The following is a 56,891-nucleotide window of genomic DNA, read 5'->3' as shown; positions in this document are numbered from 1 at the left end:
CCGTCATCTTACCCGATCGTGATCACCGCGCCCTACCCGAGCATGGTCAAGATCGCGGTCTACGTGCAGGGCTACCGCAACCCGGTGATCAAGAACCTGTCGTTCGCGCCGGGCACCAACAACGACGGCCCGTTGCGCTACCCGGGCAAGATCACCGACCTGCGCGCCAACGAAGCCTGGCAGACCTCGAGCAACCACCCCGGCGGCAGCCAGGCCTTCGGCCTCGACACCAGCGTCACCGGCTGGACCGGCAGCACCTGGGACGCCAAGCGTCCCGGCGCCGACCCGAACAAGGCCGAAAGCCAGCGCGCCTACGGTCTGCCGCTGTACGCAATGGCCGACGGCATCGTCTGCAGCGCCCTCAACGACTTGCCGGAATGGAAGAACTATCCGCGCGTCAGCAAGGAAATCGAACCCGAACCGATCGCACCGAGCACCGGCCAGTACTCGGCCGGCGGCAACTATCTCAAGATCAAGACCGGCGACGAGATCGCCCTGTACGCGCACATGCAGCCCGGTTCGATCCCGGCCGAGCTGCTGGTGCCGGGCGCGACGGTCAAGCAGGGCCAGTACCTGGGCAAGGTCGGTTATTCCGGCAAGTCCAGCGGCCCGCACGTGCACGTCCACGTGACCCAGGAAAGCACCAGCACGCCCTGCGACGGCAACGACCTGCGTCCGCGCCCGATGACCTTCGCCCAGATCCAGAGCCTGACCTGGGGCGAAGCCAAGGCCATGGCCGCCGCCGACAGCATGGACCCGACCGACTGGACCCAGCTCAGCAACCACTCCGCGCCGCATCCCTACAGCCTGATCTATCCGTCCAGCACCGCGTATCCCTTCGACGCCGCCGAAACCGACGCCAAGACCTTCCTCGGCGTGTGGAAGGCGAGCAGCGAGATCGAGCTGCGGGTCAATCGCCCCAACTGGACCGCGTTCACCCAGAAGTGGTCGGAGCTGTCGGCCGACGGCTTCCGCCTGGAACAGGTCGAGAACTACGTCGAGAACGGCGACCGCCACTTCGTCGGCGTGTACAAGCGCGGCAGCGGCGCCGGCGCGCTGTACAACTTCGACAACTGGGACGACTTCACCGCCAAATGGAAGGAGCTGTCCGACGGCGGCCAGCGCCTGCTCGACCTGACCACCTACCTGAGCGCGGGCAAGCGCCACTACGTCGGCGTGTTCCGCGCCGGCAACGGCAACGCCGGGCTGTGGAGCCACACCGGCTTCAGCGCCTTCGCCAATCAGCGCGAGATCGCCAAGGGCCTGGGCCTGCGCCTGATCGACATGGAAAGCTTCGACATCGGCAACGGCCAGCGCCAGTTCATCGGCGTATACCGCGAAGGCACCGACAACCACGCCCTGTGGCGCTCCAACAGCTGGGCCGCGTTCACCAGCAAGTGGGACGAGCTCAGCGACAACGGTCTGCGACTGATCGACGTCGACAGCTTCGTCGAGGACGGCGTGCGCAACTACGTCGGCGTGTTCCGCGCCGGCAGCGGCGGCTATGCCCTGGAAGCGGTCAAGGGCTACCAGTCGCTGTACCAGTCGGCCGAGAAGTACGCGACCAAGGGCCTGCGCCTGGTCGACGTGCAAGCGGTCGAATGATCGGCGGCGAGCGCATCGGCAAGACATCGCCGCGGTAACGTCCTTGCCGCAGCGAACCGACACGCCGCCCTCGGGCGGCGTGTTTTTTGCGCAGGTGGATGCCGCGGCCACGGGGCGCATCGATACTCACGCAGCGGCTCGACCACCGCACGATGGATCACAACGGGCGCTCGCTCAGCGCGCCGCCACCTGCACCCGCGGCGCGCCCCGCTTGACCGACTGCAGGCGCCGCAACAGCTCCGACTCGCTGTACATCTCGCGCCGCAGCACCGCCTCGGCGAGCTGCACCTGCGCCGCCGCGGCGCGCGCATCGCCGCGAGCGAGCAGCACCTCGGCATAGGGCACGCGCAGCCTCGCGGTCTTGACCTGCTGCGCACCGTAAGCGACCCGGCTGTCTTCGATCGTCCTGGCCCAGGCCGCTTCAGCCTCGTCCCAGCGTCCGCGGCGTTGCGCGAGTTCGGCCTGCAGGGCCGGAATCCGCGCCAGCATGAAGGCGTTGTATTCGCCGCGGCCGAGGTCGATCGCCTCGAGTTCGGTCTGCGCCTCGTCGAGGCGGTCGCGGCTCAGCAGCCACTCGACCCGCGTCAACGCGACCATCAACAGCCCCGGATGGTCGTCCGGATAACGCCGCCGCCAGACCGCAGCGCTGTGCTCGACCAGCGAGCGCGCCTCCTCGCTGCGGCCGCCGCGCGCGAGCACCAGCCCGAGCGCGTTCTCGGTGCGCAGCACCCGGCGCTCGTCCGCCGGCAAGTGCTCGCGGCGGATCGACAAGGCCTGGCGCAGGCGCCGCTCGGATTCGGCCAGGTCGCCGCGCTCCAGCGACAGCGCCGCGTAGTTGTTGAGGATGCGGGCGTAATCCAGGCTGCGCTCGCCGGCCACGACCGCCATGATCTCGAGCGCGGCGCGGTAGTGCTCGCCGGCCTGGCGGTAATCGCCGAGGTCCTGGGTGGCGTTGGCCAGGTCGACATGAATGTTGGCGACCATGTCGCTCTGCTCGCCGTACAGATCGCGCGCCAGGCTCAGGTTCTCGACCAGCTCGCGTCGGGCTTCCGCCACGCGGCCGAGCCCGAACAGGGTGCTCGCCAGGCCGAACTGGTTGAGCTGGACGGCGACCGGGTCGGTGCCGGTTTCGCGGTTGATCTCCAGCGCGTCGCGATAGGTCTGCTCGGCGCGCTTGAGTTCGCCGCGGCGCCGGTACAGCTGGGCGAGCCGGGCGAGCATCGCCGCGCGTTCGTCGGGCGACTGGCGCAGGCCGCGCTCGCTGCGCAACTGCTGCGAGCGCTCGAAGCTGCGCTCGGCCTGGGCGTACTGGCTGTCGGCCACCTGGGCCAGACCGAGGGTGTCGTAGGCATCGGCGAGCGCGCGCGGTTCGCCGTCGCGCTCGCGCAGGCCCAGCGCGCGGCGCGCGGCGGCGACGGCCTGGGCGCCGTACTGGCGGTCGCTGAGCGAACGCGACAGATCGGACAGTGCCTGCGCGGCCTGGTCGGGCCGGTCCACCGCCGGGTCGAGGAACTCGCGTGCGGCCTGGTCGAGCAGCGCTTCGGCGCGCTGCGGCTGGCCGAGGTTGCGATAGGCGCGGCCGAGCACCGCGCGCAGCCGCGCGCGGATCGCCGGAGTGTCGTCGAGTCCGTGTTCGATGCGAGCGGCGGAAGCGTCGAGCACCTGCCGCGCGCTGAGCTCCTGCCCAGCCTGCGCGCCGCGCATGCGCGGGTCGGCGGCGTCGAAGGCCGAGACCAGGAAGTCGCTGACCTGGCGTGCGACCGAAGCCTCGCGCTCGGCGCGCGCGCGCTCGGCGGTGACCCGCCAGACGAAGCCGCCGGCCAGCGCGAGCACCAACGCCGCGGCCGCAGTCTCGCGCCAATGCCGGCGCAGATAGCGGCCGAAGCGATACCCCACGGTGGGCGTGCGCGCCGACACCGGTCGCCAGGCGAGGTGGCGCCCGATGTCCTGGGACAAGGCTTCGACCGAGGAATAGCGCTGGCGCGGATCGAGCGCGCAGGCGCGGGCGGCGATCGCATCCAGGTCGCCGCGCAGGCGCTCGCGCCAGGCGCAGTCCGGCCCGGCCCACTCGCTCGGCAGCGGCACCGCGAGGTCGCGGTCGGCCGGCCCGCGTTCGACCGAGCGGCAGGCCAGCAGTTCGGTCAACAGCACGCCCAACGCGAACACGTCGCTGACCACGCTGACCCGCGCCCCGCCGAGCAGTTCCGGGCTGGCGTAGGCCGGCGTGCAGAAGGTCCCGTAGGAGGCGTTGTCGTCGCCGGCCTGGTGATCGAGCACCTGGGCGATGCCGAAATCGAGCAGGACCGGCTCGCCGTCGTCCTGCACCATCACGTTGCCGGGCTTGAGATCGCAATGCACGATCAGGCGCTGGTGCGCGCTCTGCACCGCCGCGCAGATGCGCTGGAACAACTGCAGGCGCTGGCGCAGGTCGGGCTGGCGCTGTTCGCAATACTCGTCGAGGTCGCGTCCGAGTACGTACTCCATGACCAGATAGGGCTGCCCGCTCGGGGTGGTGCCGCCGTCGTAGAGGCGGGCGATGTTGGGGTGCTGCAGTTCGGCCAGCAATTGCCGTTCGACCGCTAGGCGGCGGGCGAATTCGGCCTGGTTGAAGCCGCTGCCGCGCAGCAGCTTGATAGCGACCTGCTGGCGGAACAGGCCATCGGCGCGTTCGGCCACGAACACCGTGCCCATGCCCCCGCTCGCCAGCCGTTCGATCAACACCCAGGCGCCGAGCCGGTCGCCGACCTGCAGTTCGCTGTCGGGCAGGCCCGCGACCAACTCGCTGAGCGGTTGCACGACGCGGTCGAAGTGCTCGGTCTGCGCGCCGAGCAACTCCAGCGCTTCGGCGATCAGCGCCGGATCGTCGCTGAGCGCATGTAACCGCTCCGCCCAGCGCTCGGCCGGCAGGTCGCATACCGCATCGAACAATCGGCGCAGGTCGTGCCAGCGCTGGGTTTCCATATCGCCTCCTGTCGCGTCCGATCGGCGGGCGCTCAGCCCAATTGCTGTCCGAGCCAGGCCCGGGCAAAACGCAGGTCGCGTTCGACGGTCGGCACCGAGACGTCCAGCACGCAGGCGATTTCGCGCTGCTCCATGCCGCCGAAGTAGGCCATTTCGACCGCCCGCGCCGAACGCGGGTCGCGCTCGGCCAGGCGCTCGAGCGCATCGTGCAGGGCCAGCACGTCGAAACCGACGGTCTGGCCGCCGTGCAGATCGGCATGCGACAAGGTCAGCATGACCGGCCGCGCGCCGCGCTTGGCCGCCGCCTGCGCGCGCGCCTGGTCGACCAGCACCGCACGCATCTTCAGCGCGGCCAGCGCGTAGAAGTGGGCGCGGTCCTGCCACTCGACCTCGCCGCCGATCAGGCGGATCAGGGCTTCGTTGACCAGCGAGGTGGGCTGCAGGGTGCGCTGGCCGTTGCGCCCGCCCAGGCGCGCCGCGGCCATGCCGCGCAAGGTGTCGTAGACCAGCGCGAACAGGCGGTCGCGCGAAGCGACGTCGCCACCGCGCCAGTCATGCAGCAACCGAGTCAGATCTTCGCTCATGCGCGCTCCCCAACGTCGCCCCCGCGCCGCGGATGGTAGCCGAGTGGCGCGAACCGCGGAGACCAGGCGGTCACAGCCGCGATCGCTCGTCGCCGTCGGCCGCCCTCGGCGGCGCCCGCGTTGCGATCGCTTCGCGCACAGGCGACGACCGCCATCGGTCACGATCTGCGCCGGCACCGGCGCTAAAGTGTCGCGCTGCGCCCCGCACGTCCTCACCGCCATGCCGCCTACCCGCGCCATCGAAGCCAGCGACCACGGCCCCATTCGCGCCTTCCTCGACCGGCGCTGGGGCGGGCCGATCGTCATGCTCGACGGCCGCGCGATCGATGCCGCGGTCCTGCCGGGCTTCATCGCGCTGGCTGCGGACGGCGCGATCGCCGGCCTGGTCACCTTGCTCGACGACCCGCTGCAGTCGGAGATCGTCACGCTCGATGCGGTGCAGCCGCAGGCCGGCCTCGGCACCCGCCTGGTCGAATGCGCGGCCGATCGGGCACGCGCGCTGGGCCTGGGCCGGCTGCTGACCCGCACCACCAACGACAACCTCGACGCGTTGCGTTTCTACCAGCGCCGCGGCTTCCGCCTGCACCGGCTCGCCGCCGGCGCGATCGATCTGGAACGCGAGGCGAACCCGGCGATTGCGCTGCTGGGGCGGCACGGCATCCCGCTGCGCGATGAGCTCAGCCTGGTCAGGGTCTTGAGCGCGGATTGAGGGCACGTTCCGCGCGCGGTTTCGACGGAGCGACGCTGGTCGCAGAACCAGGAAACCCGTCGTAGGGGGGGCGGACCTCGCAAACAAGAATCCCGCCATTTGGCGAGCTCGTAACTTCACAAACGAGAAACCCGCCTCGCGGCGGGCTCATGCTGGAAAACAAGAAACCCGCCTTGCGGCGGGCTCATGCTGGGTAAAAACAAGAAACCCGCCTCGCGGCGGGCCCATGCTGGAAAACAAGAAACCCGCCTCGCGGCGGGCTCATGCTGGAAACAAGAAACCCGCCTCGCGGCGGGCTCATGCTGGAAACAAGAAACCCGCCTCGCGGCGGGTTTCAGGTCGCCGATTCGAGCCGTCAAGCAGGAATCGGACTTGGGTATGGCAGCCCCGGATGGATTCGAACCACCGAATGCCTGAGTCAGAGTCAGGTGCCTTACCGCTTGGCGACGGGGCTATGGAACCGATATTAGCGCAAAAACGCGACGCGCAAAAACAACAATTAGCGCTTCGAGAACTGGGTTGCGCGACGAGCCTTGTGCAGACCGACCTTCTTACGCTCGACTTCGCGGGCGTCGCGGGTCATGAAGCCTGCCTTGCGCAGCTCGCCCTTGAGGGTTTCGTCGTACTCGACCAGTGCGCGGGCGATGCCGAGACGGATCGCGCCGGCCTGGCCGGTGATGCCGCCGCCGGCGACCGTCACGTTGACGTCGAACTTGTCGGTCGACTGGGTCAGCTCGAGCGGCTGGCGGACGATCATGCGCGCGGTTTCGCGGCCGAAGAACTCTTCGATCGAACGCTGATTGATGGTGATCTTGCCGTCGCCCTTGCGCAGGAACACGCGGGCGGTGGACGACTTGCGGCGGCCGGTGCCGTAATTCTGCTGGATAGCCATGGTCTTTACCTTAGATGTCGAGCGGCTGCGGCTGCTGGGCGGTATGCGGATGCTCGGAGCCCTTGTAGACCTTGAGCTTGCGATACATGGCGCGGCCGAGCGGATTCTTCGGCAGCATGCCCTTGACACCGATCTCGATGACGCGTTCCGGGTGGCGCTCAAGCGCCTGGCCCAGCGTCTCGCTCTTCAGGTTGCCGACGTAACCGGTGAACCGGTAGTACATCTTGTCCTGCAGCTTGTTGCCGGTGACGGCGATCTTCTCGGCGTTGATCACCACCAGGTAATCGCCGGTATCGACGTGAGGGGTGTAGACGGGCTTGTGCTTGCCGCGCAGACGGCGCGCGAGTTCGGAGCACAAGCGGCCGAGCGTTTTGCCCGACGCGTCGACGACGTACCAGTCGCGCTGGACGGTCTCGTTCTTGGCGGTAAAAGTCTTCATGACAACTCTTTATGTGGGCACAGTGGTCGGGCTGGTTCCGCCGTTTCCCGGTGCGGGAAGGGCGTCGGAACGTCGCCTCGCGTTGTGATTGCGGAACGAAAGAGGCGGAATGATAGCGGGCCGCCCGGGATCGCGCAAGCCTGGGTTTGGCCCGTGCTAGCATCGATGGTCATGCCGCACGACCGTCGCCCGCCCTCCGCCGATCCCCTGGTGGCTCTGGCCGACCGCTGCGTGCAATGCGGGCTGTGCCTGCCCGCCTGCCCCACCTATGGCCGCGACCGGCTCGAAGCCGAATCCCCGCGCGGCCGGATCGCCCTGGCCCGGGCCTGGGCCCTGGACAGCATCGTCGCGACCGCGACGTCCGACGCTCATCTCGATCACTGCCTGGGCTGCCGCAGCTGCGAGTCGGTGTGCCCGGCCGGCGTGGATTATGGCCGATTGCTGGTCCTGGCACGCAGCCGCCAGCGCGAGCGCCGGCCGCCGGCCTGGCGCCAGCGCCTGATCGAAGGCCTGGCGGCGCGGCCGCGCTGGCTGGCCGCAGCCCTGTCGCTGTATCGGGTCGGCTACCCCTGGCTGCCCGAGGCCTGGCGCGCGTTGCCGCGCCCGACGCGGCCAGTCACGATGCCGCCAGCACGCCCCCTGCCGGCCGTACAGGCCCGCGCGGGGTTGTTCGTGGGCTGCGTGGCCGACACCTATGAAAGCGCCCTGCGCGCGGCCACGGCGCGGCTGTGCGCCTCGTTCGGGGTGGAACTCGACCCGGTCGCCGGCCAGGGCTGCTGCGGCGCCCTGCACGAGCACGCCGGCAATGCCGCCGCGGCCCAGGACCTGGCCCAGGCCAACCGCGGCGCGTTCTCCGGCCACGCCACCGTCCTGAGCCTGGCCAGCGGCTGCCATACCGCGCTGGCGCATTCGCTCGCGCCGCAGGCCCGGGTGGTCGACGCCATCGCCTACCTCGACCAGGCCGGCGCGGGCCTGCGCTTCCGGCCCTCGCCACAACGCATCGCCGTGCACCTGCCCTGCACCCAGCGCAACGTGGTCAAGTCGGTACCGGCCTTGCGCCGCCTGCTGGCGCGGGTGCCCGGGCTGCAGGTGGTCGAACTCGACGCCGGCTACGGCTGCTGCGGCGCCGCCGGCAGCCAGATGCTGGCCGACCCGGCGCGCGCGGCCGAATACCGCGCTCCGCTGCTCGAACAATTGGCGCACAGCGGCGCCAGCGTGCTGCTCAGCGCCAACATCGGCTGCCGCCTGCACCTGGGCGGCGGCACCGCGATCCCGGTCCAGCATCCGCTGGAGTTCCTGGCCGGGCTGCTCGACGAAGGCGGAGCCGCACCGGCGGCCGATTAACCGACTTCTACGCCGGCCTCGCCTTAGAATCGGCGCCATGACGACCCGCGAACTCAGCCCCCTGGACCGCGTGCTCAGCGAAGCACAGCGCGCGCTCGATACCGTATTCGGCGCCCCGGGCGCCGAACGCCCGAACCCCGCCGGCAACACCGCCGAACTGGTGCTCGAACCCGGCGAACGCCGCCATTCGGCCGGCCTGATGCGGATCAACCACGTCGGCGAGGTCTGCGCCCAGGCCCTGTACTGCGGCCAGGCCGCGGTCGCCCGCGACGAATCCACCCGCGGCCACCTGCTCGAAGCCGCCCAGGAAGAGACCGACCATCTGGCCTGGTGCGCCGACCGCCTGCGCGAACTCGACAGCCGCCCGAGCCTGCTGAACCCGCTGTGGTACGCCGGCAGCTTCGCCATCGGCGCCCTCGCCGGCCTGCGCGGGGACGGCTGGAACCTGGGCTTCGTGGTCGAGACCGAGCGCCAGGTCGAGGCGCATATCGACGAACACCTGCAGTCCCTGCCCGAGGCCGACCAGCGCAGCCGGGCGATCCTGCGCACCATGAAGGCCGACGAGGCCCGCCACGCCGAGAACGCCGAAGCCGCCGGCGCGCGGATCCTGCCGATGCCAGTGCCGGCCCTGATGGCGGCGGCATCCAAGCTGATGAAGGCCGTGGCTTACCGGGTCTGAGGCTCGGGGCCCGCGGGGCATGTACCCCGGCAAGCCTGGCTTTCAGCGCCCTCTCCCGTTCACGGACCCGGTTGGGGCGAGGGTTCGCCCTTCCCTGGGGCGGTTACGGGTCCGAGCCCTCTGCTCTCACCCCGCCCCCCCCTCCCGCAGGCGGGAGAGGGAGGCAAGCCGGGCGGCGGGGAGGGACCCGACTTCATCCCGAAACAAAAAAGGCCGGCTTTCGCCGGCCTTTAGCGTGCATCGCGCAGAGGCTCAATCGACCAGGTTGCGGCCGTGATAGAGCTCTTCGATCTCGCGGCGCAGGCGCGCTTCGATCTTCATGCGCTCCTTGAACGAGAGGTTCTTGGCCTTTTCCTCGAACAGGTAGGTGTCGAGGTCGAATTCCTTCAGGTGCATCTTCGTATGGAAGATGTTTTCCTGATAGACGTTGACGTCGATCATCTCGTAACGCGACTTGATGTTCTTGGCCAGGTAGTCCTGGATCGAATTGATCTTGTGATCGATGTAGTGCTTCTTGCCCTTGATGTCGCGGGTGAAGCCGCGCACCCGGTAGTCCATGACCACGATGTCGGACTGGAAGCTTTCGATCAGGTAATTCAAGGCCTTAAGCGGCGAAATCACCCCGCAGGTCGCCACGTCGATATCGGCCCGGAAGGTCGCGATGCCGCTGTCCGGATGGGTCTCCGGATAGGTGTGGACGGTGATGTGGGACTTGTCCATGTGGGCGACCACGGCGTCGGAGATGATCTCCTTGCCGGCCGCCTTCTTGTCGATCACCGGCTCCTCGGAGATCAGGATCGTCACCGACGCGCCCTGGGGGTCGTAGTCCTGGCGGGCGATGTTGAGGATGTTGGCGCCGATGATCTCCGCCACATCCGTGAGGATCTGGGTGAGGCGGTCGGCGTTGTACGCCTCGTCGATGTATTCGATATAGCGACCGCGCTCGTCCTCCGAGGCGGCAAAGCAAACATCGTAGATATTGAACGAGAGGGCCTTGGTGAGGTTGTTGAAACCCTGCAACCTCAGGCGCGGCAACGGCTTGACCACTGTAGGAATATCCGGACGGACGGCGAGGGCCGCGATTATGAGGCAATTGGCCCCGGGGGGAAACGCAGCTAGGTTTTGGACTGCGTCGATTACAAAAGCGTGACCGTCTCTGCGCTTCCATCATCGCTCTCTATCGGACCGGGATTTTCAACGGCAGGATTTGCTCACGCGGCCGTATCGCCCTAAGCTCGGCCGACAGCCAAAGCCCATTCCCAATGTCCGCCAACCCGGTAGCCCCCTTGACTGCATTGCGCAGAACCAATAGCCCGTTGCTGCCGGACGGCGCAACGATCGAACGCTTCCTGGCCCATTGCCACCGTCGCCGTTACCCGTCCCGTACGGACGTGTTTCGCCCCGGGGATCCGGCCAGCACGCTGTATTACGTCGTCTCGGGCTCGGTGAGCATCATCACCGAGGAAGAGGACGGACGTGAACTGGTCCTGGGCTATTTCGGCCCCGGCGAGTTCGTCGGCGAGCTAGGCCTGTTCATCGAGAGCGACCATCGCGAGGTGATCCTGCGAACGCGCAGCACCTGCGAACTGGCCGAAATCGGGCACGAGCGCCTCTACGACCTGCTGCTGACCCGGCTCTCGCTGGACGCGCCCAAGCTGCTGTATGCGATCGGCGCGCAGATTTCCCGGCGTCTGCTCGACACCAGCCGCAAGGCCGGCCGCCTGGCCTTCCTCGACGTCACCGACCGCATCGTCCGTGCCCTGCACGACCTCGCCAAGGAACCCGAGGCCATGAGCCATCCGCAGGGCACTCAGCTGCGGGTGTCGCGCCAGGAGCTTTCGCGCCTGGTCGGCTGCTCGCGTGAAATGGCCGGTCGCGTGCTGAAGAAGCTGCAGGCCGACGGCAAGCTGCACGCCCGGGGCAAGACCGTCGTTCTCTACGGGACCCGCTAAGGGCCCCGGTGGGACGCATCGCGCCCTCCTCCGAGACCGCACCCACGGTGCGGCTCGCGGAGCTGGGCGACGCCAGCGATGTCGCCGAGCTGCTCAGCCAGCTCGGCTACCCCTGCACCCGCGACGAAGCCCTCGAACGCATCGCCGTGCTGCGCGAAGACCCGCGCCACGACCTGCTGCTGGCCGAACTCGATGGCCACGCCTGTGGCCTGATCGCCAGCCATACCCGCTATTCGCTGACCCGCGGCAACCTGCTGACCCGCATCACCGCCCTGGTGGTGGCCCAGTCCTGCCATCGACAGGGCATCGGCCGTCTGCTGGTTCGCGAGGTCGAGCGCCGCGCCCGCCGCGACGGGGTCGGCCGGGTCGAGGTCGCCAGCAATATCCGCCGCACCGACGCCCACGACTTCTACCGCGCCTGCGGCTATTCCAACGGCTCGTCGGTCAAGTTCGTGAAGATGCTGGGCGACTGAGGCCCGGATTGCGGCGTCGCCGTAGCCCGTAGCCCGTAGCCCGATCCACTCTGAACATCCATGCGGCGGCGCGTCGGGGCGCCACGGCCGCGGCGGCTCGCGCCGCTCTTACCCGTTGCGGCGTTGCGGTCGGGCAGAATCGGCGCAAGCCGCGACCGCGCTCCCGCCCGCACCGGCGAGAACATCTAAACCGCCGGCGACACCGGATCGCCGCCCCGCCCCGGGCAACCCCAGTTCAGGATCGGGGTGCCGGCCGGCAGCACGCGCCGGAACATCTCCACCCGCGCGGCCTTGGGGTTGACCACCACCGGCCTGCGCGCGGCTTTGAGCAGGGGCAGGTCGGCGCTGCTGTCCGAATAGGCGGTCTCGACCGGCCCGGTGAAGCCGGACTCGCGCAGCATCGTCATCTTCATTTCGGAATGGCAGTGGCGGCGGGCGCCGAGCGCGCCCAGGCGCGGGCCGACCAGGGTGCCGACCACCGGCACGTCCTCGTGGGCGACGAAGGCCAGGATGGCGCGGGCCAGTTCCGGCGGCGCGCCGGTCGCGATCACCACCTGGTCGCCCTGCTCGCGGTGGCGATGCAGCACCTCCAGCGCGATCGGCAGCAGTCGTCCGCGGATCTGCGCGGTGTGCCGGGCGACGTAGCGGTCGATCATGACGTCGAGCAAACCGGCCCGGTGCATGCCGACGGTGCCGACCCAGACGAAGGCCGAGATGCCGAGGCGGCGGGTCTTCAGCCAGGCCACCATCGGCCCGGCGACCGGCGCGATCAGGCTTGCCAGCAGCACCCGCCACCACGAGCGCTTGATCAGCCAGGCGAACAGGTGGCTGCCGGAGTCGCCGTCGTACAGGGTGTGGTCGAAGTCGAACACGATCAGCGGCGCGTCGGCGCGCACCGCCGGAAACCGCGCGGGACGGACCGCGCTCACGCCGCGAACAACCGCCGCAGCGCCGCGCCCGGGTCGCTTTCGCGCATGAAGCTTTCGCCGACCAGGAAGGTTTCGATACCGGCCCCGCGCATGCGGGCGACATCGCCCGCCGTGGCGATACCGCTCTCGGTCACCAGCGTACGGTCCCTGGGCACCGCCGCTTGCAGGGCGAGGGTGGTGTCCAGCGAGACCTCGAAGGTGCGCAGGTTGCGGTTGTTGACCCCGATCAGCTCGCAATCGGTCTGCAGCGCGCGTTCGAGCTCGTCGATGTCGTGGACTTCGACCAGCACGTCCATGCCCAGCTCCATCGCCAGGCCGGCCATCTCGATCATCGGCCCGTCCTCGAGCGCGGCGACGATCAGCAGGATCGCGTCGGCGCCGATCATGCGCGCCTCGTAGACCTGGTAGGGGTCGACGGTGAAGTCCTTGCGCAACACCGGCAGCGTGCAGGCGCCGCGGGCTTCGCCGAGGTAGGCGTTGCTGCCCTGGAAGAAATCGACGTCGGTCAGCACCGACAGGCAGGCCGCGCCGCCGGCCTCGTAGCTGCGCGCGATCTCGGCCGGCTTGAAGTCGGCGCGGATCAGGCCCTTGGACGGGCTGGCCTTCTTGACCTCGGCGATCACCGCGGCTTCGCCGGCGGCATGCTTGCGCTTGATCGCGTCGACGAACCCGCGGGCCGGCGCCTGCGAGGCCGCGCGCGCGCGCAGATCGGCGAGCGAGCGCACCCGGCTGCGCTGTTCGATCTCCTCGTGCTTGCGCGCGAGGATGGTGTTCAGGATGTCGCTCATGCCTTGCCCTTGCTCCCGTACGCGCGCTCGACCTTGGCCACGCGCAACTCGAAATGTCGATACCAATGTTCGCGCCCGTAGGCGCGGGTGGCGGCGTGTTCGGCCTGCCGTTTCCAGGCGGCGATCGCCGCCTCGTCGGACCAATAGCTTACGGTGATGCCGAAGCCGTCGTCGCCGCGGGTCGACTCGACCCCGAGGAAGCCCGGTTGCTGCGCGGCCAGCTCGACCATGCGTTCGGCGGCCTCGCCGTAGCCGGCATCGTCTCCCTCGCTGCGCTGGGAGCTGAAGATGACCGCGTAATACGGCGGTTTGGGCAATTCGGCGAAGCGGGCGGACATGCTGGCTCCTGAGTCGTGTTCTGTGGGCGACGGCGGTCAGGCCCCGGTCAATTCCCGGGTCAGCGCGACGAACTCGTCGAGCTTCTCCCGCGCGGCCCCCGAGGCCAGCGCGCCGCGCGCGCGCTCGATGCCGTCGGCGATGCTCTCGGCCACGCCGGCGGCGTACAGCGCGGCGCCGGAGTTCAACGCCACGATCTCGCGCGGCAGGCCGTCGCGGTTTTCCAGCGCCTGCAGCAGCATGGCCTTCGACTCGCTCGCATCGGCCACGCGCAGGTTGCGGCTGGCCGCCATCGCGATGCCGAAGTCCTCCGGGTGCACTTCGTATTCGCGCACCACGCCGTCGCGCAGTTCGCCGACCAGGCTGCCGGCGCCGAGCGAGAGCTCGTCCATGCCGTCGCGGCCCCACACCACCAGCGCGCGCTGCGCGCCCATCTCCTGCAGCACGCGCACCTGGATGCCGACCAGGTCGGGATGGAACACGCCCATCAGGATGCTCGGCGCGTCGGCCGGGTTGGTCAGCGGGCCCAGGATGTTGAACAAGGTGCGCACGCCCATCTCGCGCCGTACCGGCGCGACCACCTTCATCGCCGGGTGATGCACCGGCGCGAACATGAAGCCGATCCCGGCACGGTCGATGCACTGGCTCACCTGCTCGGGCTGCAGCTCTATCGCCGCGCCCAGCGCTTCGAGCACGTCGGCGCTGCCCGACTTCGAGGACACGCTGCGATTGCCGTGCTTGGCCACCTTGGCCCCGGCCGCGGCGACCACGAACATGCTCGCGGTGGAAATGTTGAAGGTGTGGGCGCCGTCGCCGCCGGTGCCGACGATGTCGACCAGGTGGGTGCGGTCGCCGACCTGCACCGGCCGGGCGAACTCGCGCAGCACCGTCGCCGCGCCGGCGATCTCGCCGACGGTTTCCTTCTTGACCCGCAGGCCGGTGAGGATCGCCGCGGTCATGGTCGGCGAGATTTCGCCGCGCATGATCATGCGCATCAGATCGACCATCTCGTCGTGGAAGATCTCGCGGTGCTCGATCGTGCGTTGCAGGGCTTCTTGGGCGGTCAGTGGCATCGTGATTCGGGTCCTGGCGGGGCGGGCGCGCCGCGGCGGTTATCGGGTCAGGAAATTCTTCAGCAGCGCGTGGCCGTGCTCGGTCAGGATCGACTCGGGATGGAACTGCACCCCTTCGACCGGATACTCGCGATGGCGCAGGCCCATGATTTCTTCGAAGCTGCCGTCCTCGTTCTCGGTCCAGGCGGTGATCTCCAGCGCCTCGGGCAAGCTGTCGCGCGACACCACCAGCGAGTGATAGCGCGTGGCCCGGTAGCTGTCCGGCAGGCCGGCGAACACGCCGCGGCCTTCGTGGCGGATGCGCGAGGTCTTGCCGTGCATGATGGTCTGGGCGCGAATCACGTCGCCGCCATAGGCCTGGCCGAGGCTCTGGTGGCCGAGGCAGACGCCGAGGATCGGCACCCGCGGGCCGAGTTCGCGGATCACCTCCAGCGACACGCCGGCATCGTTCGGCGTGCCCGGCCCGGGCGAAATCATGATGCGTTCCGGCGCCAGCCGGTCGATCTCCGCCACGCTCAGGTCGTCGTTGCGGATCACCTTCACTTCGGCCCCGAGCGCCTGCAGGTACTGCACGAGGTTGTAGGTGAAGCTGTCGTAGTTGTCGATCATCAGAACGGACATGACGCGCCTCGAATGCGGGTGATACCGGATAGCCGCACGACCGCGGGCCAGGGGCCCGTCATCGTGCCGGCAAGGTGTTGCGGGAGATGCGGCGCCCTCGCCCGGGGCCGTCCGCAGCGGTACGGCAGAGCCGCGCCGGCGAACGCCAGCCCAGGATTATCCCGCCTCGATGAGGCCGCAGACAGGGGTCGGACCTGAAATAGCGCTGCTGCGCCGGGCAGGGCCCGGCCGCACTTGGCGGCCGGCGTACCGCGGCCGCGCGTGGCGGCCGGAAAACCTCGACGGCGCTCAGCCGTCGGAAAGCATCGAATCGTAGGCGGGGTCACGCAGGGAGTCCTCGAAGGGCGGCAGGGAACGGACGACGGCGGCACGCCACCATCGCCAAGCCTGGCCGGCTTTCGGGGAGTTCTGCGGAATTGCGCGAACGATCATGCGGCTACTGTAACCGCTGGGCGCCGGTCTGTGCGAGGCCGCCGCGGCGCCCCGCGAGGGCCCCGATATGTGTGCCAGTTGGCAATAGCAAGAAACGAAGCAGTCTCCGCCGCGGCCGGCCGATAGCGTGAACTCGCCGGCCCCGCTCCGGCACCCGCCTCGCACCCGCGACCCGATCCCTATCGAAGGATGGACGTCATGCACGCTCCACGTTCCCGGCTACACCGTTGCGCGATTCTCCTGGCCGCCCTGGCCCTCGCCCCGAGCACGATCGCGCGCGGCCCGGACCGGCTCCACTCGCCGCTGCCGGCAGTCGACGCCGCCGCCTCGGCGCAGTGCTATCCGTTCGTGCCACCGAGCCCGCAGGCCCTGCACGCCTCGGGCAAGAAAGTGTTCGCCTGGTATTTCCCACCGTTCCAGCTCTCGACCCACAACGAGGCCGACAGCAAGAACTGGTACGAGCGCTGGCTCAGCCCGACCGGCGCGAGCAGCGGCAACCTGGAATATCTCAGCACCGGCGGCCTGCTGCGCGACCGCCCGCTGCCGATGCCGAAACGCCCGGAACCGAACTGGAAACAGCTCAACTTCGAAGTCGAGATCCGCCAGGCCATCGCCATGGGGCTGGACGGTTTCATCCTGGAAATGTCCTACCGGCAGACCCATGTCGACGACCGCTTCAACCGGGTGCGCGACATGCTGGCCGCGGCCAAGGCGGTCGATCCGGAGTTCCGCATCCTGCTCGCGCCCGGGTTTCCGAAGGGTGCGCAGGACACACCCGACGAACTCGCGCAGACCCTGCTCGCCGTTATCGACCACCCCTCGGTGTTCCGCCTGCCCGACGGCCGCGTGCCCGTGGCCACGTTCGCGCCCGAACGGCCGATCAGGGACGGCGGCAAGCCGATCCTGTGGTGGCGGCACATGCTCGCCCTGCTGCGCGCGCAGGGCGTCGAACCGGCCTGGTACCCGATGTTCCTGTCGCGCACTGCGATGAACTCGATTCCGAACATCGCGGAGTGGCGCGCGACCATGGCCGGTTATTCGATCTTCGAAGGCAAGACCGCCAGCCAGGCCGCCTCCAACCTCAGCGAGGCGATCGACGCGCGTCGGCACGGCCTGGACTGGATGGCGCGGGTCGCGTTCCAGGACATGCGCGTGCGCAAGAGCGCCGAGAAGGTCGAACTGCGCCATTGGGAGTCGTCGAACAGCGCGACGTTGCGCGCCTTGTTCGAGAAGGCCATCGAAAGCGATGCGCAGATGCTCAACATCCTGACCTGGAACGACTACGGCGAAACCCAGGTCGCGCCATCGCGCGCCCGCGGCTATGCGGTGGCCGACCTGCTCGCCTACTACACGGCCTGGTTCAAGACCGGCCAAGCGCCGCCGATCGCGCGCGACGCCTTGTATTACTTCCATCGCAAACACCGCACCGATGCGCCGTACGACACCACGAAGCAGACCGCCGGTGCGTTCACGATCCCGTCCGGACCGGTCGCCGAGAACCAGGTCGAACTGCTCGCCTTCCTGACCGAGCCCGGCCTGCTCAGCATCCGCCAGGGCAGCGACCTGCGCAGCGTGCAGGCCGCGGCCGGCATGACCTCGTTCAAGGTGCCGCTGATCGCCGGCACCACACCGCAGTTCGAGTTGAGCCGCGGCAACCAGGTCGTCGAATCGCTGACCAGCGCGACGCCGGTGCGCGCCTCGGTCGACTACCAGGACATGACCTACTACGCAGGCGGCAGCATCGATTGCGCACGGCCGTTGTAAGCCTGTCTAAGGCGGATTCGCGCTATCGGGTGGCGCGATTCGATGACGACGAAAACAGCAGCGCAGCTCTTTGCAGGAGCTGCGCAAGCTGCGACCGCGCCGCTACGCCGGCCGACGCGGGTCGCGGCTCGCGCCGCTCCTACCCAAAACGCATCCGCGCAGCCGTTACAACCCCCGCGCCGCCTCGGCCACCGCACGGAACAGGGCGCGGCCCTTGTTCATCGTCTCCTCCCATTCCTTCTGCGGGTCGGAGTCGTAGACGATGCCGGCGCCGGCCTGCACGTGCAGGCGGCCGTCCTGGATCACCGCGGTGCGGATCGCGATGGCGGTGTCGGCGTCGCCGTGCCAGCCGATGTAGCCGACCGCGCCGGAATAGACGTTGCGCTTGATCGGTTCGAGCTCTCGGATCACTTCCAGCGCGCGGATCTTCGGCGCGCCGCTGACCGTGCCGGCCGGGAAGGTCGCACGCAGCACGTCCATATAGCTCATGCCCGCCTTCAACCGTCCGGTGACTTCGCTGACGATGTGCATGACGTGGCTGTAGCGCTCGATCACGAACTGTTCGCCGACTTCGACCGTGCCGGGTTCGGACACGCGGCCGACGTCGTTGCGGCCGAGGTCGATCAGCATCAGATGCTCGGCGCGCTCCTTCGGGTCGGCCAGCAATTCGGCTTCGAGCGCATTGTCTTCCTCGACCGTCTTGCCGCGCGGGCGGGTGCCGGCGATCGGTCGCACGGTGACTTCGGCACCGCCGTCGTCGGTGTGTTGCAGGCGCACCAGGATTTCCGGCGACGAGCCGACCACCTGGGTGCCGCCGACGTCGAGGAAGTACATGTACGGCGACGGGTTCAGGGCGCGCAGCGCGCGGTAGACGTCGACCGGACGCGCCTTGAACGGCACGCTCAGGCGCTGCGACAGCACCACCTGGAAGATGTCGCCGGCGCGGATCAGCTCCTTCGATTTCTCGACCGCTTCGATGAAGCCTTCGCGGGTGAAACCGGAGACGAAATCCCCTTCGTCCAGGCCGGCCGGATCCAGGGTTTCCGGATAACTCGCGCCGCCGATGCGCAGCCGGTGCACGAGCTGGTCGAGGCGGCGGTTGGCGCGGGCGAACGCCTGCGGCTCGCGCGGGTCGGCGTGGACGATCAGGTACAGACGACCCTTGAGGTTGTCGAATACCGCGATCTCCTCGCTCTGCATCAGCAGGATGTCGGGGGTACCGAGTTCGTCGGGCTTGTGCACGCCCCCGGGCTGCGGACCAGTCAGGCGCTGCTCGATGTACTGGATGCACTCGAAACCGAACCAGCCGACCAGACCGCCGGTGAACCCCGGCAGGCCGTCGATCTTGGGCACGCGGTACTCGGTGCGCAGCCGCTCGACTTCGGCCAGCGGGTCGTCGACCACGCGGCTGTCGATCAGTTCGCCGTGTTCGCTGACGAACAGGCTGTGGCCGGCGAACGCGTACACGCGCTGCGCCGGCAGGCCGATGATCGAGTACCGGCCGAAGCGTTCGCCGCCCTCGACCGACTCGAACAGATAGGTGTGCGGGCCGTCGGCGAGCTTGAGATAGACCGACAGGGGGGTATCGAGGTCGGACAGGACCTCGCGCACGACCGGAATACGGGTGTAGCCGTTAGCGGCCTGTTGCTGGAAGAGTTCGTGCGAAATCACGCGGCAGTTCCTTCATGGACGAGTGGGCAGGAGCGACGATGGCCGACGGCCACCATCGCCAACCCACGTCGGCACAAAGGAAATGCGGGTTCGCCCAGGCTTTCATGGGCGCTACTGTAGCCGCTTCGCCGGCGCCGCGCGACGGCCTCAGCCGGCGCCGGCGGAGAACGACGGCGGCAATGCCGGCGTCGCCGACAGCAGCGGGCAGCCGAGTGGCAGGTGCATGCGCACGCGGCCGGCCACGCAGTCGATGCGGAAGTGATGCGCACAGACCGGTTCGCCGTCCAGGTTGAGGGTCAGCGCCCGCGGCGATTCGATCTCGACCGAGCGCAACTGCACCCGGGTGGCGACCCGGTCGAGCGCGGCATGCTTGCCTTCGGTCAGCAGGGTGCGCACGGTCGCGCCGACTTCGCCGGACAGGTCCGGCACCACGGTCACGTCGAGCAGGCCGTCGTCGATCAACGCGTCCGGACAGAGTACCTGGCCGCCGCCGGCCTGCTTGCCGTTGCCGATGCCCAGGGCGATGAAATCGCCCTCCCACTCGAAGCCGTCGCCGTAGATACGGGCGCGGACCGGATCGATGCGGCCGAGCTTGGAGATGCCGGTGACCAGATAAGCCAGGCCGCCGAGCATCTTCTTGAGGCCGGCGTCGGTGTCGATGGTGACCTGGGTGCCGAAGCCGCCGCTGGCGAGATTGGCGGCCCAGTGCAGGCCGTCCGGCGCTTCGAGGCGGATCAGGTCGATCGGCTGCGGCGGCCGTCGCGCGATCAGATCCAGCGCCAATGCCGGGTCGATGGGGATCAGCGCGGCGCTGGCGAAGTCGTTGGCGGTGCCGAGCGGCACCAGCCCGAGAGACGGCAGCGCATCGGCGGGTTCGTCGCGATGCGCCAGGGTGGTCGCGACCTCGCTGAGGGTGCCGTCGCCGCCGGCCGCGACGAGGGTATCGACGCCGTCGGCGATGGCCTCGGCTACGTAGCGCTCGGCATCGCCGCCCTCCCAGGTGACGCGGACGTCCAGGTCGATGCCGCGCTCGCGTATCGCGACCACGGCCTCGCGCAGGTCATCGTCGCCGGCCGACTTGCCGTTGAGAATCAAGCGCCAGCGAGGCTTGGGCATGGAGACGGGAGTCCGAGCGGGAAGCCCGCGAGGCTACCAGCGTCGGGGAAATTCCCGGTGAACGTCGGTCGCGGCGGGCACCGGCCTTGGCTCTGCCCGGGCGATCGGAGGGGCCGTGTCGGGCTGGACGGCCGAGCTTCCGAATTCGCTACTTTTGTCACACACCGGTCATCGTTGATCCGGAATATAAGAGTCCATATCAGGGACGACGGGCGGAGGCTGGATTGCCTCCAATTATTCCAGGACGCGGGCCGCAGGGCCCGCGTCCTTTGCTTTGGGCGGGGCAGTGCGGGCGCCCGCGGCTGATCGACAAGCATGCACCGTTGCCGTTGCCGTTGCCGTTGCCGTTGCCGTTGCCGTGATTTTGATCTGCCTTGCCGCTTTGCCGGTCAAAAGCTGACCCGTAGGGCGGCCCGCAGGGATGCGGGCCGTGCGCAAGCAGGCCATGGGTGGCCTGTCTGGAGCATCCCTGCGTCGGCATCGATCGTGCGGGGCTTGTGCCCTTGCAAGGAGAAGCACTTTTCTTTGGTGACTTTCTTTTGTTGCTTTGGACGAGAAAGTTACCCGCACCCTTTAGGGGGCGGAAGTTTTGCTGTTGCTTCACCGCCCTGCGGCAAGAAGCGCCGCAACCGGAGACGACGCGGTCGCGACCTGCCTCGCTCCTACCCTCGCGAAAGCGCGCCTCTTCAATGGATAACCTCGGCGTTGTGGCCTCTGCGCGTCCCGCGGTCGCGACTTGCGTCGCTCCTACAGGGGTGAGAGCGCCCCGCTGCCGCGGCCAAGATCAAACCCATAGCTTCCGCCACTAAAGCGGCGGGTTACTTTCTTTTGTCTAAAGCAACAAAAGTAAGGTAACCAAAGAAAAATGCTTCTCTTTGAATCAAGGGCCCGCACGAGCGATGCCGACGCGGGGCTTTCATACGGGGCCTCCCTGTTCCGACGAAAAATGGCCCGCATCCCTGCGGGCCGCCCTTCGGGTCTTCTTTGGCCTTCGCTAAAGCGAAGCTGCGCACAGCAAGAGCAGAGCACTAAGACAAAAACAAGGACAAGGACAAAGACTGAAGACAAGCGCGATCAACGCAAAACTTCGTCCGCCACCACCACCCCGTCCTCATCCGCGCACAACCAATCCCCCGGCCGGATGACCACGCCACCGATCTCGATCGCGACGTCGCGCATGCCCTGCCCCAGTTTGTCGGTCTTGCGCGGGCAGGTGCCCAGCGCCTTGACGCCGAGTTCCATCGCACCGATCGCGCCGCTGTCGCGGATCGCGCCGTGGACGACCACCCCGGCCCAACCGTTCTCGACCGCTTTCGCCGCAAGCAGGTCGCCGAGCATCGCGCGGCGCATCGAGCCGCCGCCGTCGATCACCAACACCCGGCCGTTGCCGGCTTCGGCCACCGCTTCGCGCACCAGCGAATTGTCTTCGTAGGCCTTGATGGTGCTGACCGTGCCGTCGAAGGCCAGGCGCCCGCCGTAGTCGCGCAACGGCAGGTCCAATACGCGGACCCGTGCTTCGTGCAGATCGCACAGATCGCAGGTGTTCATCCGCGCACCGCCGCGACCGCCGCTTTCATCCGGCCGATCACTTCGGCGTAGTCGGGCGCGTTGAACACGGCCGAACCGGCGACGAAAGTGTCGGCGCCGGCGGCGGCGATCTCGGCGATGTTGTCGGGCTTGACCCCGCCGTCGATCTCCAGCCGGATCGCACGGCCGCTGTTGTCGATGCGCTCGCGCACGCGGCGCAACTTGTCCAGCGCCGAGGGAATGAAGCTCTGCCCGCCGAAGCCCGGGTTGACCGACATCAGCAGCACCAGGTCCAGGTCTTCGAGTACCCAGTCGAGCACTTCGATCGGGGTCGCCGGGTTCAGCACCAGGCCGGCCTGGCAACCGTGCGATTTGATCAGTTGGATCGTGCGGTGCACGTGACCGCTGGCTTCCGGGTGGAAGCTGATGGTGCTGGCGCCGGCCTTGGCGAAGTCGGGGACGATGCGGTCGACCGGCTCGACCATCAGGTGCACGTCGATCGGCGCGGTCACGCCATGCTTGCGCAGCGCCTCGCAGATCATCGAGCCGATGGTCAGGTTCGGCACGTAATGGTTGTCCATGACGTCGAAATGGACCCAGTCGGCGCCGGCCTTGAGGACGTTGTCGACCTCCTCGCCGAGCTTGGCGAAGTTCGCCGAGAGGATCGAAGGGGCGATGACGGTGGCTTGCATGGGCGCGGCTCGGTAGGACAGGCGGCTATTGTCCCGTAAAAGGCGAGCAGCGAGGAGCGGGCCACGAGCGGGCGCCTCTTGTCCTGCTCATTCCTGCCCCCTCACTCCTGCCCGCTCATTTCTTGCGCTGGCGCAGGGTCTTGATCCGGTCGTAGGCGCGGTTGATCTCGCGGGCGCGCTGCTCGGCCTGGCTGCGCAGCTCGGGGGCCGCGTGAACGACCCGGTCGGGGTGGTATTGCGACATCAGCCGGCGGTAGGCCTGGTCGACCTCGCTGTCGCTGGCGTCGTCGCTCACGCCCAGTACGGCATAGGGGTTGTCGCCGCGCAGCTTGAACCAGTCGGTGTCGAAGGCGTGGCCGATCAGCAGGCCGATGATCGCGCCCAGGAAGGGGTTGCCGCGCAGCAGCGCCGCGCCGGCGAAGAAGCCGAGCAATTTGCCGTACCAGCGCTTCATTCGCGCCCATCGTCCCGGGCCGGTCGCGGCCCGTCCAGGCCCCTGCGGGCCGCCGGCCCCCAGTCTACCTGCACGCGGGCGCCAGCCGGCGTACACTGCCCGGCCCCGTCGCGCCTGCGCGCGCGAGCCGTCCGGCTCCGGCGGCGCGAGGCGATGGGGGGAATCATTTACGCCGCCGCCATCAGGGGTCCCCACGTTGACGACCACACTGCTGCAATCCGAACTGCCCGGCCTGCCCTTGCGCCACCGGGGCAAGGTCCGCGATGTCTTCGACCTTCCGGCCGATCGCCTGCCTGCGGGCGCCGCCCCGGGCGGCGACTGTCTGTTGATGGTCGCCACCGACCGCCTCAGCGCCTTCGACGTCGTGTTGCCCGACCCCATCCCGGGCAAGGGCGAGATGCTCTGCCAGATCAGCAACTTCTGGTTCGGCAAGACCGCCCACATCATTCCCAATCACCTGACCGGGATCGATGTCGCCGCGGTGCTGCCGGCCGGTGTCGACGCCCGGCTGTACGCCAGACGCACGGTCGTGACCAAGCGGCTCAAGCCGGTGCCGATCGAGTGCATCGCCCGCGGTTATCTGATCGGCAGCGGCTGGAAGGACTATCAGCGCACCGGCCGGGTCAGCGGCATCGCCCTGCCGAGCGGCCTGCGCCAGGCCGAGCAACTGCCCGAGCCGATCTTCACCCCCTCGACCAAGGCCGCGGTCGGCGACCACGACGAGAACATCGACTTCGACACCGCGGTGCGCACGGTCGGCGCCGAACTGGCCGAGGCGGTGCGCGACGCCACCCTGCGCCTGTACCGCTATGCCGCCGACTACGCGGCGCAGCGCGGCATCCTGCTGGCCGACACCAAGTTCGAGTTCGGCACCGATGCCGACGGCCGCCTCTACGTCATGGACGAGATGCTGACGCCGGACTCCTCGCGCTACTGGCCCGCCGACGAGTACCAGGTCGGCACCAGCCCGCCGAGCTACGACAAGCAGTTCGTGCGCGACTATCTGGAAACCCTGGGCTGGGACAAGACCCCGCCGGGCCCCAACCTGCCGGCCGAGGTCATCGAGCGCACCCGCGCCAAGTACGCCGAAGCGCTGCACAAGCTCGCCGGCATCTCGATCGACTGACCTCCACCGGCCCGCGACACGGGCCCGTTCGGGACGGTTCGGTTCGGGACGGTTTGGTTTGGGACGCCCCCGCGGCTACCCGGGGGCTACGCGGCCAGTCACGTGTGCAAGCGCGGCCAATCTGGGTGCCGGCGCCTCACCGATCGCGCGATCCGCGCCACACTCGAGGGCCGACCGCGGATACAGCCCTGCCGCCATGCGCGTTACCCTGGCCCGATCGCCCTCCCCGCGAGCACCGCATGAATATCGGCTACCTGTACCTGAGCGTCGCGATCGCCGCCGAAGTGGTGGCGACCAGCGCGCTCAAGGCCTCCGACGGCTTCACCAAGCTGGGCCCCTCGCTGATCGTCGGCCTCGGCTACGCCACCGCGTTCTACTTCCTGTCGCTGGTGCTGCGCACGGTGCCGGTCGGCGTCGCCTATGCGATCTGGTCCGGCGTCGGCATCGTCCTGATCGCCGCGATCGGCTGGCTGTTCATGAAACAGACCCTGGACGCCGGCGCGCTCGCCGGCATCGGCCTGATCGTGGCGGGGGTGGCCGTCATCCAGCTATTCTCGAAGTCCGCGGCCCACTAGCCGCCCGCACCAATCCGCGGACCGCGCGTCCGCCCCGCCGCAACGGGAGTCGAGCATGAGCACCGTCGCCGAATCGTCGCAACGCCCCATCGATCGCTGGTTCGCCAGTTACTCCGGCGACCACCGCAACGCCGTCAACCAGAGCATCCATGTGATCGCGGTGCCGGCGATCCTGTGGAGCGTGATCGCCCTGCTGTGGTGCATCCCCGCGCCGGGCAGCTACTTCCGTCCGGGCGCCTGGGCCGCGCTGGGGATGTTCGCCGCGCTGCTGTTCTACTACCGCGCCTCGCGCAGGCTCGGCTTCGGCATGCTCGTGCAGTTCGTGGTGCTGTCGCTGATCGCGCACTGGATCGCACAGAGCTTCGGCCTGACCGTGCTGCTCTACACCGCCATCGCGGTGTTCGTGGTGGCCTGGATCGCGCAGTTCGTCGGCCACAAGATCGAAGGCAAGAAGCCGAGCTTCCTGACCGACCTGACCTATCTGCTGATCGGCCCGGCCTGGGTGTTGTCGAAGCTGTACCGCAAGCTCGGCTGGTCGTACTGAGCGGACAGCCGCCATCGGGCCCCCAGGGCAGGCGCGAGGCAAGTCGCGGCCGCGCGACGCCTCGACCTCGCGGCGTCGCCGCCTGCCCTCGGACAGACCGCCACGGGCCTTGATCTCGGCTACTGGCTGCGCTTGCCGATCGCGGCTTCTCGTTCGATGCGGTCAGGTCGGCGGGAAGTAATTTCGCCCCACCAGATACACGCACAGCGCCGCCTGTACCCACAGCACCACGCAGGTCGCCGCCGACACCCGCAAGGCCCGCGCCCAGCTCAGGCGCACCCCGTCGGGGCCCGGCAGGTGGATGCGCACGCTGAACGCCAGGGCCAGGCAGGACAGCGCGAACGCGACCGCCGCGAACGGCCAGCCGCTGCTGGCCACCTGGCCATGCAGCACGATCATCGCGGTCACCGCCAGCATCGCCCACAGCACCAGGGCGAACACCACCGACCACAGCGCCGCGCCATAGGCCGGCCGCGCCTTGACCAACTGCGCGACCCAGCCGCGCAACAGCCAGGCGCCCGGCATCAGCCAGAACACCAGCGCGGCGATCGCCAGCAAGCCCCAGGCGAGCGGACCCGCGGTCTGCAACGCATACTTCACAATGCTTCTCCCGTCATGCCATTCGCGACCCGCTCGAGCGGCCGTCACGATAGCCCAATCGGCTTCCCCCATGCCCGTTCGCGACATCGTCCTGTTGCTGCTCGTCGTCCTGTCCTGGGCGCTCAACTTCCTGACCTCGGCCTATGCGCTGCGCGAGATCCCGCCGCTGCTGTTCACCGGGCTGCGCTTCGCCCTGCTCGCCCTGCCGCTGGCGTTCTTCGTCAAGCGCCCGGCGCCGGGCCAGTGGCCGCGACTGATCGCGGTCTGCCTGTGCATCGGCGTGCTGCACTTCGGCCTGAGCTTCAGCGCGCTCAAGGCCGCCGGCGACCTGTCCTCGCCGGCGATCGTGCTGCAGAGCTATGTCCCGATGACCGCGGTGCTGGCCTGGTGGCTGCTCGGCGAGCGTTTCGCCTGGCGCACCGGCGTGGCGATCGGCCTGAGCTTCGCCGGGGTGCTGGTGCTCGGCTTCGACCCGCTGGTGCTCGACAAACCGATGGCGGTGGTGCTGATGCTGGTCTCGGCCGCGTTCCTGGCCCTGGGCACGGTGCTGATGAAGGGCCTGCGCGGGCTCGACGTCTACAGCCAGCAAGGCTGGACCGCCTTGATCGCAGTGGCGCCGCTGATCGGCCTCAGCATCGCCTTCGAACCCGGCGGCCTCGCCGCGCTCGGCACGGTGAGCTGGCTCGCCTGGCTCGGCGTGATCTATGCGGCCTTCGTCTCCTCGCTGCTCGGCCACGGCCTGTACTACGTGCTGGTGCAACGCCATCCCGTCGCCCGGGTCACCCCGTGGCTGCTGCTGGTGCCGGTGTTCGCGATCGCCCTGGGCGTCGCCTTCTGGGGCGACCGCCCCGGCCCGCGCCTGTGGATCGGCGGTGCCATGGTGCTGGGCGGCGTACTGATCATCGCCTTGCGTTCTCTGGCGAAGTCGCGCTCGGGAGTGTCGGCGACGGATGTTTGAGTGAGGGATGGGGCGGCGTGGGCGAGATCGCGTCGCATCGATCTCGCGCCGATACCGGCCGCGGCCTGTCCGGGTAGGAGCGGCGCAAGCCGCGACATCGTTGCAATGGTCTCGCGGCGCTTGTCTCGTTCAATAGATCAAGATCAAAGATCAAATCCAAAGCTTCCGCCACTAAAGCCGCGGGTTACTTTCTTTTGTCTAAAGCAACAAAAGAAAGGTAACCAAAAGAAGTTGCTTCTCTTTGAATCACAAGCCCGCACGAGCGGTGCATCCGCCGGGATCTACATACGGAACCTCCCTGTCCCGATGAAAAACGGCCTGCATCCGTGCGGGCCGTGCGCAAGCAGGCCAGGTATGACCTGTCTGGAGCATCCCTGCGCCGGCTTCGATCGCGCGGGCTGGTGCCCTTGCAGGGAGAGCACTTTTCTTTGGTGACTTTCTTTTGTTGCTTTGGACGAGAAAGTTACCCGCACCCTTCAGGGGGCGGAAGCTTTGCTAGTGATATTTGCTTCACCGCCCTGCGGCAAGAAGCGTCGCAACCGGAGACGACGCGGTCGCGACTTGCGTCGCTCCTACCCTGCGATTGCTAACGGCTTCGATCGATGACATCGGCACCGTTGCCTCTGCGCGTCCCTTGGTCGCGGCTCAAGCCGCTCCTGCCGGGCCGCGACGCCGCACAACTATTCGCGCGGCGGCTCGAACATCTCCGCACTCGGCCGGAACGGCCGCGGGGCGTAGCCGAAATCGCGCTGCGCCGGGCCGGCGTCGAAGGTCATGTCGCCGCGCATGCGCCGCACCGCGGCTTCGCCGAGCCCCGAGGCTCGACCGGTGGCCTGGGCGGCGAGCAAGGCGAGGTTGAACAGGGGCGACGGCAGTTCGATCAGGCGCACCGGCGGGCGCAGGCAGGCCAGGGTGCGGGCGACCATGTCGCGATAGCTCAGCACCTCGCCGCCGGGCACGGCGTAGATCTGGCCGAAGGTCGCAGGCACGTCGAGCACGGCGAAGGCGGCATCGGCGAGGTCGTCGACGTGCACCGGCTGGCGCAGGCCGTTGGCGCCGCGCGGCAAGGGGAAGTAACGCAGGCGGCGCGCCAGTTGCGCGATCCGGGTCAGGGTGGCGTCGCGGCCGGCGCCGTAGATCAGGGTTGGGCGCAGCACGGTCACCTCATCCTTGCGCAGCACCGCGGCGGCGAACAGAGCCGCCTCGCCCTCGCGCAGTTCCTGGGCGACGCGGCGCTCGTCGGCATCGGCCGAGCCGCGCTTGGTCTCGGCGCTGGTCGAACCGAATGCGACCACACGCGAGGCTTCGATGCCCGATTGTTCGTACCATTTGGCGAACTTCAGCAGCGGACCGCAGCTGAAGATCGCATCGACGCGCGCCGGCAATGCCGGCATCGACGACAGATCGCCCTGCAACCAATGCAAACCGGGGCGATCGTGCTGTTCGTGGCGCGAGATGCCGGTGACCCGCCATCCGGCGTGATACAGCCGTTGCAGCAGCGGCACGCCGATCTGGCCGCTGGCGCCCAATACCAAAGCATGTTTCATTCCTTCAGCCCTGCCCGCCCCGCGCCGGCAGCACCGCGCGCAACCAGAAATAACCGAGCGCCGCCGACAGCAGCGAGGCGCCGAGGATGCCGAGCACGGCCTCCTCGTACAACAGCGGGTCCTGATAGGCCAACGAGGCGATGAACAGACTCATCGTGAAACCGATGCCGCACATCAGGCCCAGGCCGATCATCGCCCGCAGGTCCATGCCCGCCGGGAAACGCGCCCAGCCCAGCGCTCGCATCAACAGCGCGGCACCGACGATGCCGACCGGCTTGCCGACCACCAGGCCGAGCACGATGCCCATCGGCAGCGCCGCGGTCGCGTCCTTGAGCTCGACCCCGCCCAACGACAGACCGGCGTTGACGAAGGCGAACAGCGGCAGGATCGCGTAGGCCACCCACGGGTGCAGCGCGTGCTCCAGGGTTTCCAGCGGCGAATGCTCGTGCTCGTCGTCGATCGCATTGCGCTTGTCGACGTGCGGGATCATCAGACCGGTGGCGACGCCGGCCAAGGTCGCATGCACGCCGGACTTCAGCACGCACACCCACAGCACCACGCCGAGCGCGAGATAGGGCCCGAGCGAGGTCACGCCGCGCCGGTTGAGCAGCCACATGCCGGCCAGCGCCGCCGCCGCCCACATCAGCGCGGTGACCGACAGGCCGTGCGAATAGAAGAAGGCGATGATCAGGATCGCAATCAGGTCGTCGACCACCGCGATCGTCGACAACAGCAGTTTCATCGCCACCGGCACGCGCGAGCCCAGCAGGGCCAGCACGCCCAGGGCGAAGGCGATGTCGGTCGCCGTCGGCACCGCCCAGCCGCGCATCGAGGCCGCATCGCCGCGGTTGAGCGCGAAGAACAGCAGCGCCGGCACGACCACGCCGGCGGCGGCGCAGACCATCGGCAGCACCAGTTGCGAGCGCTCGGCCAACTGCCCGCTCAGCGCCTCGCGCTTGATCTCCAGGGCGACGACCAGGAAGAAGATCGCCATCAGGCCGTCGTTGATCCACAGCAGCAGCGGCTTGGCGATGTCGAGCGCGCCGATGCGCACCTGCACCGGAATCTCGCGGAAGGCCTCGTAGGCCGCCTGCAGCGGCGAGTTGGCCGCGACCAGGGCCAGCACCGCGGCGACGATCAGGACGATGCCGCCTGCGGCTTCGAGGCGGAAGAACTCGCTGAGCGCGCGCAATGCGCGGCGCGACAGCGGCGGAGTGGGGGTGAGTTCGCTCATCGCGCCAGTATATCGGCCCGGGCCGCCCAGCCCCATCGCTCCGCACTCAGCGCAGCAGCATCAGCACTTCGAACCCGATCCAGCCGAGCAGGCCGACGAGCAGGATCGCGCCCTCGCGCTTGCTCACCCGCAGGTCGCCGCGCAGCATCGGGTACAGCATCAGCGCGAACACCGCCGCGGCCGGCAGCTCGAAACGCACGAACGAGGCCGGCAGCGGCACGCTGTGCCAGGCCGCCATGCCGCCGACCACGATCAGCAGGTTGAACAGGCTCGAGCCGACCACGTGGCCGACGACGATGTCGCCCTGCCCGCGCCGCGCAGCGGCGATGGCGGCCATGGCCTCGGGCAACGCGGTGCCGATCGCCACCGGCAGCAGGCCGGTCAGCAGCGGCGACAGGCCCATCGCGCCGCCGATGATGGCCGCGTTCGGCGAACCGAAGCCGGCCGCCAGCGCCGGCGAGGCGCCAAGGCTCCACAGGCCGTTGCCGCCGATGATCAGATACGCACCCAGGTGCATCAGCAGCACCGCGATCAGCACCCGCACCAGGTTCAGGCCGAGGTGGGTCTGGGTCTGGGCGAAGGCGGCGATGGCGTCCTGCAGTTCCGGCGCTTCGCGACGGGTGCGCGCAATCGCATAGGCGACCACCGCGACGAACGCCAGCAGCATGACGAGGCCTTCGCCACGGCTGAGCACGCCGTCCAGGCCCAGGCCGATCACCGCCAGGGTGCCGAGCAACAGCACCAGCAGCAGCGGCGCCAGCGCACGCCAGCGCACCAGCAGCGGCGCGGCGAGCGCGGCCAGGCCGAGGGTCAGGCCGAAGTTGACCACGTTGCTGCCGACCGCGTTACCGAGCGCGAGCGCCTGCTGGCCGCGCACCACCGCCTGCAGGTTGACCGCGAGTTCCGGCAACGAGGTGCCGAACGCGACCAGCACCAGGCCGGCCGCGAATGGCGAGGCGCCGAAGCGCTGGGCCAGCCCCGAGGCGCCCTTGACGATCGAATCGCCGCCCAGGGCCAGCAGGACCAGGCCGAGTACGAATAAGCCGACGGCTTCGAACATGACGATCATCCCCTTGCGGTCAATGGCCGATTCTATGCTCAGGCCGGGCCGGGTGGCGCTTCGCCGCCCGCGGCGGCCGCTTCGCCGGTTTCGAGTATCAGGAGCAGCCTTCGACGTAGTCGACCTGCGGCGGCACGCCGATGCGCCAGGCGGTGACCTTGCCGGCGGCGTCGGTCTCGAACACCAGCGCGCCGGCGCCGCCGGCGGCATCGCCGATGCGCAGGTTCTTGCCGCCTTCGACGTACTTGTGCGGCTGCTCTTCGATCCGGCCGGCGTAGAGTTTGCGGATCTCGTCCGCGCTCATGCCGCGCTTGCCGCCGCCGGGCGCGGTTTCCTTGTCGTTGCCGACGTCGACGCGGACGAACTTGCCGTTCTCGATCATGAAAGCGAACTCGGCCGGGTTCCGGGTCCAGATCGGCGTCAGGTGATAGCAGCCGCTGTCGGCTGCGACCTGTCCCTTGAGCTCGCCGCCCCAGGCTTTCCTGGCTTCCTCGGCGCTCATGCCGAAACGCAGGTCGCCGTAGCCGTCGAAGCGCGCCAGGGTGTCGCTCGCGGCCGGCGTGGCGGGCGGGGCAGCCGCAGGCGCGGGCGCGGTGGCGGGCGGCACGTCTTCGGCGGGTTGATCGTTGGCCGGCGGGGTCGCCGCGTCGGTCGCGGCGCCATCGGGGCCGGCCGCGTCGCGTTGGCAGGCGCTCAGGGCCAGGCACAGCAGCAAGGCCGGCAGTACGGCGGGAACGGACGGACGCTTCATCGGCAGGACTCCGGCGCGCGCGGCGCGGTTCGGGTGGCCGCTGCAGCCTAGCCGTTTTGCGTGAATGCGGCGCGAAACGCGGTCGTGCCGCGGCAGCGAAGCGAGCGCCCTCGCGCGGCCGGGCCGCGCGAGGGTCGGACGGCGTGTCCCGCGATCAGTCGCGCTTGCTCGGGTCGAAGTGCTTGCGCAGGCCGGCCCAGCAGGCCTGGTAGTCGCGCTGGCGATGCGCGGCGTCGAAGGCCTGCGCGGCCGGGCGGATCACCGCGCGCGTCTCGAACATGAAGGCCATGGTGTCGACGATCACGTGCGGCTGCGATAGGTCCGCGGCCGAGGCCTTCTCGAAGGTCTGCGCATCCGGGCCGTGGCCGGTCATGCAGTTGTGCAGCGACGAGCCGCCGGGCGCGAAGCCGTCGGCCTTGGCGTCGTAGGCGCCATGGATCAGACCCATGAACTCGCTGGCGATGTTGCGGTGGAACCACGGCGGCCGGAAGGTGTGCTGGGCCACCAGCCAACGCGGCGGAAAGATCACGAAGTCGATGTTGGCCGTGCCTGGCGTGTCGCTCGGCGAGGTCAGCACGGTGAAGATCGACGGATCGGGGTGATCGAAACTGATCGAACCGATAGTGTTGAAGTGGCGCAAGTCGTATTTGTACGGCGCGTAGTTGCCGTGCCAGGCGACCACGTCGAGCGGCGAATGGCCGATGTCGGCGCGCCACAGATGGCCCTGGAACTTGGCGACCAGCTCGAACTCGCCTTCCAGGTCCTCGTAAGAGGCATGCGGGGTCAGGAAATCGCGCGGGTTGGCCAGGCCGTTGGCGCCGATCGGGCCGAGGTCGGGCAGGCGCAGCAGGGCGCCGAAGTTCTCGCAGACATAGCCGCGCGAAGGGCCGTCGACCAGTTCGACGCGGAAGCGCACGCCACGCGGGATCACCGCGACTTCGAGCGGCTCGACTTCGAGCGCGCCGAGTTCGGTGGCGATCAACAGGCGCCCCTGTTGCGGCACGATCAACAGCTCGCCGTCGGCGCTGTAGAAATAGCGGCCTTCCATCGAACGGTTGGCGGCGTACAGGTGGATGCCGCAACCGTGCTGGCCGGCCGGCGAACCGTTGCCGGCCATGGTGTACAGGCCGTCGACGAAATCGATCGCGGCCTCCGGCAGCGGCAAGGGGTCCCAGCGCAGTTGGTCCGGCGAGACCGGGCCATTGCCGAAGTCGTTATGGAAGCGCGGCTGGCCATAGGGCGCGAACGTGCCGTGCATCGCCGCCGGGCGGATCCGGTACAGCCAGCTGCGCCGGTTCTCCTTGCGCGGCGCGGTAAACGCCGTGCCGCTGAGTTGCTCGGCGTACAGCCCGAACGCTGCGCGCTGCGGCGAGTTCTGCCCCTGCGGCAGCGCGCCGGCCACGGCCTCGCTGGCGAATTCGTTGCCGAAGCCGCTCATGTAGCCGCGCGGGCGCTGACGTTGGGCGTCGGTGCTGGGCATCGGAATCACGTTGTCGATGTCGTTGGCTGCGGTGCTCATACGGACTCGCTATGCGGTGGGGCGCCGCGATCGTTCGCGGCGCGATTCGAATATCCTGCGGCGCGGCGTCACATGACCGGGCGCAACCCCAGTGAGCGCTGGGTCGAGCGTTCGATCCTCAACGCCAGCTCGGCGGCGATCTGCAGGACCCGCGCGGCGTCTTTGCGCCAGACCGGCAGCGCGTGCAGGTTGTCGCTGAAAGTATCTTCGAGCAGCAGCAACTCGTAGCCGCCGCCGTCGACGCCGCGCTCGGCCAGCAACGGGTCCAGCCAGGCGAAATACTCGTCCGGCAGGAACCCGCGCCCGTCGCCGCGACGCGGGAACTCCGGCAACGGCTCGGCGAAGAAGTCGCTGATCTGCTCGTGCACCTCGTCGATCTTGTCGCCGACCGCGATGTGATCCATCAGCTTCAACACCAGCGCGTTCTGGATCAGTTCCTCCGGCGAGGGATCCTCGATCCAGGCCAGATCGGGATCCTCGGCCGCGCCGTCGATCTCGGCGGCCAGCGATCGCAGCTTCCCGGGTTCGAGTTCCCGGCAGGTCAACAGATCGACGAGTTCCCTGATCATGCGCATTCCTTCGCCTTGGCCGGCCGTTTCGGTCGACCGTTATAGTACGCCGCGCTTCATCTGGTCGCGTTCGATGCTCTCGAACAGGGCCTGGAAGTTGCCCTCGCCGAATCCTTCGTTGCCCTTGCGCTGGATGATCTCGAAGAAGATCGGGCCGATCGCGTTCTGGGTGAAGATCTGCAGCAGCTTGCGCTGGTGGGTCTCGCGGTCGGCGTCGATCAGGATCTTGTTCTTGGCCAGGCGGGCGACGTCCTCGCCGTGGTTGGGCACGCGCTGGTCGATCACCTCGAAATAGGTGTCCGGGGTATCGAGGAACTCGACGCCCTGCTCGCGCATCGCTTCGACGGTCTCGTAGATGTTGTCGGTGAAGCAGGCGATGTGCTGGATGCCCTCGCCCTTGTAGGCGTCCAGGTATTCGTTGATCTGGCTCTTCGGGTCGCTGGACTCGTTGAGCGGGATGCGCACGACGCCGTCCGGCGCGGTCATCGCCTTCGACACCAGGCCGGTCTTGGCGCCCTTGATGTCGAAGTAGCGGATTTCGCGGAAGTTGAACAGGCGCTCGTAGTAGTCCGACCACTTCTGCATGTTGCCGAAGTAGAGGTTGTGGGTCAGGTGGTCGATGAAGGTCAGGCCGAACCCGGTCGGCTGCTGGTCGGCGCCCGGGATCGGCTCGTAGTCTTCATAGGCCGTGCCGCGGTCGCCGTAACGGTCGACCAGGTACAGCATGCAGTCGCCGATGCCCTTGACCACTGGCGCGTCGATCGCGCGGGTGTCGGCGCGCTCGCCGATCGCTTCGCCGCCGTTGCCGAGCACGGCCTTATAGACCTCGTCGGCCGGCTTCTTGAAGCGGATCGCGAAGCCCGCCGCGCACGGGCCGTGCGCTTGCGCGAAGGCCGCGGCGAAGCTGTCGGGCGACTCGTTGACGAGGAAGTTCACCCCGCCCTGGCGATAGACGGTGATCGGGCGCGACTTGTGGCGCAGCACGGCGCTGAAGCCGAGCTTGCGGAAGTAGTCGTGGAGCAGGTCGCTCTGGCCGTTCGGGGCGGCGAACTCGACGAACTCGAACCCGTCGATGCCGAGCGGATTCTCGAACGTGGTGACCTGCATGCCGAGGTTGGGCTGCGCATTCATGGCATTGTTCTCAGGTGGCGGCCGGGTCCGCTGCGGACGGCCTTGTCGAAAGGGTCGTTATAGTTTCACATGAAACCATAAGCAAGGCACAGTGCAACATGAATCGACCTCAATCCGACCCCGATGCCGCCCCCGAGTCCCCCATTGCCGGCGCCCCGACCGCGCCGGCCGTCAAGCCCGGCGGGCCGCGCCATGCCGAGCTGGACCTGGAACATTTCCTGCCCTACCGCCTCTCGGTGCTGTCGAACCGGGTCAGCAGCGCGATCGCCCGGGTCTATTCCGAGCGCTTCGCCCTCAGCGTGACCGAATGGCGGGTCATGGCGGTCCTGGGCCGCTACCCCGGCTTGTCGGCCAACGAGGTCGCCCAGCGCACCGCGATGGACAAGGTCGCGGTGAGCCGCGCCGTCGCCCGCCTGATCGAGGCCGGCCGCCTGGAGCGCGACACCCACGACGACGACCGCCGTCGCTCGGTGCTGCAGCTGTCGCTGGACGGCTACAAGATCTACGACGAGGTCGCGCCGATGGCGTTGGCCTTCGAGCAGCGCCTGCTGGTCGGCATCGAGGCGGCCGAGCGCGAGGCCTTGTTCCGGTTGCTGGACCGTCTCGACGAGTTGGAGATGCAGGCCGAGGCGGAGATGGCGGCTACGACGCGATAGGGTCTGGTCCACGTAGGACGCCTTTGCCTTTGCCTTTGCCTTTGCCGTGATTTTTGATCCGCTTTGCTTTGCGGCTTTGCCTTGCGGCTTTGCTTGGCCGCTTTGCGGTCAAAAGCAGACCCGGAGGGCGGCCCGCAGGGATGCGGGGCGTGCGCAAGCAGACCAGGGATGGCCTGTCTGGAGCCTCCCTCGTCGGCTGCGATCGCGCGGGCTTGTGCCCTTGCAAGGAAAAGCACTTTTCTTTGGTGACTTTCTTTTGTTGCTTTGGACAAAAGAAAGTTACCCGCACCCTTTAGGGGGCGGAAGCTCTGCTGTTGATGTTGCTTTACCGCCTCAAGGCAGGTGACGCAGCGACCGGAGATGGCGCGGTCGCGACTTGCGTCGCTCCTACCCGGGAGCTACCGCATCAGCATGTCGCTATGGCTCTGTCCCCTGTAGGAGCGACGTAAGTCGCGACCATGGAACGCGCAAAGATAACGAGGCCGTCGCCATTCGTCGAAGCGGCGTGCTTTCGCCAGGGTAGGAGCGGCGCAAGCCGCGACATCGCTATGGCGGTCTTGCGGCGCATCGCTCATCGAACGAGATCAAAGATCAAGATCAAGATCAAGATCAAGATCAAACCCAAAGCTTCCGCCACTAGAGCGGCGGGTTACTTTCTTTTGTCTAAAGCAACAAAAGAAAGGTAACCAAAGAAAAATGCTTTGTTTTGAATCAAGGGCCCGCACGTTCGACGCCGACGCGGTGATTTTTCATACGGGACATCCTTGTCCCGATGAAAAACGGCCTGCATCCATGCAGGCCGCCCTCCGGGTCTTCTACTGCCTTCGCTAATGCGTAGCGGCGCACGGCAACGGCAACGGCAACGGCAACTACAGCATCCCTCCCGACCCACAAAAAAAGACGACGGCCGTAGCCGTCGTCTTTTCGTTCGCCGCACCGCCGCGCGAAAGCGCGGCTTGAGGTCACTTCACCCCGTGCATCAACTTCTGCACCAGCGGGGCGACCAGGAACAACAGCAGGCCGGCGCCGACCAGGACGATGAAGCCGAAGCCGTAGCCGGTGAGCGCGGTCGAGGTGTCCATGCCCTTCTCGCCGCTGACCACGCCGGCGAAGATACCCGACAGGTTGTTGCCGATGCCGGTCGACAGGAACCAGCCGCCCATGCCGAAGCCGACCAGGCGCACCGGGGCCAGCTTGGTCACCATCGACAGGCCGATCGGCGACAGGCACAGCTCGCCGATCGACTGGATGACGTAGACCATGAACAAGGACCAGAACGGCACCTTGCCCGGCGCGGCCGCGAACGGCGAATCCGGCGAGACCGACGGCGCCCACTTCAGCCAGGACGGCAGGCTGTCGATGCCGAACGCCGGGATCACCAGCGGAGTCAGCACGACCACCAGCAGCAGGAAGGCCAGGCCGTTGAAGATCAGGCCCAGGCCGAACTTGCGCGGGATCGAGGGATTGGCGTTGCGCATCGCCACCCAGATCCAGGCGATCAGCGGCGCCAGGGTGATGATGGCCAGCGAGTTGACCGACTGGAACCAGGCGTTCGGGAACACGAAGCCGCCGTCGAACTGGCGGTCGACGATCTTGTCGGCGAGGAAGGTGAAGGAGCTGCCGGCCTGCTCGAAGAACATCCAGAACAGGATGTTGAAGGTGAAGATGATCAGCATCGCGATGACTTTGTCGCGTTGCACCGAGCCCTCGCGGAAGCCTTCGAACAACAGCAGGCCGCACAGCGCGACGAACATCGCCAGCAATACCCACTGCAGGGTGGTCGCGCCGACGGCGAGCAGGAAGTAGACCACCGGGATCGCGGCGAGCGCGCCGAGGAACACGTACAGCACCTTCTGCTTGCCGGCCTTGTCTTCCGGCGGACGGCCGATGCCTTCGAGCTGACGGCGGCCGAACCAGAACCACACCAGGCTGATCAGCATGCCGACGCCGGAAGCCATGAACACGACCTTGTAGGCCGGGATCGTGGTGGTGCCGAACACCTGCTCGGCCAGCCAGCCGGTCAGGATCGGCGAGATGAAGGCGCCGGCGTTGATGCCCATGTAGAAGATGGTGAAGCCCGAATCGCGGCGGCCGTCGGTCACCCCGTAGAGCTTGCCGACCATGGTCGAGATGTTCGGCTTGAACAAGCCGTTGCCGACCACGATCGTGGCCAGGCCCAGCTTGAAGATCTGCTCGTTCGGTATCGCGATCAGGAACAGGCCCGAGGCCATGATCACCGCACCGAGCAGGATCGAGCGTTGATAGCCGAGCACCCGATCGGCGATGTAGCCGCCGAAGATCGCCGCGGCGTAGACCAGCGCCAGATAGGCGCCGTAGACGCGGTTGGCCGGCGCCTCGCCGACCGCATCGCCGCTGTAGAACTGGGCCACGATGTAGAGCACCAGCGCCCAGCGGATGCCGTAGAACGCGAAGCGCTCCCAGAACTCCGTCATGAACAGCATCCACAGGGGCTTGGGGTGCCCCAGCATCTGCTTGAACTCGGGTATGGGCGCCTGGCCCTGGGTCGGTATCGCGGCTCCGCTCATGCGGTGTCCCCTGTCGTGTCGAAACTGAATGAAAATCCCACGCCCACGGCACGGGTCGGGGAGATTTACCGGCACTGACCGGTCCCGTCAAACCTTTATTGACGGGATTGCCGGTTGTTGCGGCGCAACAATCACGCTTTGGGGGCGCTGAACGGGGGAGAATTTTGCGCGATACGGCGGTTGGAGGTGCGGGGTTACCGCGGTCTGGGGCGTCGGGATGCCGGGAGATCGGTGTCTGGGCACCCGGTCCCGGTGAGGCGGCCTGGTGGGTTCGCGGGCGCGGCTTGCGCCGCTCCTACCCAAGGGCGGCGGGACGGCGATGGGGCCTAATTACACCCACGCCTACGCAAGCTCCCGCCGTGGTTCAACCAATCTTGCGTCGACGCGTGCGGCGGCGCGGTCGCGGCTCGCGCCGCTCCTGCCCGAGAATTACAGAAAATCGAGCCGCGCTGCCTCAGCCGCCGGCGCCGTAGCCTTGCGACGGGCCGATGCTGGTGCGGACCTCGAACAGTTCCGGGAAGAAGGTCAGTTCCAGCGCCTGCTTGAGGAAGCCCACGCCGCTGGAACCGCCGGTGCCGCGCTTGAAGCCGATGATGCGCATGACCGTGCGCATGTGGCGGAAGCGCCACAACTGGAACTGGGTTTCCAGGTCGACCAGGTCCTCGCACAGGGCGTACTCGCGCCAGTACAAGTCGGTGTTTTCGTAGATGCGCTCGAACACCGGCTGCAGCGCCGGGTCGCTGACGTGCGGCAGGCGCCAGTCGCGCTCGAGGTGGATCGCCGGGATCGGGTGGCCGAAGCGCGACAGATACATCAGGAACTCGTCGTACAGGCTCGGCGACGACAGCGCCTTCTCCAGCGCGACCTGCCCCTGCGGGTCGTGGGCGAACACCCGCAGCATGGCTTCGTTCTTGTTGCCGAGCATGAACTCGATGCTGCGGTACTGCAGCGACTGGAAGCCCGACGACGGCCCCAGGGTTTCGCGGAAGCCCATGTATTCCGACGGCGTCAGGGTCTCCAGCACCGACCACTGTTCGGTCAGCTGGCGCAGCACTTGCTTGCAGCGCGCGAGAACCTTCTGGCACTGCCAGACCTGGTCGTGGCGCAGGTGATCGAGCGCGGCGCTCAGCTCGTGGATGATCAGCTTCATCCACAGCTCCGAGACCTGGTGCTGGATGATGAAGAGCATCTCGTCGTGATGGGCCGGCTCCGACAGCGCGCGTTGGGCCGACAGCAGCCGGTCGAGTTGCAGATAGCCGCCGTAGCTGATGCGCCCGGACAGGTCGGTATGGATACCGGCTTCCAGTTCGCGCTGGTTCTTCTCGACGGACATCGGCGGCACTCGCGGCAGGGGCGCAAAGCGTAACGCATCGCCCGCACCTGGGTCGGCTTTCGGAACGCTGGCCGTCAGTTACGCCCGCCAGTCGCGACGTGTGCGACGCCCGAAACGGATAATGACCGGGCCTGCCCAGCACGTCCCGCAGGCGCATTCATCAGGGGAATCCATGCACAGACTCGCTAGCCGCGCCCACGCGGCGGGTATCGCTTTGGCCGTGTCCGGCGCAGCCGGGGCACAGGTGGTCATTTCTCAGGTATACGGCGGTGCCGGCCAGAGCGGCGCACGCTACAACGCCGACTTCGTCGAACTGCACAACAACGGCAACGCCGCGGTCGACCTGAGCGGCTGGAGCCTGCATTACTCGCCGCTCAACGGCGCCTATGCCTGGCAACGCACGCCATTGACCGGCGTCATCGCACCCGGCGGCTATTTCCTGGTCCGCCAGCGCGTCTCGACCGGCTCGACCGCGCTGAGCGCCTACGATCTCACCGGCAACGTCTCGCTCAATCACCTCAGCGGCAAGCTGGCGCTGGTCAATCACGCCAGCCCTATCGCCGTCTCCTGCCCGACCGGCTCGGTGGACTTCATCGGTTACGGCAGCATCGACTGCGCCGAAGGCTCGGCGACGGCGCCCGCAGGCGGCCCGGTCACAGCGCAACTGCGCAGGGACGGCGGTTGCGTCGACACGCAGGCCAACTCGATCGACTTCGCCCTCGGCGCGCCGACTCCGCGCACCCGCACCTCGGCGAGACGAGTCTGCCCATCTGGCCCGCCGCCGCGGCTGTCGGCGATCGACGTGACACAGGGCGAGGGGCAGGATGGCATCTCGTCGTTCGTGTTCCGGCTCAAGCTCGATCGTCCCGCCGGCGCCGACGGAGTCAGCTGGAGCGCCTTCAGCAACGGCCAGGGCACCGCAACGCCGGACCAGGACTACCTGCCCATCGATCTGCACGGCACCATCGCCCCCGGCCAGACCGAGACCGCCTTCGTCTTGCCGGTCAAGGGCGACCTGCTGAGCGAAGGCGACGAAACCGTCGTCCTTCAGGTCAAGGTCCACTCCGGCGCGGTCACTGCCAACGGCGACTACCTCAACCTGCGGGCGACCATCGTCGACGACGATCCGCAACCCCTGCCGCCGCGCCTGTCGCTGCACAGCAACGCGGTCAACGAAGGCGACTTCGACGTCGCGCCGTTCCCGATCGAACTGCGTCTGGACCGTCCTGCCGGCAGCGGCGGCGTGCGGGTGCGACTGAGTTCGGCCGATGGCGGCTCGGCGACGATCCACGAGGACTATCTGCCGTTCGACTACGAAGCGGTGATCGACCCGGGCCAGGACCGCACCCACGTCAGCTTCGGCGTGCGCGGCGACACCCGGTTCGAAGGCGACGAAACGGTCCGGATCAGGGCACAGATACTGTCGGGCGCGATCGCCGACGACGGCAGCGCCAACCTCGAAGGCTTGGCCACCATCGTCGACGACGATCTGCGGCTGGTGCCGATCGCGGCCGTGCAGGGCCGCGAGGCGGTCTCGCCGCTGCGCGGCGAATTCGTCTCGGTCGAAGGTCTCGTCACCGCGCTCAGCAACGACGGTTTCTATCTGCAGAGCGAGGAGTTCGAAAGCGATGGCGATCCGCAGACCTCGCAGGGCCTGTTCGTGCAGACCGGGCATCGTCCCGACCCGCAATGGCGCGGTTTGCGCGTGCGCGCTTCCGGCATGGTGGCGGAATTGTCCGACACCGGCAGTCACCCCTTGCGCGGCAGCATGACCGCGATCGCAGGCTCGCCGGCGATCGCTTTGCTGACGAACTCGCCGCGGCCGCTGCCGCCGGCGCCGTTGCTGCCGTGGCAACCGTTCGGCGCGCCCGATTACGAAGCCTTCGAAGGGATGCGGGTGGGTTTGCCGGAGGTTCGCGTGGTCGGCCCGACCGGCGGCAGCTTCGATGCGATGCAGGACCGCACCCGCAGCGACGGCCGATTCCATGTCGCGCTCGGCCCGCCCGATCAGCCGCTGGCTCAGGCGGCGCCGATGCGCGAGCCGGGCACGCGCTATCGGCCGTTCTTCCACGGCCAGCCGCAGGACTGGCTGCCGCGCTGGGACGGCAACCCGGAAGTGGTCGGCGTCGACAGCGACGACGACGGCCACGCGCCGCTCGATGTCGCGATCGACACCCGTATCGACGGGGTGATCGGCCCGCTCGATCAGCGCAGCGGGCGCTACACCGTGGCCCTGCAGCACGATGCGCAATTGATCGTGCGCCCGTCGCTGCCGGCGCCGCCGCGGATCGAACCGGGCGACCCGCAACAGCGCCAGGTCGCGGTGGTCAGCTACGACCTCGGCGATCTCTACGACGAGTACAGCCCGCCCGGCTCCGCTCAGCCGACCACGCCGTTACCGGCGCTGGAACGCCGCCTCGGCAAACTCTCGCGCAGCCTGCGCGAGAGCCTGCTGATGCCGGACCTGGTCGCGATCGCCGGCATCGAGAACGAGGCCCTGCTGCAACGCCTGGCCGAGCGCATCAATCGCGACGCCATCGCGTCGGGCAGTGCCGATCCGCGATATCGCGCCATCGCTCTGCCGAACGTCGATCCGCTCAAGCCGCACCTCGGCCTGCTCGCGCGCAGCGAGCAGGTCGGCGGCTGGGGTTCGCGAGTGGTCGTCGAACACATCGCCCAGATCGGCCGCGATGCGCTGCTGCCGGACACTGGCGGCAGCCCTTCGCCGCTGTTGTTCGATCAAGCGCCGCTGAGCATCGATGCCATCGCCCAGTCCATCGACGGCCACCGTTTCCGCCAGCGTTTGCTGCTGGTGCAACTGGCGCCGATGGCAGGCACCGAGGCCGACACGCCGGAGGCCGAACGCCAGCGCGATCGCCGCCATCTGCAAGCCGAGTTCATCGCCGGCTGGGTGCGACAACAGCAAAGCGATCCCGAGGCGCCGCCGCTGTTGCTGCTCGGCCGCTTCGATGCGCATGCGTTCAACGACGGCTTGGTCGACCCGATCGGCACCCTGACCGGCCGGCCGACCGAAGGCGTGAGCACGATGGTGCTCGGCGACGGCGTCGACCGTTTCGACCCGGACCTGCTCAGGCTCGCCGCGACCGACCCCGAATCGGAGCGCTATTCCTCGATCGACGAAGGCAGCCGCGAGGAACTGCAGCACGCATTCGCCGACGAGCGCCTGATCGGCGCCACCGACCGGATCGAGGTCCAGCGCCTGCGCACCAATGCCGGCTATCCGGCGGTGCTGCGCGATGCGCAGGACTCGCCGATCCGCGCCGGCGACGTCGACCCGCTGCACCTGCGGCTGGTGCCGCGCACTCAGGCCGATCTGTCGGTGTGGGCCGGGCCGATGAGTGGCGACACGCTCGAAGCCGGCCGTCCGCTGGAATTGTCGGTATCGGTCGACAACGCCGGTCCGGACTGGGCGCGCCAGGTCGGCCTCGGTCTGGCCCTGTCCGGGGCCTGGCCGAACCTCGAAGTCAGCGCGGTCGCGCCGGGCTGGCGCTGCGCGACGCCGGTGGTCGAGGGCGATCACACCAGCCTCGCCTGCACCGGTGAATCGGTCGACAGCACCGGCCATGTCTCGCAGTGGTTCCATCTGCGCGCCCCGACCGACGCCTCGATGGCCGGGCGCACGATCGAGCTCGCCGCTTCGGTGACGTCCTCGTCGGCCGATCCCGACGCCGCCGACAACGCCGCCCGGACCACCCTGCGGATCCTCGCCCCGGGCGGCGCACCGCAGCCCTGAGCCGACCCCGCCCCCGGCGCGAGCCGGGGAGCTTCGGCGCCGCCCGGGCCGTCCCGGGCGGCGACCCTGCCGGCTGAATGCGACGAGGTTCGCGATTTTCCGGGCCGTCATGCGCTTGCAACGCCAAAAAGTGAGCATTGAGGCACAATCCCCTCCGTCTGCTTCCGGGGGGATCCAGGCGTTCACATGGGGATCAACATGGATAAGTTCGGGGGCCGCCTGCTGGCGGCGGTATTGGCCTTTGCGGCGGCCGGGTCGGCGCAGGCACAGGTGGTCATCAGCCAGGTCTACGGCGGCGGCGGCAATTCCGGCGCCACGCTGAAAAGCGATTTCATCGAATTGCACAACAACGGCAGCACCGCTGTCGATCTGAGCGGCTGGAGCGTGCAGTACGCATCCAGCGCGGGCACCACCTGGCAGCGCACCGCGCTCAGCGGCAGCCTTGCGCCCGGCGCCTACTATCTGGTCAAGCAGGCCGACGGCAGCGGCGGCTCGATCGATCTGCCGGCGCCCGATACGGTCGGCACGATCCCGATGGCGGCCGGCGCCGGCAAGGTCGCGCTGGTCAACCACAACACCGCATTGAGCGGCAGCTGCCCGCTCGGCAGCGTCGACTTCGTCGGCTACGGCAGCGCGTCCAACTGCGCCGAAGGCAGCCAGCCGACCGCGACGATCAGCGCCGTCCTCGCCGCCGTGCGCGCCGGTAAGGGCTGCACCGACAGCAACGTCAACGGTGCCGACTTCGACACCGCCGCACCGGCGCCGCGCAACCGCGCCAGCGTCGCGTTCTCCTGCGCAGGCGCCAACCTGCCGGTGGTCGGCATCGCCGACGTCAGCCAGATGGAATCGGCGCCCGGCTTCGCCTTCACCGTGAGCCTGTCGGAAGCGGCAGGCCCGAACGGCGTCAGCGTGTCCTATGCCACCGCCGACGGCACCGCAGTGGCCGGCAGCGATTACGAGGCCCTCTCCGGCACGTTGACGATTCCGCAGGGCGCGAGCTCGGCGACGATCGTCGTCAACGTGATCGACGACACCGTCAACGAGAACGACGAGACCTTCTTCGTCCGCCTCAGTGCGCCGGTCGGCGCCAACCTCGGCGATGCCGAGGCGCTCGCGACCATCGTCACCGACGAAGTCGAGCTGACGCCGATCCACGCCATCCAGGGCAATGGCGCGCAGTCGCCGCTGCTCGGCCAGCGCGTGTACACCAGCGGCATCGTCACCGGCCGCAAGAGCAACGGCTTCTTCCTGCAGACGCCGGACAGCCAGGTCGACGCCGATCCGGCCACCTCCGAAGGCGTGTTCGTGTTCGTCGGCAGCGCGCCGCCGGCCGTCGCCGCCGTCGGCAACACCGTGCGCGTCAACGCCAGCGTGATCGAGTTCGTGCCCGGCGCGGATCCCGGCCAGGCCCCGCTCACCGAGCTCGGCAATGCCCCGCAGGTAGTGTTGATCTCCGCGCCGCCGGTGATCGGCCCGAACACCCTGCCCGCCCCGATCGCACTGAGCCCGACCTTCCCGGATCCGTCCGGCGGCCTCGACCAGCTCGAGCGTCTGGAAGGCATGCGCGTGACCATCCCGAGCGCGACCGTGGTATCGCCGACCCAGGGCTCGAAGAACGAAGCCAACGCCACCGGCAGCAGCAACGGCATCTTCAACGTCGTGGTCACCGGCGTGGCGCGTCCGTTCCGCGAACCGGGCATCCAGGCACCCGACAACGCTCCGGGCGGCGGCAGCATTCCGCCGATCCCGCGTTGGGACTTCAATCCGGAACTGATCACCGTCGACAGCGACGCGATCGGCGGCAGCGCGTTCAACCTGTCCAGCGGCACCGTGCTGACCGACCTGACCGGTCCGCTCGACTACGGTTTCCGCCGTTACACCATCCTGCGCGATCCGAACACGCTCACCACCATCACCCAGGACCGCCAGCCGACCGCGGCGCGCGTGCCGGCGATGAGCGAGTTCACGGTCGCGGCCTATAACGTCGAGCGCTTCTTCGACGCCGCCAACGACCCGGCGATCGGCGAGCCGGTGCTGACGCCGGACGCGTATGCGCGCCGTCTCAACAAGATCTCGCTCGGCATCGCCTACCTGCAGCGTCCGGACATCCTCGGCCTGGTCGAGGTGGAGAACATCGCCGCCGCCCAGGACATCGCCGCGCGTGTCAACGCCGACGCGGTGACCGCCGGCCTCGCCGATCCGAAGTACGTGGCTTACCTGCTGGAAGGCAACGACATCGGCGGCATCGATGTCGGCTACCTGATCAAGACCGCCGACATCGCCCCCGGCACCGCCCGGGTCGAAGTGCTGTCGGTGACCCAGGCCGGCAAGACCGCGACCTGGACCCAGCCGGACGGCAACACTGCCCTGCTCAACGACCGTCCGCCGCTGGTGCTCGAAGCGGTGGTGCACAACGGCGACGGGCGCAGCTTCCCGATCACCGTGATCCTGGTCCACCAGCGCTCGCTGATCGACAGCGAACTCGACACCGATGCCGGCCACCGCGTGCGCATGAAGCGCCAGGCCCAGGCGGTGTTCCTCGCCGAGTTCATCCAGCAGCGCCAGCTGTCCAATCCGGGCGAACGCATCGTCACCCTCGGCGACTTCAACGCGTTCGAGTTCAACGACGGCCTCGTCGACGTGATCAACACCGTCGCCGGCACGCCGACGCCGGACGATCAGACTGCGGTGCCCGGCGACGGCGCCGACCTGGTCGAGCCGAACCTGAGCAACCTCGGCGAACTGGCCACGCCGGACCAGCGTTACTCCTACACCTTCGGCGGCAATGCGCAGACCATCGACCAGGTCCTGGCCAACCAGGCCCTGATCGCCGCGGCGACCGGCCTCGAGCTGGATCACGCGCGCATCAACGCCGACTTCCCGGAGATCAACCGCAGCCTCGGCGATTCGCCGTCGCGCCTGTCCGACCACGACCCGGTCATCACCTACATCGACTTCCGCCGCCGCGCGGATCTCGCGGTGACCGCGTCGACCTCGACCGCCTCGGTGCGCGTCGGCCAGCCGGTGAACTTCAGCGCCTCGCTGAACAACGCCGGTCCGGAACAGGCCGACTACCCGGGCATCGGCTTCGCCATCAACGCCGAACTGCCGGCCTTGAGCGTCGTCGCCCCGGCCGGCTGGAGCTGCGATGCCCCGGCCGTCGCCGACGGTTCGACCAGCGTCGCCTGTAACCGCACCAGCATGGCCAACGGCGAAGCCGCGACGTTCGCGCTCTCGGCCGTCGCCAGCGAAGCGATGATCGGCAAGACCACCACCCTGGCGGTCGCCGCCCAGTCGCAGTCGCTGGACCCGGTGCCGGGCAACGACGGCGCCAGCGTCAGCATCGAAGTCACCGCACGCGCCGACCTGGCCATCGACGTCGACGGTCCGCGCGCCCTGCGTGGCGGCCAGAGCGGGCAGTTCGCCGTCACCGTGCGCAACCGCGGCGGCGACGTCGCGGTGCTGCCGAGCCTGAACCTGTACGGCGATGCGCCGGCGGGCAATGTCTCGATCGCCGCGCCGACCGGCTGGACCTGCACCGTCGCCGCGCACGGCAACGGCTTCGAAGCGACCTGCGAGGGCGCCCGCCTGGCGGCGCGCAGCGAACAGCGTTTCGACTTCGTCGTCGTCGCACCGCGTCCGCGCCTGTGGGATCGCAGCCTGACCCTGCTCGGCTTCGCCGCATCGGCGGTGGAAGATCCGAATCCGTTTAACGACTTCGCCCTGCACCACGTCCAGCTCGCCGGACCGTGGTGGTGGTAAGTTCGCGGGCGGCGCCACGCCGCCCGGCGCGATTCGACCGTTAGAACCAAAGCGCGGCTTCGGCCGCGTTTTTTTTTGCCCGGCGTTCGAGTGCGCGTTGCGCCTGGGTCGATCGCAAACACGCCATGCGCAGGCGCGCGCGAGCCCGACAGCTTTGCCGGAATGGGCTTCTGCGCAAACCGCTGCGCGCGCGCCGGACACTCCGTACTGCGCCGTCTCGTGCGCCGGCCGGCGCACAAACCCGTGAACGCCATCGCGGCATGCGTCGGCTCCCGGCCGATGTTGCGTTTGCGCAACTCGCTGGAAACTGCGCGTCCGGCGCTTCGCCGAACGCCCGGCCGCGAGCATGAACCAGCACGCAAGTGCGCAGCCGACAACGGAAAACACGCCGGCCGGCCGCGCGAACCGCGACGGCGAGCCGCACGCCTGGCCCGCGCGCCGCACACCGCGAGTGCGACGCCTAGCCGGTTTCGCCTCGCATTGCATGTCGCAGCGCGCAACGGCGCTTAACAAGCGTTTCGGTATCATCCGCGCCATGACGCAGCGCCCGGCCCGCCGGGCGCCGCGGCTTTAGCCCGGCCCGGAATCCCCTCGTTCGCACGGAGAATCCGGACCCAGCCAGTCTGAAGCTGACCAGCGCGCCCGGCACTGGATCCGGGACCGGAATGATTCGGACCTCATCCCTTTTCTGTGAGGACCTTCCCCCGATGACCGTCGCCGCGACGTTCGAAATCGAATACCTCCAATACCTCGGCGCAGACGGTCGACCCGTCGCCGAGATTCCGGCCGCGTTCAAGGACGCCAACACGCTGCTGCCGCTGTTCAAGCAAATGCTGTTCGTGCGCACGTTCGACACCAAGGCCATCGCCCTGCAGCGCACCGGCAAGCTCGGCACCTACGCCGCCTGCCTCGGCCACGAAGCCACCCATGTCGGCATCGGCGCCTCGATGCGTCCCGACGACGTGTTCGCACCGAGCTACCGCGAGTACGGCGCGCAGTTCATGCGCGGCGTGCAGCCGCGTGAAGTGCTGATGTACTGGGGCGGCGACGAGCGCGGCAACGACTTCGCCGGTCCGCGCAAGGACTTCGCCTGGTCGGTACCGATCTCGACCCAGTGCCTGCACGCCGCCGGCGCCGCGCTCGCGTTCAAGCTGCGCAAGGAGAACAACCTCGCGGTCGCCTGCTGCGGCGACGGCGGTTCGTCGAAGACCGACTTCTACGCCGCGCTCAATTCGGCCGGCGCTTATCAATTGCCGTTGATCCTGTGCGTGATCAACAACGGCTGGGCGATCTCGGTGCCACGCTCGGCCCAGACCGGCGCCAAGACCCTGGCTCAGAAGGGCCTGGCCGGCGGCCTGCACTGCCTGCAGGTCGACGGCAACGACCTGATCGCGGTGCTCGAAGGCATGCGCCGCGCCGCCGAACTCGCCCGCAGCGGCCAGGGCGGCAGCGTGATCGAGTTCATGACCTATCGCCTGCACGACCACACCACCGCCGACGACGCGCGCCGCTACCGCGACGAGGCCGAGGTCAAGGACGCCTGGACGCGCGACCCGATGCCGCGCCTGCGCGCCTACCTGACCGCGCAGGGCGTGTGGAACGAAGAACTCGAGAAGGCCTGGGCCGAGGAATGCGGCAAGAAGGTCGACGTCGAGATCAACGCTTATCTGGAAACTCCGGTGCAACCGGTCGAAGCCATGTTCGATTACCTCTACGCCGACATGCCGGCGGATTTGCTCGCCCAACGCGCCGCCGTGCTCGCTCTGGAGGGCCGCCGATGAACGTCGCCACCAAGACCACCGTCGATACCGCCCAGCCGGTCGCCACGCCCGCCGCGATCACCCTGATCGAAGCGATCACTCAGGCGCTCGCCTATGAGATGCGCCACGACGACAGCGTGCTGGTGCTCGGCGAAGACGTCGGCGTCAACGGCGGCGTGTTCCGCGCCACCGCCGGCCTGCAGCAGGTGTTCGGCCCGGAACGCGTGCTGGATACGCCGCTCGACGAAACCACCATCGCCGGGCTCACCGTCGGCCTGGCCGCGCAGGGCATGAAGCCGGTCGCCGAAGCGCAGTTCGACGGTTTCGTCTATCCGATGCTCGACCACATCATCTGCCACGCCGCGCGCTTCCGTCACCGCACCCGCGGCCGCCTGACCTGCCCGATGGTGCTGCGCGTGCCGTGGGGCGGCGGCATCCGCGCGCCGGAGCACCACAGCGAAGCCAACGAAGCGCTGTTCACCAACGTGCCGGGCCTGCGCGTGGTGCTGCCCTCGTCGCCGGCACGCGCCTACGGCTTGCTGCTCGCTGCAATCCGCGATCCGGACCCGGTGATCTTCTACGAGCCCAAGCGCATCTACCGCCAGTACAAGGAAGTCGTCGCCGACGACGGCGAAGCCCTGCCGCTGGACGTGTGCTACGTGCTGCGCGACGGCACCGACATCACCCTGGTGACCTGGGGCGCGCAGGTCAAGGAAGCGCTGGAGGCGGCCGACAAGCTCGCCGGCGAAGGCATCAGCGCCGAAGTCATCGACGTCGCCACGCTCAAGCCGCTGGACTTCGCCACCATCGCCGAATCGGTCGGCAAGACCGGCCGCTGCGTGATCGTGCACGAGGCGCCCAAGACCGCCGGTTTCGGCGCCGAAATCGCCGCGCGCCTGGCCGAGGAGTCGATGTACGACCTGCTCGCGCCGGTCGAACGCGTCACCGGCTACGACACCCACATCCCGCTGTTCCGCCTGGAAATGAAGTACCTGCCGAGCGTCGACAAGATCGTCGCCGCGGCCAAGCGCGCGATGGCCAACGGCTGACGCGCGCGCTTCGAACCGACGGACTACCGCCAACGCATCGGCCGGTCGCCGACCGGCGATGCGCAGCATGCAAGACGAAGGCCGAGCGCGCGCCTTCGTTCATCACCCTCTCAGAGAACGAGTCATGAGCGATACCAAGACCTTCCTGCTCCCCGACCTCGGCGAAGGCCTGCCCGACGCGACCATCGTCGAATGGTCGGTCAAGGTCGGCGACACCGTCCGTCTCGACGACACCCTGGTGTCGATGGAAACCGCCAAGGCCGTGGTCGAAGTGCCCTCGCCCGTGTCGGGCAAGGTGCTCAAGCTCGCCGGCGCCGCAGGCGATGTGATCGTCACCGGCACCATGCTGGCCGAGTTCGAGATCGACCCGAACCTGCCGCAGCGCGCCGACGGCCAGGACACCGGCCACCACCACGGCGGCGGCCATGCGCCGGCGCCGCAGGCGCCTGCGGTATCCGCCGAACCCGCGGCCAAGCCTGCCGAAGCCGCCGGCGGCGCCGAACGCGCCGACAGCGGCACCGTCGTCGGTGCGATGCAGTCCTCCGACGCGGTGCGCAGCGAACAGGCGGTCGCGGTCGGCGGAGTCAAGGCGATGCCGGCGGTACGCGCACTCGCGCGCAAGCTCGGCGTCGACCTGGGCCGGGTCCGCGCCACCGGCGCCGACGGCGTGGTCACCATGGACGACGTCAAGCGCGCCGCCGCCGACGGCACCGCCCAGGCCGGCGCAGCGCCGGTGCAGCGCACGGCCGACCGCGCTCCCGCGCCGGCCGCGGCGCCGGCGCCGGCCGCCGCACCGGCACGCAGCACCCTGTCGGCTTCGGGCCGGCCGATGCGCACCCAGCCGCCGGGCGTCGCCGCGACCGGCCAGCCGGAGCAACTCAAGGGCGTGCGCCGCAACATGGCCCGCGTGATGGCCGACGCGCACAGCAAGGTCGTGCCCACGACGCTCGCCGACGACGCCGACATCAACGCCTGGCAGCCCGGCAACGACATCACCGGCCGCCTGGTGCGCGCGATCGTCGTCGCCTGCAAGACCGTGCCCGCGCTCAACGCCTGGTTCGACGGCGACAAGCTCACCCGCACCCTGCATCCGCAGGTCGACATCGGCATCGCCGTCGATACCGACGACGGCCTGTTCGTGCCGGCGCTGCGCAATGCCGACGTGCTCGATTCGCGCGGCGTGCGCGAGGCGATCAACCGTCTGCGCTCGCAGGTCGAAGACCGCAGCATTCCGGCCTCGGAACTCAGCGGCTACACGATCTCGCTGTCGAACTTCGGCATGTTCGCAGGCCGTTACGCCACGCCGGTGGTGGTGCCGCCGACGGTGGCGATCGTCGCCGCCGGCAAGGGCCGCCACCAGATGACCCCGGTGATGGGCGGCTTCGAATCGCACAAGGTGATTCCGCTGTCGCTGACCTTCGATCACCGCGCTTGCACCGGGGGCGAAGCCGCGCGCTTCCTCAAGGCGATGATCGACGACCTCGCGCGTCCGAACTGATCCAGCCGAAAGACACCGCTCCCGCATCGCGCGGGAGCGGTTCGGATGTCTAAACCCTTCGGCCCTCCGCGGTGCCGACAGCGCGCCGCGCGCGGACTTGCTTCGCCGGCCGCGCTCCCGAATGCCCTCGCCGATGCGGCGAGCGAAACACTCGCCTGACCCGCTCGGGTCCGCTGAACTCAACCCCGACTTTTCCCGCGACGCCACGGCGCGGTCGCTGCTGCCTGCCCGCCGTCTTCCCGGGCTCGGCCAAACCGGCATTCCGCAATCGCGATGGGCATCACGCTCGCCGCTACGATTGCGTTTAGGAATAAATAATTCCCTAAATCAATTATCCAGGAATCGCGCTAGCGTCGGCCCGCAATCCCGGCATCGGGCGCCTGCCGGCGCCGCGGCCGGCCCTTCGCCCTCATCGTCAGTCGAGAGGTTCCAGCATGAAGCGTTTCCTGCGCACGGTCCTGTCGTGCATTTCAGTCGCGGCCTTCGGCCTGATCGCGCCGGCCGCCCACGCCGCCCGGCCGGCCTTCCAGATGCCCTTCCCCTGCGGCCAGACCTGGTACGGCGACACCTACCCCGGCCACGGCCTGCGCTATGCCGTCGATCTCAATCACAAGCCGCGCCCGCTCAGCGACGCCGACCTCGGCTCGACCGTGGTCGCCTCGGCCGCCGGCACCGCGCGCACCTACGACCCGCACCCCGGCACCGGCTACGGCCGCCTGGTGGTGATCGATCACGGCGGCGGCTGGCAGACTTATTACGCCCATCTCAACGCCATCTCGGTCGGCAACGGCGCCCGCGTGTCGCAGGGGCAGAAGATCGGCACGCTCGGCAAGACCACCCGCCCCGGCAACAGCATCTCCGCCCACCTGCACTACGAACAGCGCCTCAACGGCGACGACCAGAAGATCGTCTGGAACGGCGCGACCATCGTCTACGACCAGTACGAAGTGGCCTACAAGAGCCGCAACAGCTGCAGCGCCGGCGGCGCCACCGGCACGGTCAGGACCAGCGGCTCGCCGCTCAACGTGCGCTCGGGCCCGGGCACCGCCTACAGCATCGTCGGCTCGCTCGCCAACGGCGCCAGCGTGACCATCCGTTGCCAGAAGACCGGCGAATCGGTCAGCGGCACCTACGGCACCAGCAATCTGTGGAACAACATCGGCGCCGTCGGCAGCAACCGTTATATTCCGGATGCCTACACCTACACCGGTTCCGACGGCCGCGTCGCTCCGGATTGTTGATGACCCGGTAAACAAACCCGACGGGGCGGCGGCGGGACCGCCGCCGCCCCGTCGGCACCGCATCGAGGACGCCGATGACCTACGCCGAGCCTTCGCAACCATGAGCCACGCCCGGCTAGGCCTCGCGTTGCTGAGCTCCGCCTTGATCGGCGGCCTGCTCGGCGCGGCGATCACCCGCTCGTGGATGGCGCCTGCGGCGCCCCACCGAGGCGAGCACGCCACGGCCGTGCCCGCCTCGGCGGGCACGCCGTCCCGGACGCAGCACTCGGCCCTGGCCGACGCCCTGGCCGGCGGCGGCCCGCGCGGGCGCGGCGCCGAGGACCTCGACCGCGACGTCCGCCGCGCCGCGCAGGACCCGGGCCATTTGCGCGAACTGCTGCGCCGCTACAGCTTCGAGACCGATCTCGACCGGCGCGGCGCCCTGCTCGCGATTCTCCAGGGCGTGGCCAACGAGGAAGTGCTGCAGTTCGGCCGGCAACTCGCCGGCAACCCCGACCCGCAGATGCGGCGCAACGGCCTGGCCCTGCTCAAGGCGTTTCCGCTCGACCGCGCCGAAGTGCGCGACACCTTGGCCCGTCAGCTGCGCGAGGAGCGCGATCCAGTGCTGTTGAAGGAAAGCATCGACATGCTCGCGCCGGCGGTCGTCGCGAGCGAAGACGCCGCGCCGCTGCTGGAACGCCTCGCCGCGCTGCGCGGCCACGCCGACGCCGAGGTGCGCGCCAGCGCCGTACTGCAGTCGGCGCGCTGGGACAAACAAGGCGACGGCGCCGCGATCCTCGAACCGGCCCTGCTCGATCCGGACCTCGCCGTGCGCCGCGCCGCGATCGCCGGCATCGAAGCCTCCGGCGCGCGTTCCGAACGCCTCAAGATCGCCTTGCTCGACATTGCCGGCGACGCCGGAGCCGACGCCGACCTGCGCCGCGCGGCGGCGTTCGCCCTGCAGAACTTCGCCCTCGATCGAGACGAGTACGCGCTGTACCGCGACGCGCTCGCCCGCGCCGACGCTACGGGCCGGAGTTTGCCGCTGCACTGAATCGCGATGCCGGAACGCTGCGCCAACGCGGCGTGGCGATACGGCGATGTGACGAGTACCGCGCCGCATCGCCGGGCCGGCACTTTCCCGTCCGCGCTCGGCGCGGCAATCTGCACCGCGGTCCTTCCCACGGAGCATTGCCATGGCCCATCGCAGCCGCCTGGCCGGATTCATCATCGATTGCGAAACCGGCGACCTCGACGCCGCCGCGAATTTCTGGAGCGGTGCGCTCGGCCTGGCCCGCAGCGAAACCTACGACGACGGCGACGCCGAATACGCCTCGCTCGCCGACGGTCCCGCCGCCCTGCAGATCGAAGTGCAGAAAGTCGCCCATCCCTCGCGCGTGCACCTGGACATCGAGAGCGACGACCTCGACGCCGAAGCCGCACGCCTGGAAGCGCTCGGCGCCAGGCGGGTGGCCTTCGTCAAGCGCTGGTGGGTGATGGAAGCGCCGACCGGCCACCGCTTCTGCATCGTGCGCATGAAACATCCCGAACGCGGTGCGCCGCCGAACGTCTGGGACTGACGGCGCTCAGCTGTCGTCGACGACGAGCCGGTCGCGACCGCTGGCCTTGGCCCGGTACAGCGCCTGGTCGGCGCGGTCGAACACCTGCTCGGGGCGGTCGCGCTCGGGCTCGCCGCCGGCGACGCCGATCGACACGGTCAACGGAAACGGCAGCGACGAACGCGCGATGCGCTGGCGGATGCGTTCGCCGACTTCCGCCGCCGTCGCCAGGTGCGTGCCCGGCAGCACCACCAGGAACTCCTCGCCGCCGAAACGCACCGCGACATCGCCTTCGCGGATCGAGCCGGCGACCGCGTCGGCCACCGCGCGCAGGGCGCGGTCGCCCAGCAGATGGCCGTGCCGGTCGTTGACCATCTTGAAGTGGTCGACGTCGATCAACATCAAGGTGTAGGCGGCGCGGCGCAGGCGGTCCATCGAGTCTTCGCTGCCGAGCAACTGCGCCAGCGCGGTGCGGTTGAGCAGGCCGGTCAGCGGGTCGTGGCTGGCGCTGTGCTGGAGCAGGTCGTGGCGCCGTTGCAGGTCGGCCTGGGCCTGTTCGAGCTGTTGGGCGAAGGCCTCGCGTTCGGACAACAGCCGACGTTGCTCGATCGCATAGCGGCGCAGTTCGAACAGATGCTGGACCTGGCGCGCGATCGCCGCCAGGCCTTCGCGCTGCGCGTTGCGCAATTCGCGCGGCACGGCGTCCATCACGCACAAGGTGCCGAGCGCGTAACCGTCGGGGCTCAGCAGCGGCGCGCCCGCATAGAAGCGCAGCGGGCGCTCGTCGAGTTTCAGGCCGAGCCCGGCGAAGCGCGGATCGTCGGCGAGGTCCTCGACCACGAGCACCTGGTCCGGCAGCGCATTGGCGATCAGGCGGTGGCAGATCGAGTCCGAGCGCGGCCGCTCCGCCGCCTTCAGCCCGACCCGCGCCTTGAACCAGACCCGACCGTTGTCGACGAGGGCGATCGCCGCGGCCGGCGTCTGGCATAGGGTCGCCGCGAGCCGGACCAGGTCGTCGTAAGCGCTCTCGGGCACGCTGTCGAGCAGGCCGTAGCCGGCGAGCGCGAGTTGACGGCCGGATTCGTCTCCGGGCTCGGTCGGCATCGGTTGCGGGCGCAACGGCACGACGGACATCGGCAGGTCGGGGCGTAGTTTTCCAGCCCTGGACGCTACCCCAGCGCCGATTCAACGCCCGTGAACGGCCCGATCGGACTCACGTTTTCCGGCATCTGCGGTTCAGCCCGTCGCCGCCATCGCCGAGACGCCCGCTAACCTTGGCGATCCAGCCACACGCCCAGGCCCTGGGCGTTGAGCTCGATGTCGACCGCCAGACTGGCATGGACTTGCGCCTCGCTGAGCGGGCTGCCGTGGGCCCGCGCGCGCTCGGTGTACAGCGCCTCGAGCGCGGCCTTCATGCGCGCATGGCGATCGCCCCCGGCGGCCTGCGCGTCGCGGCCGATCCGCACCATCGCATCGATCTGCTCGATCAGCTCGGCGCCGAGCCGCTGCACGTCGCCGACGCGGCCGTAATGGGTCAGGTACATCGCCTCGGGATCGCTGGCCAGCAGCAGGCGGATCGAGGCCTTGAGCGGCTCGGGTTCGAACTGCACCGGCGAGCTGGTCGGAATGACGAAGGGACCGCGCGCCGAATCGAACTCGCGATACGACAGACCGAAGGTGTCGCCGGTGAACCAACTGCGGCTGCGCGCGTCCCACACGCACAGGTGATGGCGCGCATGCCCGGGCGTGTCGACGCACAACAAGGGCCGTCCGCCCAGCTCGACGATGTGGCCGTCGCGGGCGATCACCACGCGTTCGGCCGCCACCGGCGCGATCTCGCCGTAGCTGCGGGCCATTTCCGCCTCGCCGTAGACCGCGGTGGCGCCGGCGACCAGGCGCGCCGGATCGATCATGTGCGGCGCGCCGCGCGGATGCACCACCAGCCGCGCATTCGGCAACTGCCGCATCAGCGCACCGGCGCCGCCGGCGTGATCGAGATGGACGTGGGTCAGGATCAGCCAGTCGACGTCGGCCGGGGTCAGGCCTTGCGGCGGCAGCGCCGCGAGCAGCGCAGGGATCGAATGCTGGGTGCCGCAGTCGATGAACGCGCCGCGGCCGCTGTCGACCACCAGATACGCGGCATCGAAGATCGGCCGCTGAAAACCGGTGTCGATGGTGACGATGCCCAGGGATTCGCTCATGACGGCGCTGCGCGGCGGAGACCGCCCCAGTCTATGCGCTGGTCGCCGCGGCGACATGCGGCTTTGGTCGCAGGCGCCGGCCCGTTCGCGGTCGTCGAGCGCGAGGTTTCGCCGGCCGCCTATCGCCCGCTCAATCGAGCATGTCGGTCCAGCGACGCAGCCATCGCCAGCGCACCACGCCGGCGATGGCCAAGGTCGCCAGGAACACCCCGTAGCCGAGCGAGGTCGCGAAGATCTGCGGCCACATCGCGCCATAGGCGTCGCCGGCATAGCGGTGCGCCCAGCGGATCGCCAGCACGAAGGCGCATACCGACGCGGCCAGGGACACCGCATCGAACAAACGCCGCGCGGCGTTGCGCGGCTGCCGCGGGTACAGCCAGAACAGCGCGCCGAGAATCGCGAACCAGGGCAGGAACAGGATCAGCGCCAGGTTGAGTTCGACGAACCGGCTCACGACGTCGCGCTGTCCTTCGCCGCCTGCGCCTCGGCTTCGGCTTGCACGATCGCGCTAAGCGCCGCGGCCACGGCCTCGCGGCGGGCGTCGTCGACGGCATCGGCCGCGGCGAGCAAAGCCGCGACGTCGCTCTTGCCGGCCTTGAGCGCGGCGATCAGCTGCCCGGCCTCTTTCGGCGAAGCGAAGCCGCGACTTTGCAGCAGCACCTCGTCGCCGTCGGCGAGCTTGAAATAGAACTGTCCGTCGGCTTCGCGGTACTGCTTGAACACCGGCAGGCTCGCCTTGCTCTCGGCCTTGGCCGCCGCCTTGACCGAGGCCTGCGACAGATCGCGCAGGCCGACCGCTTCGCGCAGCGCCTTCATGCGCGGGCTGACGTGCTGCGCGCGCACGCGGCGGGCGCCGTCGACCAGGATCGCTTCGATGTCCTGCGGGCGCGCCATCAGC

The 56,891-nt window shown here is 68.7% G+C and carries 49 protein-coding genes and 1 tRNA gene (2 of these 50 cut by a window edge); 20 read left to right on the top strand and 30 right to left on the bottom strand.

What is annotated here, in order from left to right:
* Window positions 1–1,605, top strand: the 3' portion of a protein-coding gene (locus AC6CH2_RS20805) for a M23 family metallopeptidase (protein WP_498270876.1). It extends 366 nt beyond the left edge of the window; only the last 1,605 of its 1,971 coding nucleotides appear in the window; its start codon lies beyond the left edge, outside the window; its stop codon occupies window positions 1,603–1,605.
* A gap of 174 nt (window positions 1,606–1,779) precedes the next feature.
* Here the strand turns inward: AC6CH2_RS20805 and AC6CH2_RS20800 are convergent, their stop codons facing one another.
* A complete protein-coding gene (locus tag AC6CH2_RS20800; protein WP_498270875.1) occupies window positions 1,780–4,566 on the bottom strand; it encodes a serine/threonine-protein kinase in 2,787 nt (928 codons plus the stop codon).
* A gap of 32 nt (window positions 4,567–4,598) precedes the next feature.
* Window positions 4,599–5,150, bottom strand: coding sequence for an ECF-type sigma factor (locus tag AC6CH2_RS20795; protein ID WP_435394433.1), 552 nt, complete (start codon window positions 5,148–5,150; stop codon window positions 4,599–4,601).
* A 220-nt stretch (window positions 5,151–5,370) separates the two neighbouring features.
* Between AC6CH2_RS20795 and AC6CH2_RS20790 the strand changes: the two genes are divergently transcribed.
* Window positions 5,371–5,859: a GNAT family N-acetyltransferase gene (locus AC6CH2_RS20790; RefSeq protein WP_498270874.1), complete on the top strand. Its 489-nt coding sequence runs from the start codon at window positions 5,371–5,373 to the stop codon at window positions 5,857–5,859.
* A 379-nt stretch (window positions 5,860–6,238) separates the two neighbouring features.
* Here AC6CH2_RS20790 and AC6CH2_RS20785 read toward each other — a convergent pair.
* From AC6CH2_RS20785 to rplM, 3 genes are all read right to left on the bottom strand, one after another.
* A tRNA-Gln gene (locus AC6CH2_RS20785) sits at window positions 6,239–6,313 on the bottom strand.
* 45 nt (window positions 6,314–6,358) lie between these two features.
* Window positions 6,359–6,751 (bottom strand): 30S ribosomal protein S9, encoded by a 393-nt coding sequence (rpsI, locus tag AC6CH2_RS20780; RefSeq protein WP_435394435.1) that lies wholly within the window; start codon window positions 6,749–6,751, stop codon window positions 6,359–6,361.
* Between the two features lie 10 nt (window positions 6,752–6,761).
* Window positions 6,762–7,190, bottom strand: a complete 429-nt coding sequence (gene rplM, locus AC6CH2_RS20775; RefSeq protein WP_031371496.1) for a 50S ribosomal protein L13 — start codon at window positions 7,188–7,190, stop codon at window positions 6,762–6,764.
* A 171-nt stretch (window positions 7,191–7,361) separates the two neighbouring features.
* Between rplM and AC6CH2_RS20770 the strand changes: the two genes are divergently transcribed.
* The gene (locus AC6CH2_RS20770) at window positions 7,362–8,534 is read left to right on the top strand and encodes a (Fe-S)-binding protein (RefSeq protein WP_498270873.1); all 1,173 of its coding nucleotides are present in this window, start codon (window positions 7,362–7,364) and stop codon (window positions 8,532–8,534) included.
* A 37-nt stretch (window positions 8,535–8,571) separates the two neighbouring features.
* Window positions 8,572–9,213 carry a 2-polyprenyl-3-methyl-6-methoxy-1,4-benzoquinone monooxygenase gene (gene coq7 / locus AC6CH2_RS20765; protein WP_498270872.1) on the top strand — a complete coding sequence of 214 codons (642 nt, stop codon included), beginning with the start codon at window positions 8,572–8,574 and terminating at the stop codon, window positions 9,211–9,213.
* Between the two features lie 252 nt (window positions 9,214–9,465).
* On the opposite strand, the gene speD is transcribed toward coq7, so the two are convergent.
* Entirely contained in the window at window positions 9,466–10,260 is a 795-nt protein-coding gene (gene speD, locus AC6CH2_RS20760) for an adenosylmethionine decarboxylase (RefSeq protein WP_031371493.1), read from the bottom strand.
* Window positions 10,261–10,475: 215 nt separating this feature from the next.
* Between speD and crp the strand changes: the two genes are divergently transcribed.
* A complete protein-coding gene (crp, locus tag AC6CH2_RS20755; RefSeq protein WP_031371492.1) occupies window positions 10,476–11,165 on the top strand; it encodes a cAMP-activated global transcriptional regulator CRP in 690 nt (229 codons plus the stop codon).
* Window positions 11,166–11,173: 8 nt separating this feature from the next.
* On the top strand, window positions 11,174–11,638 hold the full coding sequence (locus AC6CH2_RS20750) for a global regulator CLP-associated N-acetyltransferase (RefSeq protein WP_435394438.1): 465 nt from the start codon (window positions 11,174–11,176) through the stop codon (window positions 11,636–11,638).
* 185 nt (window positions 11,639–11,823) lie between these two features.
* Here AC6CH2_RS20750 and AC6CH2_RS20745 read toward each other — a convergent pair whose 3' ends face one another.
* From AC6CH2_RS20745 to AC6CH2_RS20725, 5 genes are read right to left on the bottom strand one after another with little or no spacing between them, the layout of a single operon-like run.
* Window positions 11,824–12,567, bottom strand: a complete 744-nt coding sequence (locus tag AC6CH2_RS20745; RefSeq protein WP_498270871.1) for an HAD-IB family phosphatase — start codon at window positions 12,565–12,567, stop codon at window positions 11,824–11,826.
* The gene (gene trpC, locus AC6CH2_RS20740; protein ID WP_498270870.1) at window positions 12,564–13,355 is read right to left on the bottom strand and encodes an indole-3-glycerol phosphate synthase TrpC; all 792 of its coding nucleotides are present in this window, start codon (window positions 13,353–13,355) and stop codon (window positions 12,564–12,566) included. The genes AC6CH2_RS20745 and trpC overlap by 4 nt, the downstream gene beginning before the upstream one ends.
* A complete protein-coding gene (locus tag AC6CH2_RS20735) occupies window positions 13,352–13,693 on the bottom strand; it encodes an antibiotic biosynthesis monooxygenase family protein (RefSeq protein ID WP_498270869.1) in 342 nt (113 codons plus the stop codon). Before AC6CH2_RS20735 ends, trpC begins: the two co-directional genes overlap by 4 nt.
* A 36-nt stretch (window positions 13,694–13,729) precedes the next feature.
* A complete protein-coding gene (trpD, locus tag AC6CH2_RS20730; RefSeq protein ID WP_498270868.1) occupies window positions 13,730–14,764 on the bottom strand; it encodes an anthranilate phosphoribosyltransferase in 1,035 nt (344 codons plus the stop codon).
* A gap of 39 nt (window positions 14,765–14,803) precedes the next feature.
* On the bottom strand, window positions 14,804–15,385 hold the full coding sequence (locus AC6CH2_RS20725) for an anthranilate synthase component II (protein WP_498270867.1): 582 nt from the start codon (window positions 15,383–15,385) through the stop codon (window positions 14,804–14,806).
* A 630-nt stretch (window positions 15,386–16,015) separates the two neighbouring features.
* Here AC6CH2_RS20725 and AC6CH2_RS20720 point away from each other — a divergent pair.
* Window positions 16,016–17,581: an endo-1,3-alpha-glucanase family glycosylhydrolase gene (locus AC6CH2_RS20720; protein ID WP_498270866.1), complete on the top strand. Its 1,566-nt coding sequence runs from the start codon at window positions 16,016–16,018 to the stop codon at window positions 17,579–17,581.
* Window positions 17,582–17,746: 165 nt separating this feature from the next.
* Here AC6CH2_RS20720 and trpE read toward each other — a convergent pair whose 3' ends face one another.
* The 5 genes from trpE to AC6CH2_RS20695 all read right to left on the bottom strand — a co-directional run bounded on the left by trpE (window position 17,747) and on the right by AC6CH2_RS20695 (window position 23,041).
* Entirely contained in the window at window positions 17,747–19,252 is a 1,506-nt protein-coding gene (gene trpE / locus AC6CH2_RS20715) for an anthranilate synthase component I (protein ID WP_498270865.1), read from the bottom strand.
* A 147-nt stretch (window positions 19,253–19,399) separates the two neighbouring features.
* Window positions 19,400–20,368, bottom strand: coding sequence for a lipid kinase YegS (gene yegS, locus AC6CH2_RS20710; RefSeq protein ID WP_498270864.1), 969 nt, complete (start codon window positions 20,366–20,368; stop codon window positions 19,400–19,402).
* 1,074 nt (window positions 20,369–21,442) lie between these two features.
* Complete coding sequence (gene rraA / locus AC6CH2_RS20705; RefSeq protein WP_435394447.1) at window positions 21,443–21,916, bottom strand: ribonuclease E activity regulator RraA; 474 nt, start codon at window positions 21,914–21,916, stop codon at window positions 21,443–21,445.
* Window positions 21,913–22,587, bottom strand: coding sequence for a ribulose-phosphate 3-epimerase (rpe, locus tag AC6CH2_RS20700; protein ID WP_498270863.1), 675 nt, complete (start codon window positions 22,585–22,587; stop codon window positions 21,913–21,915). Before rpe ends, rraA begins: the two co-directional genes overlap by 4 nt.
* A gap of 115 nt (window positions 22,588–22,702) precedes the next feature.
* On the bottom strand, window positions 22,703–23,041 hold the full coding sequence (locus tag AC6CH2_RS20695) for a J domain-containing protein (protein WP_498270862.1): 339 nt from the start codon (window positions 23,039–23,041) through the stop codon (window positions 22,703–22,705).
* A gap of 196 nt (window positions 23,042–23,237) precedes the next feature.
* On the opposite strand from AC6CH2_RS20695, the gene AC6CH2_RS20690 reads away from it, so the two are divergent.
* From AC6CH2_RS20690 to AC6CH2_RS20680, 3 genes are all read left to right on the top strand, one after another.
* The gene (locus AC6CH2_RS20690; protein WP_498270861.1) at window positions 23,238–24,167 is read left to right on the top strand and encodes a phosphoribosylaminoimidazolesuccinocarboxamide synthase; all 930 of its coding nucleotides are present in this window, start codon (window positions 23,238–23,240) and stop codon (window positions 24,165–24,167) included.
* A 239-nt stretch (window positions 24,168–24,406) separates the two neighbouring features.
* Window positions 24,407–24,742 (top strand): DMT family transporter, encoded by a 336-nt coding sequence (locus AC6CH2_RS20685; protein ID WP_498270860.1) that lies wholly within the window; start codon window positions 24,407–24,409, stop codon window positions 24,740–24,742.
* A 55-nt stretch (window positions 24,743–24,797) separates the two neighbouring features.
* Window positions 24,798–25,286 carry an Mpo1 family 2-hydroxy fatty acid dioxygenase gene (locus AC6CH2_RS20680; RefSeq protein WP_498270859.1) on the top strand — a complete coding sequence of 163 codons (489 nt, stop codon included), beginning with the start codon at window positions 24,798–24,800 and terminating at the stop codon, window positions 25,284–25,286.
* Window positions 25,287–25,448: 162 nt separating this feature from the next.
* On the opposite strand, the gene AC6CH2_RS20675 is transcribed toward AC6CH2_RS20680, so the two are convergent.
* Window positions 25,449–25,886, bottom strand: coding sequence for a hypothetical protein (locus AC6CH2_RS20675; protein WP_498270858.1), 438 nt, complete (start codon window positions 25,884–25,886; stop codon window positions 25,449–25,451).
* 70 nt (window positions 25,887–25,956) lie between these two features.
* Here AC6CH2_RS20675 and AC6CH2_RS20670 point away from each other — a divergent pair, with 70 nt between their 5' ends.
* Window positions 25,957–26,844 carry a DMT family transporter gene (locus AC6CH2_RS20670; RefSeq protein WP_498270857.1) on the top strand — a complete coding sequence of 296 codons (888 nt, stop codon included), beginning with the start codon at window positions 25,957–25,959 and terminating at the stop codon, window positions 26,842–26,844.
* A 680-nt stretch (window positions 26,845–27,524) separates the two neighbouring features.
* Here AC6CH2_RS20670 and AC6CH2_RS20665 read toward each other — a convergent pair.
* From AC6CH2_RS20665 to hppD, 7 genes are all read right to left on the bottom strand, one after another.
* Window positions 27,525–28,391 carry an SDR family oxidoreductase gene (locus AC6CH2_RS20665; RefSeq protein ID WP_498270856.1) on the bottom strand — a complete coding sequence of 289 codons (867 nt, stop codon included), beginning with the start codon at window positions 28,389–28,391 and terminating at the stop codon, window positions 27,525–27,527.
* A gap of 4 nt (window positions 28,392–28,395) precedes the next feature.
* On the bottom strand, window positions 28,396–29,625 hold the full coding sequence (gene nhaA / locus AC6CH2_RS20660) for a Na+/H+ antiporter NhaA (RefSeq protein WP_498270855.1): 1,230 nt from the start codon (window positions 29,623–29,625) through the stop codon (window positions 28,396–28,398).
* 46 nt (window positions 29,626–29,671) lie between these two features.
* Window positions 29,672–30,685 carry a sodium:calcium antiporter gene (locus AC6CH2_RS20655; protein WP_498270854.1) on the bottom strand — a complete coding sequence of 338 codons (1,014 nt, stop codon included), beginning with the start codon at window positions 30,683–30,685 and terminating at the stop codon, window positions 29,672–29,674.
* A 97-nt stretch (window positions 30,686–30,782) separates the two neighbouring features.
* A complete protein-coding gene (locus AC6CH2_RS20650; protein WP_498270853.1) occupies window positions 30,783–31,436 on the bottom strand; it encodes a lectin in 654 nt (217 codons plus the stop codon).
* 154 nt (window positions 31,437–31,590) lie between these two features.
* Entirely contained in the window at window positions 31,591–32,916 is a 1,326-nt protein-coding gene (gene hmgA / locus AC6CH2_RS20645; RefSeq protein ID WP_498270915.1) for a homogentisate 1,2-dioxygenase, read from the bottom strand.
* Between the two features lie 107 nt (window positions 32,917–33,023).
* The gene (locus AC6CH2_RS20640) at window positions 33,024–33,524 is read right to left on the bottom strand and encodes a hypothetical protein (RefSeq protein WP_498270852.1); all 501 of its coding nucleotides are present in this window, start codon (window positions 33,522–33,524) and stop codon (window positions 33,024–33,026) included.
* 39 nt (window positions 33,525–33,563) lie between these two features.
* Window positions 33,564–34,655 carry a 4-hydroxyphenylpyruvate dioxygenase gene (gene hppD / locus AC6CH2_RS20635; protein ID WP_498270851.1) on the bottom strand — a complete coding sequence of 364 codons (1,092 nt, stop codon included), beginning with the start codon at window positions 34,653–34,655 and terminating at the stop codon, window positions 33,564–33,566.
* 98 nt (window positions 34,656–34,753) lie between these two features.
* On the opposite strand from hppD, the gene AC6CH2_RS20630 reads away from it, so the two are divergent.
* On the top strand, window positions 34,754–35,311 hold the full coding sequence (locus AC6CH2_RS20630; protein ID WP_498270850.1) for a MarR family winged helix-turn-helix transcriptional regulator: 558 nt from the start codon (window positions 34,754–34,756) through the stop codon (window positions 35,309–35,311).
* 962 nt (window positions 35,312–36,273) lie between these two features.
* Here the strand turns inward: AC6CH2_RS20630 and AC6CH2_RS20625 are convergent.
* Together AC6CH2_RS20625 and AC6CH2_RS20620 are read right to left on the bottom strand one after the other, a co-directional pair.
* Window positions 36,274–37,857, bottom strand: a complete 1,584-nt coding sequence (locus AC6CH2_RS20625; RefSeq protein ID WP_498270849.1) for a peptide MFS transporter — start codon at window positions 37,855–37,857, stop codon at window positions 36,274–36,276.
* Between the two features lie 454 nt (window positions 37,858–38,311).
* Complete coding sequence (locus AC6CH2_RS20620; RefSeq protein WP_498270848.1) at window positions 38,312–39,190, bottom strand: tryptophan 2,3-dioxygenase; 879 nt, start codon at window positions 39,188–39,190, stop codon at window positions 38,312–38,314.
* Here AC6CH2_RS20620 and AC6CH2_RS20615 point away from each other — a divergent pair.
* The 8 genes from AC6CH2_RS20615 (at window position 39,126) to AC6CH2_RS20580 (ending at window position 53,813) form a co-directional block, all read left to right on the top strand.
* Window positions 39,126–42,944 (top strand): lamin tail domain-containing protein, encoded by a 3,819-nt coding sequence (locus AC6CH2_RS20615; protein WP_498270847.1) that lies wholly within the window; start codon window positions 39,126–39,128, stop codon window positions 42,942–42,944. The two genes, AC6CH2_RS20620 and AC6CH2_RS20615, sit on opposite strands and share 65 nt — an antisense overlap.
* Window positions 42,945–43,142: 198 nt before the next feature.
* Entirely contained in the window at window positions 43,143–46,706 is a 3,564-nt protein-coding gene (locus AC6CH2_RS20610; RefSeq protein WP_498270846.1) for a Calx-beta domain-containing protein, read from the top strand.
* Between the two features lie 707 nt (window positions 46,707–47,413).
* On the top strand, window positions 47,414–48,487 hold the full coding sequence (gene pdhA, locus AC6CH2_RS20605; protein WP_435394467.1) for a pyruvate dehydrogenase (acetyl-transferring) E1 component subunit alpha: 1,074 nt from the start codon (window positions 47,414–47,416) through the stop codon (window positions 48,485–48,487).
* Window positions 48,484–49,515 carry an alpha-ketoacid dehydrogenase subunit beta gene (locus AC6CH2_RS20600; RefSeq protein ID WP_435394468.1) on the top strand — a complete coding sequence of 344 codons (1,032 nt, stop codon included), beginning with the start codon at window positions 48,484–48,486 and terminating at the stop codon, window positions 49,513–49,515. Before pdhA ends, AC6CH2_RS20600 begins: the two co-directional genes overlap by 4 nt.
* A gap of 124 nt (window positions 49,516–49,639) precedes the next feature.
* On the top strand, window positions 49,640–51,013 hold the full coding sequence (locus tag AC6CH2_RS20595; RefSeq protein WP_498270845.1) for a dihydrolipoamide acetyltransferase family protein: 1,374 nt from the start codon (window positions 49,640–49,642) through the stop codon (window positions 51,011–51,013).
* Window positions 51,014–51,447: 434 nt separating this feature from the next.
* Window positions 51,448–52,254, top strand: a complete 807-nt coding sequence (locus AC6CH2_RS20590) for a M23 family metallopeptidase (protein WP_498270844.1) — start codon at window positions 51,448–51,450, stop codon at window positions 52,252–52,254.
* Between the two features lie 100 nt (window positions 52,255–52,354).
* Window positions 52,355–53,287 (top strand): hypothetical protein, encoded by a 933-nt coding sequence (locus AC6CH2_RS20585; RefSeq protein WP_498270843.1) that lies wholly within the window; start codon window positions 52,355–52,357, stop codon window positions 53,285–53,287.
* Window positions 53,288–53,429: 142 nt separating this feature from the next.
* Entirely contained in the window at window positions 53,430–53,813 is a 384-nt protein-coding gene (locus AC6CH2_RS20580) for a VOC family protein (protein WP_498270842.1), read from the top strand.
* Window positions 53,814–53,819: 6 nt separating this feature from the next.
* On the opposite strand, the gene AC6CH2_RS20575 is transcribed toward AC6CH2_RS20580, so the two are convergent.
* From AC6CH2_RS20575 to AC6CH2_RS20560, 4 genes are all read right to left on the bottom strand, one after another.
* Window positions 53,820–54,926, bottom strand: coding sequence for a GGDEF domain-containing protein (locus AC6CH2_RS20575; RefSeq protein ID WP_498270841.1), 1,107 nt, complete (start codon window positions 54,924–54,926; stop codon window positions 53,820–53,822).
* Between the two features lie 134 nt (window positions 54,927–55,060).
* Window positions 55,061–55,993, bottom strand: a complete 933-nt coding sequence (locus AC6CH2_RS20570; RefSeq protein ID WP_498270840.1) for an MBL fold metallo-hydrolase — start codon at window positions 55,991–55,993, stop codon at window positions 55,061–55,063.
* Between the two features lie 130 nt (window positions 55,994–56,123).
* On the bottom strand, window positions 56,124–56,447 hold the full coding sequence (locus AC6CH2_RS20565) for a hypothetical protein (RefSeq protein WP_498270839.1): 324 nt from the start codon (window positions 56,445–56,447) through the stop codon (window positions 56,124–56,126).
* Window positions 56,444–56,891 carry the 3' end of a tryptophan--tRNA ligase gene (locus AC6CH2_RS20560; protein WP_498270838.1) on the bottom strand. 884 nt of this gene lie beyond the right edge of the window, so the window shows 448 of its 1,332 coding nt (coding positions 885–1,332); its start codon lies off the right edge, out of view — the gene reads right to left on this strand; the stop codon is at window positions 56,444–56,446. The genes AC6CH2_RS20565 and AC6CH2_RS20560 overlap by 4 nt, the downstream gene beginning before the upstream one ends.

The sequence above is a fragment of the Lysobacter sp. GQ73 genome (assembly GCF_059758755.1).
This window is presented reverse-complemented; position numbering and strand designations above follow the sequence as displayed.

Excerpts from the sequence above, each read along its gene's own strand:
- AC6CH2_RS20610 (WP_498270846.1), top strand. The coding sequence starts at position 43,143 with ATGGATAAGTTCGGGGGCCGCCTGCTGGCGGCGGTATTGGCCTTTGCG.
- rpsI (WP_435394435.1), bottom strand. The coding sequence starts at position 6,751 with ATGGCTATCCAGCAGAATTACGGCACCGGCCGCCGCAAGTCGTCCACC.
- AC6CH2_RS20790 (WP_498270874.1), top strand. The coding sequence starts at position 5,371 with ATGCCGCCTACCCGCGCCATCGAAGCCAGCGACCACGGCCCCATTCGC.
- AC6CH2_RS20685 (WP_498270860.1), top strand. The coding sequence starts at position 24,407 with ATGAATATCGGCTACCTGTACCTGAGCGTCGCGATCGCCGCCGAAGTG.
- AC6CH2_RS20585 (WP_498270843.1), top strand. The coding sequence starts at position 52,355 with ATGAGCCACGCCCGGCTAGGCCTCGCGTTGCTGAGCTCCGCCTTGATC.
- nhaA (WP_498270855.1), bottom strand. The coding sequence starts at position 29,625 with ATGAGCGAACTCACCCCCACTCCGCCGCTGTCGCGCCGCGCATTGCGC.
- AC6CH2_RS20615 (WP_498270847.1), top strand. The coding sequence starts at position 39,126 with ATGCGCCCGGACAGGTCGGTATGGATACCGGCTTCCAGTTCGCGCTGG.
- trpC (WP_498270870.1), bottom strand. The coding sequence starts at position 13,355 with ATGAGCGACATCCTGAACACCATCCTCGCGCGCAAGCACGAGGAGATC.
- AC6CH2_RS20600 (WP_435394468.1), top strand. The coding sequence starts at position 48,484 with ATGAACGTCGCCACCAAGACCACCGTCGATACCGCCCAGCCGGTCGCC.
- AC6CH2_RS20725 (WP_498270867.1), bottom strand. The coding sequence starts at position 15,385 with ATGTCCGTTCTGATGATCGACAACTACGACAGCTTCACCTACAACCTC.
- AC6CH2_RS20770 (WP_498270873.1), top strand. The coding sequence starts at position 7,362 with ATGCCGCACGACCGTCGCCCGCCCTCCGCCGATCCCCTGGTGGCTCTG.
- rpe (WP_498270863.1), bottom strand. The coding sequence starts at position 22,587 with ATGCAAGCCACCGTCATCGCCCCTTCGATCCTCTCGGCGAACTTCGCC.
- rraA (WP_435394447.1), bottom strand. The coding sequence starts at position 21,916 with ATGAACACCTGCGATCTGTGCGATCTGCACGAAGCACGGGTCCGCGTA.
- coq7 (WP_498270872.1), top strand. The coding sequence starts at position 8,572 with ATGACGACCCGCGAACTCAGCCCCCTGGACCGCGTGCTCAGCGAAGCA.
- AC6CH2_RS20620 (WP_498270848.1), bottom strand. The coding sequence starts at position 39,190 with ATGTCCGTCGAGAAGAACCAGCGCGAACTGGAAGCCGGTATCCATACC.
- AC6CH2_RS20590 (WP_498270844.1), top strand. The coding sequence starts at position 51,448 with ATGAAGCGTTTCCTGCGCACGGTCCTGTCGTGCATTTCAGTCGCGGCC.
- yegS (WP_498270864.1), bottom strand. The coding sequence starts at position 20,368 with ATGCCCAAGCCTCGCTGGCGCTTGATTCTCAACGGCAAGTCGGCCGGC.
- hppD (WP_498270851.1), bottom strand. The coding sequence starts at position 34,655 with ATGAATGCGCAGCCCAACCTCGGCATGCAGGTCACCACGTTCGAGAAT.
- AC6CH2_RS20795 (WP_435394433.1), bottom strand. The coding sequence starts at position 5,150 with ATGAGCGAAGATCTGACTCGGTTGCTGCATGACTGGCGCGGTGGCGAC.
- AC6CH2_RS20580 (WP_498270842.1), top strand. The coding sequence starts at position 53,430 with ATGGCCCATCGCAGCCGCCTGGCCGGATTCATCATCGATTGCGAAACC.
- trpD (WP_498270868.1), bottom strand. The coding sequence starts at position 14,764 with ATGCCACTGACCGCCCAAGAAGCCCTGCAACGCACGATCGAGCACCGC.
- AC6CH2_RS20650 (WP_498270853.1), bottom strand. The coding sequence starts at position 31,436 with ATGAAGCGTCCGTCCGTTCCCGCCGTACTGCCGGCCTTGCTGCTGTGC.
- AC6CH2_RS20625 (WP_498270849.1), bottom strand. The coding sequence starts at position 37,857 with ATGAGCGGAGCCGCGATACCGACCCAGGGCCAGGCGCCCATACCCGAG.
- pdhA (WP_435394467.1), top strand. The coding sequence starts at position 47,414 with ATGACCGTCGCCGCGACGTTCGAAATCGAATACCTCCAATACCTCGGC.
- AC6CH2_RS20735 (WP_498270869.1), bottom strand. The coding sequence starts at position 13,693 with ATGTCCGCCCGCTTCGCCGAATTGCCCAAACCGCCGTATTACGCGGTC.
- hmgA (WP_498270915.1), bottom strand. The coding sequence starts at position 32,916 with ATGCCCAGCACCGACGCCCAACGTCAGCGCCCGCGCGGCTACATGAGC.
- AC6CH2_RS20665 (WP_498270856.1), bottom strand. The coding sequence starts at position 28,391 with ATGAAACATGCTTTGGTATTGGGCGCCAGCGGCCAGATCGGCGTGCCG.
- AC6CH2_RS20575 (WP_498270841.1), bottom strand. The coding sequence starts at position 54,926 with ATGTCCGTCGTGCCGTTGCGCCCGCAACCGATGCCGACCGAGCCCGGA.
- AC6CH2_RS20570 (WP_498270840.1), bottom strand. The coding sequence starts at position 55,993 with ATGAGCGAATCCCTGGGCATCGTCACCATCGACACCGGTTTTCAGCGG.
- AC6CH2_RS20800 (WP_498270875.1), bottom strand. The coding sequence starts at position 4,566 with ATGGAAACCCAGCGCTGGCACGACCTGCGCCGATTGTTCGATGCGGTA.
- AC6CH2_RS20695 (WP_498270862.1), bottom strand. The coding sequence starts at position 23,041 with ATGAAGCGCTGGTACGGCAAATTGCTCGGCTTCTTCGCCGGCGCGGCG.
- AC6CH2_RS20670 (WP_498270857.1), top strand. The coding sequence starts at position 25,957 with ATGCCCGTTCGCGACATCGTCCTGTTGCTGCTCGTCGTCCTGTCCTGG.
- AC6CH2_RS20680 (WP_498270859.1), top strand. The coding sequence starts at position 24,798 with ATGAGCACCGTCGCCGAATCGTCGCAACGCCCCATCGATCGCTGGTTC.
- AC6CH2_RS20655 (WP_498270854.1), bottom strand. The coding sequence starts at position 30,685 with ATGTTCGAAGCCGTCGGCTTATTCGTACTCGGCCTGGTCCTGCTGGCC.
- AC6CH2_RS20630 (WP_498270850.1), top strand. The coding sequence starts at position 34,754 with ATGAATCGACCTCAATCCGACCCCGATGCCGCCCCCGAGTCCCCCATT.
- rplM (WP_031371496.1), bottom strand. The coding sequence starts at position 7,190 with ATGAAGACTTTTACCGCCAAGAACGAGACCGTCCAGCGCGACTGGTAC.
- crp (WP_031371492.1), top strand. The coding sequence starts at position 10,476 with ATGTCCGCCAACCCGGTAGCCCCCTTGACTGCATTGCGCAGAACCAAT.
- AC6CH2_RS20720 (WP_498270866.1), top strand. The coding sequence starts at position 16,016 with ATGCACGCTCCACGTTCCCGGCTACACCGTTGCGCGATTCTCCTGGCC.
- AC6CH2_RS20640 (WP_498270852.1), bottom strand. The coding sequence starts at position 33,524 with ATGATCAGGGAACTCGTCGATCTGTTGACCTGCCGGGAACTCGAACCC.
- AC6CH2_RS20595 (WP_498270845.1), top strand. The coding sequence starts at position 49,640 with ATGAGCGATACCAAGACCTTCCTGCTCCCCGACCTCGGCGAAGGCCTG.